Source organism: Borrelia puertoricensis (genome assembly GCF_023035875.1).
Taxonomy (GTDB): domain Bacteria; phylum Spirochaetota; class Spirochaetia; order Borreliales; family Borreliaceae; genus Borrelia; species Borrelia puertoricensis.
In genome coordinates this window covers 1-56,099 of record NZ_CP075387.1, presented here as the reverse complement: position 1 = coordinate 56,099, position 56,099 = coordinate 1, and the positions used below count along the sequence as shown (strand labels likewise).

80 protein-coding genes (1 of these 80 running past the window's edge) are annotated in these 56,099 nt (G+C 29.4%); 64 read left to right on the top strand and 16 right to left on the bottom strand.

Going from position 1 to position 56,099, the window contains the following annotated elements; all coding sequences use genetic code 11:
- The 3 genes in view from bpuSUM_RS06410 to bpuSUM_RS06400 are tightly spaced (at most 19 nt apart) and all read left to right on the top strand, a layout consistent with a single transcriptional unit that may run on beyond the window.
- Window positions 1-96: the final stretch of a hypothetical protein gene (locus bpuSUM_RS06410; protein ID WP_247067123.1), read on the top strand. Its footprint begins 246 nt before the window's first position; the window shows 96 of its 342 coding nt (coding positions 247-342); its start codon lies off the left edge, out of view; it ends in the stop codon at window positions 94-96.
- Window positions 97-115: 19 nt separating this feature from the next.
- Complete coding sequence (locus tag bpuSUM_RS06405) at window positions 116-532, top strand: DUF261 family protein (protein WP_247067121.1); 417 nt, start codon at window positions 116-118, stop codon at window positions 530-532.
- Window positions 529-1,320 (top strand): DNA adenine methylase, encoded by a 792-nt coding sequence (locus bpuSUM_RS06400; RefSeq protein WP_247067119.1) that lies wholly within the window; start codon window positions 529-531, stop codon window positions 1,318-1,320. The genes bpuSUM_RS06405 and bpuSUM_RS06400 overlap by 4 nt, the downstream gene beginning before the upstream one ends.
- Window positions 1,321-1,577: 257 nt before the next feature.
- On the opposite strand, the gene bpuSUM_RS06395 is transcribed toward bpuSUM_RS06400, so the two are convergent.
- Complete coding sequence (locus bpuSUM_RS06395; protein ID WP_247067117.1) at window positions 1,578-2,336, bottom strand: tyrosine-type recombinase/integrase; 759 nt, start codon at window positions 2,334-2,336, stop codon at window positions 1,578-1,580.
- 467 nt (window positions 2,337-2,803) lie between these two features.
- The gene (locus tag bpuSUM_RS06390) at window positions 2,804-3,247 is read right to left on the bottom strand and encodes an Mlp family lipoprotein (RefSeq protein WP_247067115.1); all 444 of its coding nucleotides are present in this window, start codon (window positions 3,245-3,247) and stop codon (window positions 2,804-2,806) included.
- A 164-nt stretch (window positions 3,248-3,411) separates the two neighbouring features.
- Here bpuSUM_RS06390 and bpuSUM_RS06385 point away from each other — a divergent pair, with 164 nt between their 5' ends.
- The 28 genes from bpuSUM_RS06385 to bpuSUM_RS06250 all read left to right on the top strand — a co-directional run bounded on the left by bpuSUM_RS06385 (window position 3,412) and on the right by bpuSUM_RS06250 (window position 22,111).
- Window positions 3,412-3,978, top strand: coding sequence for a DUF603 domain-containing protein (locus bpuSUM_RS06385; protein ID WP_247067113.1), 567 nt, complete (start codon window positions 3,412-3,414; stop codon window positions 3,976-3,978).
- A gap of 11 nt (window positions 3,979-3,989) precedes the next feature.
- Complete coding sequence (locus bpuSUM_RS06380; RefSeq protein WP_247067175.1) at window positions 3,990-5,342, top strand: PBSX family phage terminase large subunit; 1,353 nt, start codon at window positions 3,990-3,992, stop codon at window positions 5,340-5,342.
- A 40-nt stretch (window positions 5,343-5,382) separates the two neighbouring features.
- On the top strand, window positions 5,383-5,946 hold the full coding sequence (bdr, locus tag bpuSUM_RS06375; protein WP_247067105.1) for a Bdr family repetitive protein: 564 nt from the start codon (window positions 5,383-5,385) through the stop codon (window positions 5,944-5,946).
- A gap of 164 nt (window positions 5,947-6,110) precedes the next feature.
- Complete coding sequence (locus bpuSUM_RS06370; protein ID WP_247067103.1) at window positions 6,111-7,322, top strand: anti-CBASS protein Acb1 family protein; 1,212 nt, start codon at window positions 6,111-6,113, stop codon at window positions 7,320-7,322.
- A gap of 12 nt (window positions 7,323-7,334) precedes the next feature.
- On the top strand, window positions 7,335-8,021 hold the full coding sequence (locus bpuSUM_RS06365) for a DUF1357 family protein (RefSeq protein WP_247067101.1): 687 nt from the start codon (window positions 7,335-7,337) through the stop codon (window positions 8,019-8,021).
- 15 nt (window positions 8,022-8,036) lie between these two features.
- Window positions 8,037-8,594, top strand: a complete 558-nt coding sequence (locus bpuSUM_RS06360) for a DUF228 domain-containing protein (RefSeq protein WP_247067099.1) — start codon at window positions 8,037-8,039, stop codon at window positions 8,592-8,594.
- Entirely contained in the window at window positions 8,594-9,379 is a 786-nt protein-coding gene (locus tag bpuSUM_RS06355; RefSeq protein WP_247066945.1) for a DUF228 domain-containing protein, read from the top strand. Before bpuSUM_RS06360 ends, bpuSUM_RS06355 begins: the two co-directional genes overlap by 1 nt.
- Window positions 9,380-9,394: 15 nt before the next feature.
- Window positions 9,395-9,946 (top strand): DUF228 domain-containing protein, encoded by a 552-nt coding sequence (locus tag bpuSUM_RS06350; protein WP_247066943.1) that lies wholly within the window; start codon window positions 9,395-9,397, stop codon window positions 9,944-9,946.
- Between the two features lie 20 nt (window positions 9,947-9,966).
- Entirely contained in the window at window positions 9,967-10,941 is a 975-nt protein-coding gene (locus tag bpuSUM_RS06345; RefSeq protein ID WP_247067097.1) for a hypothetical protein, read from the top strand.
- A gap of 29 nt (window positions 10,942-10,970) precedes the next feature.
- Entirely contained in the window at window positions 10,971-11,366 is a 396-nt protein-coding gene (locus bpuSUM_RS06340; protein WP_247066938.1) for a DUF3890 domain-containing protein, read from the top strand.
- Window positions 11,363-11,743 (top strand): DUF1506 family protein, encoded by a 381-nt coding sequence (locus bpuSUM_RS06335; RefSeq protein ID WP_247067095.1) that lies wholly within the window; start codon window positions 11,363-11,365, stop codon window positions 11,741-11,743. Before bpuSUM_RS06340 ends, bpuSUM_RS06335 begins: the two co-directional genes overlap by 4 nt.
- Complete coding sequence (locus bpuSUM_RS06330) at window positions 11,734-12,102, top strand: hypothetical protein (protein WP_247067093.1); 369 nt, start codon at window positions 11,734-11,736, stop codon at window positions 12,100-12,102. Before bpuSUM_RS06335 ends, bpuSUM_RS06330 begins: the two co-directional genes overlap by 10 nt.
- On the top strand, window positions 12,099-12,644 hold the full coding sequence (locus tag bpuSUM_RS06325) for a DUF764 family protein (RefSeq protein ID WP_247066934.1): 546 nt from the start codon (window positions 12,099-12,101) through the stop codon (window positions 12,642-12,644). Before bpuSUM_RS06330 ends, bpuSUM_RS06325 begins: the two co-directional genes overlap by 4 nt.
- Window positions 12,645-13,772 (top strand): DUF787 family protein, encoded by a 1,128-nt coding sequence (locus tag bpuSUM_RS06320; protein WP_247067091.1) that lies wholly within the window; start codon window positions 12,645-12,647, stop codon window positions 13,770-13,772.
- A gap of 3 nt (window positions 13,773-13,775) precedes the next feature.
- On the top strand, window positions 13,776-14,195 hold the full coding sequence (locus tag bpuSUM_RS06315) for a DUF1463 family protein (RefSeq protein WP_247066930.1): 420 nt from the start codon (window positions 13,776-13,778) through the stop codon (window positions 14,193-14,195).
- 22 nt (window positions 14,196-14,217) lie between these two features.
- Window positions 14,218-14,640, top strand: a complete 423-nt coding sequence (locus tag bpuSUM_RS06310; RefSeq protein ID WP_247066929.1) for a DUF1473 family protein — start codon at window positions 14,218-14,220, stop codon at window positions 14,638-14,640.
- Between the two features lie 16 nt (window positions 14,641-14,656).
- Entirely contained in the window at window positions 14,657-14,893 is a 237-nt protein-coding gene (locus tag bpuSUM_RS06305) for a DUF1322 family protein (RefSeq protein ID WP_025407617.1), read from the top strand.
- On the top strand, window positions 14,890-16,074 hold the full coding sequence (locus bpuSUM_RS06300) for a DUF759 family protein (RefSeq protein ID WP_247067089.1): 1,185 nt from the start codon (window positions 14,890-14,892) through the stop codon (window positions 16,072-16,074). Before bpuSUM_RS06305 ends, bpuSUM_RS06300 begins: the two co-directional genes overlap by 4 nt.
- Window positions 16,075-16,169: 95 nt before the next feature.
- Window positions 16,170-16,805: a DUF792 family protein gene (locus tag bpuSUM_RS06295; RefSeq protein ID WP_247066855.1), complete on the top strand. Its 636-nt coding sequence runs from the start codon at window positions 16,170-16,172 to the stop codon at window positions 16,803-16,805.
- 4 nt (window positions 16,806-16,809) lie between these two features.
- Complete coding sequence (locus tag bpuSUM_RS06290; protein ID WP_247067087.1) at window positions 16,810-17,784, top strand: DUF693 family protein; 975 nt, start codon at window positions 16,810-16,812, stop codon at window positions 17,782-17,784.
- A gap of 2 nt (window positions 17,785-17,786) precedes the next feature.
- Window positions 17,787-18,329: a DUF777 family protein gene (locus bpuSUM_RS06285; RefSeq protein ID WP_247067086.1), complete on the top strand. Its 543-nt coding sequence runs from the start codon at window positions 17,787-17,789 to the stop codon at window positions 18,327-18,329.
- A gap of 47 nt (window positions 18,330-18,376) precedes the next feature.
- Complete coding sequence (locus bpuSUM_RS06280) at window positions 18,377-18,709, top strand: contractile injection system sheath initiator (protein WP_247066849.1); 333 nt, start codon at window positions 18,377-18,379, stop codon at window positions 18,707-18,709.
- On the top strand, window positions 18,706-19,587 hold the full coding sequence (locus bpuSUM_RS06275) for a DUF276 domain-containing protein (RefSeq protein WP_247066919.1): 882 nt from the start codon (window positions 18,706-18,708) through the stop codon (window positions 19,585-19,587). Before bpuSUM_RS06280 ends, bpuSUM_RS06275 begins: the two co-directional genes overlap by 4 nt.
- 15 nt (window positions 19,588-19,602) lie before the next feature.
- Window positions 19,603-20,208: a DUF735 family protein gene (locus bpuSUM_RS06270; protein WP_247067084.1), complete on the top strand. Its 606-nt coding sequence runs from the start codon at window positions 19,603-19,605 to the stop codon at window positions 20,206-20,208.
- A 17-nt stretch (window positions 20,209-20,225) separates the two neighbouring features.
- The gene (locus tag bpuSUM_RS06265) at window positions 20,226-21,143 is read left to right on the top strand and encodes a DUF685 domain-containing protein (protein ID WP_247067082.1); all 918 of its coding nucleotides are present in this window, start codon (window positions 20,226-20,228) and stop codon (window positions 21,141-21,143) included.
- Between the two features lie 83 nt (window positions 21,144-21,226).
- Window positions 21,227-21,424 (top strand): BlyA family holin, encoded by a 198-nt coding sequence (locus tag bpuSUM_RS06260; RefSeq protein ID WP_247067080.1) that lies wholly within the window; start codon window positions 21,227-21,229, stop codon window positions 21,422-21,424.
- Entirely contained in the window at window positions 21,421-21,756 is a 336-nt protein-coding gene (locus bpuSUM_RS06255; protein WP_247067078.1) for a BlyB family putative holin accessory protein, read from the top strand. Before bpuSUM_RS06260 ends, bpuSUM_RS06255 begins: the two co-directional genes overlap by 4 nt.
- A 1-nt stretch (window position 21,757) precedes the next feature.
- Entirely contained in the window at window positions 21,758-22,111 is a 354-nt protein-coding gene (locus bpuSUM_RS06250) for a BBA14 family lipoprotein (RefSeq protein WP_247067069.1), read from the top strand.
- A 57-nt stretch (window positions 22,112-22,168) separates the two neighbouring features.
- Here the strand turns inward: bpuSUM_RS06250 and bpuSUM_RS06245 are convergent, their stop codons facing one another.
- From bpuSUM_RS06245 to bpuSUM_RS06220, 6 genes are all read right to left on the bottom strand, one after another.
- Window positions 22,169-23,242 carry an ERF family protein gene (locus bpuSUM_RS06245; RefSeq protein WP_247067067.1) on the bottom strand — a complete coding sequence of 358 codons (1,074 nt, stop codon included), beginning with the start codon at window positions 23,240-23,242 and terminating at the stop codon, window positions 22,169-22,171.
- Between the two features lie 312 nt (window positions 23,243-23,554).
- Entirely contained in the window at window positions 23,555-23,710 is a 156-nt protein-coding gene (bdr, locus tag bpuSUM_RS06240; protein WP_247067065.1) for a Bdr family repetitive protein, read from the bottom strand.
- Between the two features lie 15 nt (window positions 23,711-23,725).
- Entirely contained in the window at window positions 23,726-24,286 is a 561-nt protein-coding gene (locus bpuSUM_RS06235; protein WP_247067063.1) for a chromosome replication/partitioning protein, read from the bottom strand.
- 38 nt (window positions 24,287-24,324) lie between these two features.
- A complete protein-coding gene (locus tag bpuSUM_RS06230) occupies window positions 24,325-25,089 on the bottom strand; it encodes a ParA family protein (protein ID WP_247067061.1) in 765 nt (254 codons plus the stop codon).
- Window positions 25,065-25,628 (bottom strand): DUF226 domain-containing protein, encoded by a 564-nt coding sequence (locus bpuSUM_RS06225; protein ID WP_247067059.1) that lies wholly within the window; start codon window positions 25,626-25,628, stop codon window positions 25,065-25,067. Before bpuSUM_RS06225 ends, bpuSUM_RS06230 begins: the two co-directional genes overlap by 25 nt.
- 9 nt (window positions 25,629-25,637) lie before the next feature.
- The gene (locus bpuSUM_RS06220; RefSeq protein WP_247067057.1) at window positions 25,638-26,735 is read right to left on the bottom strand and encodes a plasmid maintenance protein; all 1,098 of its coding nucleotides are present in this window, start codon (window positions 26,733-26,735) and stop codon (window positions 25,638-25,640) included.
- Between the two features lie 195 nt (window positions 26,736-26,930).
- On the opposite strand from bpuSUM_RS06220, the gene bpuSUM_RS06215 reads away from it, so the two are divergent.
- From bpuSUM_RS06215 to bpuSUM_RS06195, 5 genes are all read left to right on the top strand, one after another.
- A complete protein-coding gene (locus bpuSUM_RS06215) occupies window positions 26,931-28,271 on the top strand; it encodes a DUF244 domain-containing protein (RefSeq protein WP_247067169.1) in 1,341 nt (446 codons plus the stop codon).
- Window positions 28,272-28,281: 10 nt separating this feature from the next.
- Entirely contained in the window at window positions 28,282-28,491 is a 210-nt protein-coding gene (locus tag bpuSUM_RS06210; protein ID WP_247067167.1) for a hypothetical protein, read from the top strand.
- Window positions 28,484-28,879: a single-stranded DNA-binding protein gene (locus tag bpuSUM_RS06205; RefSeq protein ID WP_430644660.1), complete on the top strand. Its 396-nt coding sequence runs from the start codon at window positions 28,484-28,486 to the stop codon at window positions 28,877-28,879. Before bpuSUM_RS06210 ends, bpuSUM_RS06205 begins: the two co-directional genes overlap by 8 nt.
- Window positions 28,880-28,941: 62 nt before the next feature.
- On the top strand, window positions 28,942-29,358 hold the full coding sequence (locus bpuSUM_RS06200) for a DUF261 family protein (protein ID WP_247067163.1): 417 nt from the start codon (window positions 28,942-28,944) through the stop codon (window positions 29,356-29,358).
- Window positions 29,359-29,403: 45 nt separating this feature from the next.
- A complete protein-coding gene (locus bpuSUM_RS06195) occupies window positions 29,404-30,147 on the top strand; it encodes a DNA adenine methylase (protein WP_430644661.1) in 744 nt (247 codons plus the stop codon).
- 257 nt (window positions 30,148-30,404) lie between these two features.
- Here the strand turns inward: bpuSUM_RS06195 and bpuSUM_RS06190 are convergent, their stop codons facing one another.
- On the bottom strand, window positions 30,405-31,163 hold the full coding sequence (locus bpuSUM_RS06190) for a tyrosine-type recombinase/integrase (protein ID WP_247067162.1): 759 nt from the start codon (window positions 31,161-31,163) through the stop codon (window positions 30,405-30,407).
- A 432-nt stretch (window positions 31,164-31,595) separates the two neighbouring features.
- Window positions 31,596-32,258, bottom strand: a complete 663-nt coding sequence (locus bpuSUM_RS06185) for an Mlp family lipoprotein (RefSeq protein ID WP_247067160.1) — start codon at window positions 32,256-32,258, stop codon at window positions 31,596-31,598.
- A gap of 161 nt (window positions 32,259-32,419) precedes the next feature.
- Here bpuSUM_RS06185 and bpuSUM_RS06180 point away from each other — a divergent pair, with 161 nt between their 5' ends.
- From bpuSUM_RS06180 to bpuSUM_RS06045, 28 genes are all read left to right on the top strand, one after another.
- The gene (locus bpuSUM_RS06180) at window positions 32,420-32,959 is read left to right on the top strand and encodes a DUF603 domain-containing protein (protein ID WP_247067158.1); all 540 of its coding nucleotides are present in this window, start codon (window positions 32,420-32,422) and stop codon (window positions 32,957-32,959) included.
- Window positions 32,960-32,969: 10 nt separating this feature from the next.
- Window positions 32,970-34,322 carry a PBSX family phage terminase large subunit gene (locus bpuSUM_RS06175; RefSeq protein WP_247067151.1) on the top strand — a complete coding sequence of 451 codons (1,353 nt, stop codon included), beginning with the start codon at window positions 32,970-32,972 and terminating at the stop codon, window positions 34,320-34,322.
- Between the two features lie 40 nt (window positions 34,323-34,362).
- The gene (bdr, locus tag bpuSUM_RS06170) at window positions 34,363-35,004 is read left to right on the top strand and encodes a Bdr family repetitive protein (RefSeq protein WP_247067149.1); all 642 of its coding nucleotides are present in this window, start codon (window positions 34,363-34,365) and stop codon (window positions 35,002-35,004) included.
- Between the two features lie 213 nt (window positions 35,005-35,217).
- Window positions 35,218-36,381: an anti-CBASS protein Acb1 family protein gene (locus bpuSUM_RS06165; protein ID WP_247067171.1), complete on the top strand. Its 1,164-nt coding sequence runs from the start codon at window positions 35,218-35,220 to the stop codon at window positions 36,379-36,381.
- A 12-nt stretch (window positions 36,382-36,393) separates the two neighbouring features.
- Entirely contained in the window at window positions 36,394-37,080 is a 687-nt protein-coding gene (locus bpuSUM_RS06160) for a DUF1357 family protein (protein ID WP_247067101.1), read from the top strand.
- A 15-nt stretch (window positions 37,081-37,095) separates the two neighbouring features.
- A complete protein-coding gene (locus bpuSUM_RS06155; protein ID WP_247067147.1) occupies window positions 37,096-37,653 on the top strand; it encodes a DUF228 domain-containing protein in 558 nt (185 codons plus the stop codon).
- Window positions 37,653-38,438, top strand: a complete 786-nt coding sequence (locus bpuSUM_RS06150) for a DUF228 domain-containing protein (protein WP_247066945.1) — start codon at window positions 37,653-37,655, stop codon at window positions 38,436-38,438. The genes bpuSUM_RS06155 and bpuSUM_RS06150 overlap by 1 nt, the downstream gene beginning before the upstream one ends.
- A 15-nt stretch (window positions 38,439-38,453) precedes the next feature.
- A complete protein-coding gene (locus tag bpuSUM_RS06145; RefSeq protein WP_247066943.1) occupies window positions 38,454-39,005 on the top strand; it encodes a DUF228 domain-containing protein in 552 nt (183 codons plus the stop codon).
- A gap of 20 nt (window positions 39,006-39,025) precedes the next feature.
- Window positions 39,026-40,000, top strand: a complete 975-nt coding sequence (locus bpuSUM_RS06140) for a hypothetical protein (protein WP_247066940.1) — start codon at window positions 39,026-39,028, stop codon at window positions 39,998-40,000.
- A 29-nt stretch (window positions 40,001-40,029) separates the two neighbouring features.
- Window positions 40,030-40,425, top strand: coding sequence for a DUF3890 domain-containing protein (locus bpuSUM_RS06135; RefSeq protein WP_247067146.1), 396 nt, complete (start codon window positions 40,030-40,032; stop codon window positions 40,423-40,425).
- Window positions 40,422-40,802: a DUF1506 family protein gene (locus bpuSUM_RS06130; protein ID WP_247067145.1), complete on the top strand. Its 381-nt coding sequence runs from the start codon at window positions 40,422-40,424 to the stop codon at window positions 40,800-40,802. The genes bpuSUM_RS06135 and bpuSUM_RS06130 overlap by 4 nt, the downstream gene beginning before the upstream one ends.
- Window positions 40,793-41,161 carry a hypothetical protein gene (locus bpuSUM_RS06125; RefSeq protein WP_247067093.1) on the top strand — a complete coding sequence of 123 codons (369 nt, stop codon included), beginning with the start codon at window positions 40,793-40,795 and terminating at the stop codon, window positions 41,159-41,161. The genes bpuSUM_RS06130 and bpuSUM_RS06125 overlap by 10 nt, the downstream gene beginning before the upstream one ends.
- Window positions 41,158-41,703 (top strand): DUF764 family protein, encoded by a 546-nt coding sequence (locus bpuSUM_RS06120; RefSeq protein ID WP_247066934.1) that lies wholly within the window; start codon window positions 41,158-41,160, stop codon window positions 41,701-41,703. Before bpuSUM_RS06125 ends, bpuSUM_RS06120 begins: the two co-directional genes overlap by 4 nt.
- Window positions 41,704-42,831: a DUF787 family protein gene (locus bpuSUM_RS06115; protein WP_247067144.1), complete on the top strand. Its 1,128-nt coding sequence runs from the start codon at window positions 41,704-41,706 to the stop codon at window positions 42,829-42,831.
- A gap of 3 nt (window positions 42,832-42,834) precedes the next feature.
- The gene (locus bpuSUM_RS06110; RefSeq protein WP_247066930.1) at window positions 42,835-43,254 is read left to right on the top strand and encodes a DUF1463 family protein; all 420 of its coding nucleotides are present in this window, start codon (window positions 42,835-42,837) and stop codon (window positions 43,252-43,254) included.
- A gap of 22 nt (window positions 43,255-43,276) precedes the next feature.
- A complete protein-coding gene (locus bpuSUM_RS06105) occupies window positions 43,277-43,699 on the top strand; it encodes a DUF1473 family protein (RefSeq protein ID WP_247066929.1) in 423 nt (140 codons plus the stop codon).
- A 16-nt stretch (window positions 43,700-43,715) separates the two neighbouring features.
- Window positions 43,716-43,952: a DUF1322 family protein gene (locus bpuSUM_RS06100; RefSeq protein ID WP_025407617.1), complete on the top strand. Its 237-nt coding sequence runs from the start codon at window positions 43,716-43,718 to the stop codon at window positions 43,950-43,952.
- Complete coding sequence (locus bpuSUM_RS06095; protein ID WP_247067143.1) at window positions 43,949-45,223, top strand: DUF759 family protein; 1,275 nt, start codon at window positions 43,949-43,951, stop codon at window positions 45,221-45,223. Before bpuSUM_RS06100 ends, bpuSUM_RS06095 begins: the two co-directional genes overlap by 4 nt.
- 4 nt (window positions 45,224-45,227) lie before the next feature.
- The gene (locus bpuSUM_RS06090) at window positions 45,228-45,863 is read left to right on the top strand and encodes a DUF792 family protein (RefSeq protein ID WP_247066855.1); all 636 of its coding nucleotides are present in this window, start codon (window positions 45,228-45,230) and stop codon (window positions 45,861-45,863) included.
- Between the two features lie 4 nt (window positions 45,864-45,867).
- On the top strand, window positions 45,868-46,842 hold the full coding sequence (locus tag bpuSUM_RS06085) for a DUF693 family protein (protein WP_247067087.1): 975 nt from the start codon (window positions 45,868-45,870) through the stop codon (window positions 46,840-46,842).
- A gap of 2 nt (window positions 46,843-46,844) precedes the next feature.
- Window positions 46,845-47,387 carry a DUF777 family protein gene (locus tag bpuSUM_RS06080; RefSeq protein ID WP_247067086.1) on the top strand — a complete coding sequence of 181 codons (543 nt, stop codon included), beginning with the start codon at window positions 46,845-46,847 and terminating at the stop codon, window positions 47,385-47,387.
- A gap of 47 nt (window positions 47,388-47,434) precedes the next feature.
- Entirely contained in the window at window positions 47,435-47,767 is a 333-nt protein-coding gene (locus bpuSUM_RS06075; RefSeq protein ID WP_247066849.1) for a contractile injection system sheath initiator, read from the top strand.
- Entirely contained in the window at window positions 47,764-48,645 is an 882-nt protein-coding gene (locus bpuSUM_RS06070) for a DUF276 domain-containing protein (protein ID WP_247066919.1), read from the top strand. Before bpuSUM_RS06075 ends, bpuSUM_RS06070 begins: the two co-directional genes overlap by 4 nt.
- A gap of 15 nt (window positions 48,646-48,660) precedes the next feature.
- Window positions 48,661-49,266 carry a DUF735 family protein gene (locus tag bpuSUM_RS06065; protein ID WP_247067084.1) on the top strand — a complete coding sequence of 202 codons (606 nt, stop codon included), beginning with the start codon at window positions 48,661-48,663 and terminating at the stop codon, window positions 49,264-49,266.
- A gap of 17 nt (window positions 49,267-49,283) precedes the next feature.
- Window positions 49,284-50,201, top strand: a complete 918-nt coding sequence (locus tag bpuSUM_RS06060; protein ID WP_247067142.1) for a DUF685 domain-containing protein — start codon at window positions 49,284-49,286, stop codon at window positions 50,199-50,201.
- 83 nt (window positions 50,202-50,284) lie between these two features.
- Complete coding sequence (locus tag bpuSUM_RS06055; RefSeq protein WP_247067080.1) at window positions 50,285-50,482, top strand: BlyA family holin; 198 nt, start codon at window positions 50,285-50,287, stop codon at window positions 50,480-50,482.
- Window positions 50,479-50,814 (top strand): BlyB family putative holin accessory protein, encoded by a 336-nt coding sequence (locus bpuSUM_RS06050; protein WP_247067078.1) that lies wholly within the window; start codon window positions 50,479-50,481, stop codon window positions 50,812-50,814. Before bpuSUM_RS06055 ends, bpuSUM_RS06050 begins: the two co-directional genes overlap by 4 nt.
- A 1-nt stretch (window position 50,815) precedes the next feature.
- Window positions 50,816-51,169, top strand: coding sequence for a BBA14 family lipoprotein (locus bpuSUM_RS06045; protein ID WP_247067069.1), 354 nt, complete (start codon window positions 50,816-50,818; stop codon window positions 51,167-51,169).
- Between the two features lie 57 nt (window positions 51,170-51,226).
- Here bpuSUM_RS06045 and bpuSUM_RS06040 read toward each other — a convergent pair whose 3' ends face one another.
- The 6 genes from bpuSUM_RS06040 to bpuSUM_RS06015 all read right to left on the bottom strand — a co-directional run bounded on the left by bpuSUM_RS06040 (window position 51,227) and on the right by bpuSUM_RS06015 (window position 56,099).
- On the bottom strand, window positions 51,227-52,240 hold the full coding sequence (locus bpuSUM_RS06040; protein WP_247067141.1) for an ERF family protein: 1,014 nt from the start codon (window positions 52,238-52,240) through the stop codon (window positions 51,227-51,229).
- A gap of 331 nt (window positions 52,241-52,571) precedes the next feature.
- The gene (bdr, locus tag bpuSUM_RS06035) at window positions 52,572-53,069 is read right to left on the bottom strand and encodes a Bdr family repetitive protein (RefSeq protein WP_247067140.1); all 498 of its coding nucleotides are present in this window, start codon (window positions 53,067-53,069) and stop codon (window positions 52,572-52,574) included.
- Window positions 53,070-53,081: 12 nt separating this feature from the next.
- The gene (locus bpuSUM_RS06030; protein WP_247067139.1) at window positions 53,082-53,612 is read right to left on the bottom strand and encodes a chromosome replication/partitioning protein; all 531 of its coding nucleotides are present in this window, start codon (window positions 53,610-53,612) and stop codon (window positions 53,082-53,084) included.
- Between the two features lie 66 nt (window positions 53,613-53,678).
- A complete protein-coding gene (locus tag bpuSUM_RS06025) occupies window positions 53,679-54,437 on the bottom strand; it encodes a ParA family protein (protein ID WP_247067138.1) in 759 nt (252 codons plus the stop codon).
- Window positions 54,413-54,973 (bottom strand): DUF226 domain-containing protein, encoded by a 561-nt coding sequence (locus tag bpuSUM_RS06020; RefSeq protein ID WP_247067177.1) that lies wholly within the window; start codon window positions 54,971-54,973, stop codon window positions 54,413-54,415. Before bpuSUM_RS06020 ends, bpuSUM_RS06025 begins: the two co-directional genes overlap by 25 nt.
- A gap of 10 nt (window positions 54,974-54,983) precedes the next feature.
- Complete coding sequence (locus bpuSUM_RS06015; RefSeq protein ID WP_247067131.1) at window positions 54,984-56,099, bottom strand: plasmid maintenance protein; 1,116 nt, start codon at window positions 56,097-56,099, stop codon at window positions 54,984-54,986.

Here is a 56,099-nt window from a genome sequence, read left to right as displayed (position 1 = left end):
AGTTTCTTTAGTATTTCTATATTTATAGATCAAATTCTAAACTTTTATGATAGTAGTGTAGAGTGTCTTCTTGAGGATCCAGACTTAAGTCTTTAATGGAGGTTGAGGATTAGGGATGAGAATAACGCAAAATAATCCAAATTTAGTCTCAGCAGTACGTCAGTGGGGATGTTACTTTTTATCTCTTCATTATTACGTATCAGTTTTTAAAAAGTTGCAGTTTAGTGTTCTTGATATAAATAGAAATTATCATAACTTTGTTAAGTCAGGGTGTATGAGAAGTAATTGTTATATTCTAAATCCATGCGCTGTGCTGAGACGGTTTGATATTAATTCAAGTGTGAGGTGGGAGGGCCCTGCTTACAGATGTTTAGATGGAGAATTTGAGATAAGTGAAGTTAAAATTAAAAATACACCAGGATATCATTTTATAGCAACTAATTTGTCATCTGTGCTTTATGATTCACTGACGCTTAAAGAGCGGGGCGTTGAATATGAGATTACATCAAGGAGAATATTTAAGAAATATTGAAACTACTAAGTAGAGAAGGAAATAAGTACCGCTATAGTGCTGATATTATAAGTCTTTTTCCTAAGCATACTCAGTATATTGAAGGATTTTTTGGTACAGGAGCAGTATTTTTTGCAAAACCATTAGCCCATTATAATATACTTAATGATAATTCTAAATTTATATATAAGTTTTTCTATATCTTAAGACAAGATCCTGAGTTGCTTTACAATCGTGTAAGAGATGCGATTATTTATGACAGCATAATTGATGAGAACAGAGACAAAATTGAGTACATGGTGCTTAGATGTTTATATTCACTTTATGGTTCATCTAGTTCAACTATGAAGTTGGATCGAAGTAATGCTAAGAGATTGTTTTTAGAAAACCTTCAAATTTATAAGTCTAGATTTAAAGAGATGCTTGATAATGCAATATTTACATCACGTGGTATTTTTGATTTTTTAGCTGCACTACCTAATCGAGACAAGGTAAGCTCAACATTTGTATATCTTGACCCTCCATATTCAATTTCTCATGGGAATCTTGCTGATAATCGTGGATGGAATTTAGATTCTCTAGAGAGACTTATTCTAGAGCTTAAGAGATATAACTGGCATTTTGCAATAAGTGAATTTGATGATTTAAGAGTAGTTAAGCTTTTCTTAAAGCATAATCTTTTCATAAACTATGTAGCACGCTCAACTGGTGTAGCTAGTATTTTCAAGCAAACTAAACATGAGGTACTAGCTACTTCATACAAAACTAATAGGTCAAGTATGGATTTAAAGAGTATTCGTTATGCTTGAACGGAAATGTTTAAAATGCAAGCGTAAAGAGAAAGGACTCTAGAAAAGTTTAGAGTCCCTGTTCTCTTTTCATAATGAAATTTTGGTTTAAAGAATATATATATTATAAACTATAATTTTATCAAAAACAAAGGATTAACAAATATTTTTTTTGTAAAAATAAATACCTAAATGTCAAATTAGGTATTTACTGGTGCTTGGTAAAAATCTTGAAGTGGGGGGAGTAGTACCTTAAAAATATTAGCAAAACTTAAAAGTTATTTCAAGCTAGTTTTGATATCTCTGTAAGCCTGTATTTTACTTGCACTTGAGAGACCATAAACATTATCAATCTCAGAAGTAGATGAGTATTTCATAAGCTCTTTAATTTCAAATGAATTATATCCTCTAGACTTTAATGATGCTATAAATATATTACGAAGTATATGCAAAGATTTGCGATGTTTAAATCCTCCCTTAATGAGTAATTCCTTAAACTGTTTTGAAATTTCAGTTATGTTAATTTTATTGTCACGAAATTTAAGTTTACTTTTTTGAAATAGATATGTACGTCTTGTGTCTTTTCCTTTAGATAAAAAGTAGTTTTGATGGGCTTGCATTATAGATTTAAATTCAGATTTACTAATGACTACTTCTCTAATACAGATATTGCTACGCTTTTTAGCTACATTAACGCGAATAGAATAAAATACTTCACCATTACTACACGTCTCTTTATATATGTCAGTAAGTTTTACATTTTGCATCTCAACACCCCTACAACCAGTAATTGAGAGTAAGTGTACAAACCATCCAGATATTGGGTCTTGTTCTTTAAATCTCTCTATACAGCGTTTTACAAGTCTAATTGTCTTGTCATTTAGATAAAATCTTAAAGGAGGGGATAATTTTTTAGTATGTCTAGTTTTGCTTTGACTTTTAATTAAAGTTAATTCTTCACTTAAGCGTTCATTTTGCATTTCTAATTCTTTAATTTTTAAGTTAAGACTGCAGTTAATTAAATGTTTTCCTTTCATGTAATTTCAAAGTTAACTAAACATATTAAAAATATATAAAATTAGTTATAAAAATATTAACAAATACTTATGCGTAGAGTCAATTTTTAAAGGTCTTCATTGTAAGAGAAATATGCTGTGTAGAATACTTGTAATTTAGAGAAAAGTTATTTTAAGGAGAAGCAGCACAAAATATCTAGCATACTTTGTGTTATCTTTAACAAATACTTATAATTTTACTCTACATTTACTTTATTTATCTACTCAGTAGCTTTCAATTTTGCAATGATGGGTTTTTTAGTACAAAATTTAAATTCTCTATTTCTGTTAACTTAAAGTTTACTTTTATAGTTACTCTTACCATTTTTATAACGAGTTTAATTTATTCTTTTTTACACATCTTTATCTAGAATTTTGTTGTCTTATTTTCTTAAATCTTTCTTTTTTAAATCTATCTTATCTTAACTTCCTTATTATTAGAGTTTTATTTAACCACCTGCTCCGTTTGCTCCACACATGCTTTGTAATTGACTGTTTTCACCAACAATATTGTCTAAATTATCATTATTGCCTTTAAAATATTCCTTTACTAAGGTTTTAAAAGTGTTTTTTTGATCATTAGCATTATCACCTGTGCATTTTTCAAGTTCACTCTTTATATGTTCAAGTACATCTTTAACTTTTCTTTCATCTTGTTTTAGAATTTCATTTAGTTTATTATCATCACTTAAAGCATCTTTTAAAAATTCTAAACCTTGCTTTTGACTATCATTTAGCTTTTCTCTTAATGCGTCTTCAGGTGTTTTTTCTACTTGTTCTCTTTCATTGCTTAAGTCTCTTTTGCTTCTACTCTTAGGTGTAGCATTTCCATGCTCATATTCACAACTACTAATTAGTAATAATAAAATCAAAATAAAATTAATTTTATTCATATAAATCCCCTTATCTTGTTTGTTTTAAAAATATATCTCTATTTATCTTCTTAATGTACATGTACGTATAAGTATTAATTGTTTTTGTAAAATTTATTGTTTTGTTATAAATTTTATGTTAAATATATTTTTGTTAACCTATTAGTTAACTTATATTAAAAGGTATGAATAGGGTAAAGAAATCGTTTGATGATTATGTTGTGTATTTTAGAGAAGGGAAGCTTAATGACGCAGGGATAGCAAAAGAGCTTGGAGTTAGTCGTGTTAATGTAGGAAAGATGAGACGCAAATGGGAAGCGCTTAAAGATGATCCTGAGTATATTACTGGTGCTGCTAAGCTTACTATTCGTGAAGATACTTTAAATAATATATTATTTCATGCATCACAAAGTACAGCCCAGGCGCGTGATCTTAAAAGTCAGTTTAGTATGGCTAAAAGTATGTTGGGACTAGAATTTATAAATTCATTTAGTCGTTATTTAGAGTTAGAACTTAAAACTCATAATTACAAAATAGAAGAACTCGAGTCTCAAATTAGCAATCTTTATAAGAAGACTTTAAGTAAAAAAGTTGCACATTCAGAAGAAGAGAGTCGTGAGCTTGAAGAGTTAAAACTTAGACTCGATGAGCTTAAAAGGGATCTCGAACTTAAGAAGATGTCACTATGTTACAAGACAATGCTAAAGCTTAAAGCTACTGATACAGATGTGCGCTCTAAATTACAAATTTAAAGGATATGGTAATGGATATATATAAGCTGCCTATATTTAAAGAAATGCAGCGAGAGTACAAGCGTGATTTTGGTATTGATATAATGGATTTTATTAAGCCTAAAGCATTGGAGGTTGATTTTAAAGGGTTTGAAAGTAAATATTTAACTAAAAAACAACTTAAAGTAGTACGTAATATCGAGAAGAATAAGCAAAGTAAAATTATCCTATCAGGTGGGATTGCTAGCGGTAAAACATTTCTAGCATGTTATCTATTCTTAAAAATGTTGCTTACAAATAGGAATGTGTATAAAAGAAATACTAATAATTTTATAATAGGAAATTCACAAAAATCATTAGAGGTTAATGTTATGAGTGAGTTAGAAGATATTGCTAGTATGCTTAAAATACCCTTTAGGCCAAAATTTTCTAATACATCATATTTTGAAATAGACTCACTAAGAGTTAATTTGTATGGTGGTGATAGGGCAAGTGATTTTGAGCGGTTTAGAGGTTCTAATTCAGCGCTTATTTACGTTAATGAAGCAACTACACTGCATAAAGAAACATTAATAGAATGTTTAAAAAGGCTTAGAGTAGGAATGCAGGCAATTATATTTGATACCAATCCTGACAGCCCGGAGCATTTCTTTAAGCTTGATTATATTGATAATACAAAAATTTACTCTACATATAACTTTACAACATATGATAATGAATTAATGTCAAAAGATTTTATTAAAACCCAAGAAGAGATTTACAAGGACATTCCAACATATAAGGCAAGGGTTCTACTTGGAGAATGGGTCTCGTCCTGTGATGCGATATTTACCAATGTTAATCTTACAAGTAAGCATGAATTTATATCCCCAATAGCGTATTTAGATCCTGCATATAGTATAGGAGGAGATAATACAGCGCTTTGTGTTTTGGAGCGAGTAGATCAAAGTTATTATGCATTTATATTTCAAGAAAAGTTACCAGTAGGTGATCCTAAGATGTTAAATACAATTAAAACTATACTTACAAATCTTAATGTACACAAACTATATGTTGAAGATAGGGATAACGTTTCTGGGCATGGGAATGTGACTAAAACGTTTCTTAAACTTAGGGCGGGTATGAGTCATAAGTTTAAAATTGCTCCAATTAAACCTATAAGTAATAAATTTACTAGAATTGCTACATTAATAGAGCCATTTGCAACATCTAAACTTAGTATTATGGATTATTCAAGTAAATCAGCTATATCTGATATTTATAAGTACAAAGGAGATGGTAAGAGTGATGATGATTCATTAGATAGCCTATCAGCATCATATATGTTATTGACCCTAAGTATGCGTACCCTCAGAGCACATTTTACTAAAATAAGGTTCCTATAATACTTAAAATATTATATAATAATTACATAAGGAGTTTTTTATGGGACTTGCGCAGCCTGTTATTACTCAGCAAATGGTTATAGCTGAACTTACTAAAGCCGGTATTAAAAGAGATATTGCTATTGACCTGTCTTATAGGTATTATCGTAATGAGCTGACTTATAAAGACATTGAATTCTTAAAAGAAAACTTTGACATAAAGTTAAAACACTTAGAAGATGGGATTAGTAGTGTTAAGGATGAGCTTAATACCAAAATAGATACTAAATTTAATGAACTCGATAAAAAAATAGACACCGTTGAGAGTAACTTTAACCTTAAGCTTGAAAAAGTTGAAGCTCTCTTACAAGCTGAGATTCAAAGGGTTGAGACAACCTTAAAATCTGATATTAGAGATCTTGACAATAAAATAGATACTAAATTCAATGAACTTGACAATAAGATTGACAATGTTAGAAAAGATATGGAAATTAATAGGATGGAGCTTGATACCAAATTCAATGTACTCGATAATAAACTTAAACTTCATGGTTGGATGTTTGGGACTCTTATTACCCTTAATATAGGAATATTCTTAGCATTAATGTCATTATTAGTAAAGTAAATTTATTTACCTATTCCTTTATTTAATTGACCTTCTGTAAATTATCTTTTTTAGTCATTTTTTACAAAAATTATTTAAATTTTGTTAGAAATAATTAGTTTTTGTCAATTGTTGCGTTATATTTTCTCCATATGCTTAATTGATGGTGAAAGGTTAAAGAAGCCATGATTTTAAATAGCAATATAAACGCAAAAGACTTATATAAATATTCAATATTTTTTAGAAACTACATTTCAAATGTAGCAGAAGATACTCTTAAGAATGGAATCACCTTAAATAGTATTAATACTGTTATTAATATTAATGATGCTTTAGAAGCCTTAAAAATAGAGTTAAAGACAGCATTATTGCAGTGCCTAATTAGTTACCGTTTTAATGGTGTTGGATACATTTTAGTTAAAACTGCTGACGCTTTAGAAGATTTACACTTAAGCGTGAACCGAGAACTTCCTACTGGATTTATGTATCTTGACTATAACAGCGTTCGCGATGAGGGGCCTGACTTTACTTATATAACATACAATTTCAAAGTAAATACAGATGAGAAGATATCTTATAGAGAAGTAAAGATTCATAAGAGTAGAGTAATCATACATTCCAATTATGATTATATACTTAAAGCCTACAGTCCATGTTATACGCAAAGTTTTTTGCTTAATATATATCTTTTTGAAGAAATATATAAAGAAATAGAGCGGCGAATAGGGCAACATAACTTTTTGTTTTACAAGGATGAATCATTAGCAACATTACAAGATGCCTTAAGTGATGCTACAAACTCATTAGAGCTTTTAACTAAAGGTGTTAATTATAAGCCAAGCATATTTTCTAACCTGTTTAAAAGAAATGTAGATGAAGAGAAGAGTCATATAAGCGCACTTAAGAGTGTAAATAGAGATTTAGAGCGAGAGCTCTCTAAACTTATATCTAACATAAATAATAATGGTATTTTTTACAGTGGAACACCAGATGCGTCACTTGAAGTTATTAAGTATGACTTAACCTATTTAAAGGAAGCATTAGCCTTAGTAAAGGCAAAGATTGGTGCTGACACAAAAGAGCCATTAACTAGAAGTTTTAATGAACAAACCAAGGGGCTTGGGAATGATGGTAAAGGTGATAGGTCTAATTATTATGACTTTTTAAAAAGTGTTCAAGAAGAGTTAGAGATTAGTTGTAATAGTAAACTTGTTAAACATTATCATTTAGACATGAGATTTAATTCACTTTATGTACTAACTGAAGAAGAAAAGTATGAGAGTGATATGCGACTTATAGAATTAGCCCTTAAATATAAGGAATTGGAGTTAAGTAAAACATTAAGCACAAGAGAACTTAATGTTTTAAAGCATAAATTATTTTTTTATGAAGGTTAATAAGGAGATTTTATGAATCAAAACATACAAGAAAATATAGATAGCACACAAAATGATGGCTTAGCTAAGAGTGTAGAGGATAACTTGGAGGGTAGCAATGGTATTACTTTAAGTTTAAAAGAATATAAGGAATATGAAGAATATAAAGCGTACAAAGCAGCAAAAGAATCTGAAGATAAGAATTTAAGTATTAATGAGATGATATCAAAAGAGCTTGCTGATTCACAAGTGCGCTTGGAAGAAGAAAATAGATTACTCAGTGAAGCTACTCGTATTAATGAGATTGATACTTTAGCACGTAAACATTTAAGTTCACATTTCAATAAAGAGACACTTCTTGCTAGGGGATACTCACTGAAAGATATAATACAAGCACAACGTAGGGAACTTGTTAGGAAATATGTACCGGTTGATGATATTCAAGCTATTGCTAATGTAAGGGAAGTACAACATTTAGATGGAAAAGTACTTGAACAACTTGTAAACCTTGCTAAATCAAATATAAGAAAAAGAACTCGCTCTACTACTAGTTCCAGTCCAAAAGGGGAGATTAAACTTGACTTGGTAAATGAGGATATATCCATATTAAATTCTAACTTTAGTCCCCAAAACTTTGATGAATTTAGTATTTCTATTGCAAATGGTTATAAAGACATGAGACATGAGTTTTATAAGCTTAAAAGTCAAAAAGCTGCTTAAAGGAGATAAGTATATATGTCACAGACTATAACACAGATTAGAGAAGAATACTTAAAGAAAGTAGAAGAAATACAAGACCTAATGAAGAACCCAAATAGAGATGCTGGTCTATTTCATGTAGATATAGGTTTTAAAGATAAAGGAATACACTTTGCAAATCAAGGTGGGACTATATCCAGCAGTGTTGATAGGTTAGAAAATTATCCAATTAAGGGATATCCATACAAGAGAGGAGTAAAGTTATCTTTTGAGGATGGTTATGAACCTTGTGTTGAGGCTGGGGGTGGTTCTGACCTTTATGGAATATGCATTGATATTGATGAGTTTACTGGGACCGCAACAGTAATTCCTATTACAAATAATTTTACTGGATATTTAGTAGTAAAGAAGAGTAGTCAATCTTCAATTACACCAGGTGTCAAAGTTAAATTTGATACTAATGGAGAGATTGAAAATGACAGCGGTTCAGGTTCTCGTGTTATTAATGGTACTGCCTTATCAAAGGCATTTAAAATTAATGAAAACCTGTACATAGCACTTGTAAGTATATTTGGGAATCGAGGGATTAATTAATGGTGAGTAGAGAAGATCATCAAGATCCAAACTTAATACCAAATGTTAAGCATGAATCGGTTGATTCTGATATTTATTCTCAAATGGATGATACTGAAGTTATCCAGGTTTTAAAACAACAACTAGAACAAGAACAAGAAGCATCCATGCAAGATGATTCTACAAAAGTTAGGCGAAGAGGTAAGAGACATGCAGCAGTACTAGAGACAGACCAAGGTAAGACGCTTAAAGAATATTTGTTAAAATTGCGAAAATACTCTAAAAGTTTTGATGATGAGTCACCTGTTTTTAAAGCCAAGACTGGATTTAGAGATAAAAATTTAACATTTGATGCTATATGTCAATCTGTATCAAGTAGCACAGATAAATTAGAAGAATACCCATCTTTAGGATTTCCATACAAACGTGCTGTTAAATTAAAAATTGAAACAAGTAAATCTGATGAAGTGCAAGTAGAAGTTTCTGATGGCAAGAATATGTATGGAATATGCATTGATATAGATGAGAATACTAATGTGGCAACGGTAATACCAATAACTGATAATTTTGAGGGTTACGTTGTATCTGGAAGCTCAAGTGGGATTGCAATAGGTGATAGATTAGATTTCAATTCAAATGGAGAAGTGATTAAAGCATCTAGTACCTCATCAGTTTCAATTAACGCAATTGCACTAAGTAACATATTTACATTACACCTTACTGATGAGAATGATAAGCGAGGGCAAGAAGATTATAAATTGTATTTAGTAAAGATATCTCTTTATGGTAATAAGGCAATTTCTTAAAATAGGAGGATTACAGTGTCAAGTGTAACTGAGTTAGTAAATAAATATGAAGAACAAGCTAAAAAACTAAAAAAGCTAATGAAGAATCCTAGCAATGATGGTTGTGTCTTTAGTAACACTACTGATTTTAGAGATAAGAATTTACATTTTAGTAATTCTGGCGGGACTCTAACTAGTAAGCATGACAAGTTAGAGAATTACTTCTTTAAAGGCTATCCATACAAAAGAGGAGTAAAACGTGTTGTAGATCCACACTATGAACCACATGTTGAAGCTGGAGGTGAGGATGACCTTTATGGAATATGCATAGATGTTGATGAATTTACTAGTACCGCAACAGTAATTCCTATTACAAATAGATTTCAAGGGTATCTTGTAGCTAAAGATAATTCTATTAAGGAAAAAGATAAGCTTAAATTTAACTCAAATGGACAAGTTGAAAAGAATACTTCAAGTAATAACAAAATTAATGCAGTAGCATTGTCAAATTCAATCGAAATTGATAGTACGGATAACCTTTACATAGTACATGTGGCTGTTTATGGTAATAAAGGTAAGCCAAGTTAATAAATTAAAGGAGTTTAAAAATGTCAGAATTATATGACCAAAACTATTATGCTAAAGAAATAGCAAATGTATTCCCGGAGATAAAGACACCAGTATTTTACAAATGGTTTTCAAATGAACAAATCGAAGATGTTGATTTAACGATAGGATACTTAAAAACAATAAAATGGGATGCGTTTCTTGATGCAAATCCTACAACATTAGTAAATGAAGTTAATACTATTGCAACAATAGGATTTAAATCAGAGTCAATCAAGCTTAATTACCTTAGCTTACAGTACAGGTTTAGACATTTAAAGCAAACCGCTGAAAAGTTTTATAAAAATAATGATTATGCAGGTGATGTAAATAATAATTTACTCCCCTTTAGAGAAGCATATAAGCTTGCAAGTAATGAAATTATTAAACTTATTGACCATTTTATCTTAACAGGTGCTGTTTCAATCCAGAGAGATGGAAAGAATGAAAAACGCATGCTTCCTAATATGTACGGACTTCTTAATATGCCAAAACAAGTTAAAGAAGAAGTTGAGGCTTCAAATAAAGATAAAATGGATAAGATATTTGAAAAGATTGAGTCAGGACTTGCAAAATTAGAGCTAGGAGATGAATTCTCAACACCATTTATGGTATTAGTTGATCCACAAACCAGTTTGAAACTTATCAAACCATATGCAATAACAAATACGTCCTCATCATCTAACACCTATTCTTCTAATGATTCATGGGAAGACTTCCTTATTAAGACCATAAAGGCTGTTAATAATAGAAGAGAAGTATATATACAGACAAGTAACTTACTTCAAAATCAGATACTAATTTATCCATTAAATGCAGAGCTTATTAAATTTAAACCAAGTAAATACATGTTGCCAATTCCAAATGAACAAATTGATAAGGATTCAACTACTATTGCACATTCATACCTTGATTTTGTGCTTGGTGGTCTCTTAGCAACAGCAAATACTATTTTAAGAGTTGATATTAAGGCATAAAGTTAATAATTATGAGGAGAGGAGAAGATATGTCAGGCGAGCTTCAAACACTTCACAGTAAAGTCTTAAGTTTACTTAACTTAAATGAAGACATATTATCATTTACACAGTTTGAAACTTACACAGAATTACTTGAGATGATAATAATTACTGAAAGCATTGATGCTCGTATGCTTAGCTCCTCAAGTCTGATATTACTGCTTTGTTACTATATAGGCTGCAAGCTAAGTCAAGCAGGAGTAATACGTGAATTTGGCCTTGAGAGGATTAAAAATGAAAAGCTAAATGAGCTTGAAATTTCATATCATCCTGCTAGTAATGAGGCTAATACTAATTTAAGTTTTTGTAGACAGTTTGAATCGCTACTTGGTGCTCTAAAAAGCCAAACAAACATGCCCTCTTGTTGTATAGGATTTATAAAGTGATTAGTAACGTTAGAAATGGGTTTTCAAGACTAGCATCAAGAGTAATCTCTTACTTTCAAAATGAAGAGAATTTCAAACTTCACAAAGGTAATTACTCTAAGTGCGAGGAGTTAGCTTCTCATGAGATAATTTATGATAAGGGTAAGTTTAGCAAGTTTACAGGAGTACTCTTTAGTATCAAAGCTGATACACTTGAAAGTTTACCTAATATTAATCTTTATGATGTTAAATCACTTCATAAACTTTATACTACCTCTAGTCTAGAGTTTGAACTTAAAGATAGAATTTCAGCTCAAAGTACATTTTATGAAATTTTAAGTATCGACTCTAGTATTGGCTATCTTACTATGATTTTGAAGGAAGTAGAATGGAAGTAGAGATTGGTTGGTTTGATAAACGCAATGCTAAAATTGCAAGTCTTCATCAGATGGGTAGTAGCAAATTGCCTATAAGGTCACATCTTTATTCTGTAGCTGAGTCTTATGAATTTAGAGAGTATATAAATACACCTTATATAAGAACCTGTTTTCTTAAAAGTCCAAAAAAAGGCATGCAAGCAATAGGAGAAGCATTTATTACTTATTACACAAATTATGTCATGTCAAAAAAGGTAAAACCCGCACTATCTAGCAAGACAATTGACTTTAAGAGAGATAAAGGTTCGCATCATCCAGAAGTTACTCTAGTTGATACTGAAGAGATGATAAATTCTATTAGCTATAGGATAAATGAGTGATATTAAGTACAAAAGACATACATAAAAGCTTAATCTCGTATTTTAAAAATTTTAAAGAACGTACTTCTAAATTAGCTCTAAATTTAGATTTAATCAATACATACAATCATCCATACATGTCTAAATACACTCTTGAGTGTGCAAACATTATTGCAATTAAATTTGAAAATATGGATGACTTAACATTAGGCTCAAGAGCTGGTGCATTTTATAAGAATGTGAATGAGTTTGTCCTGAATTTTCAAATATTCATCTTAAGTCAGGTTATAAGCTCTAAAGAGAGAGATGCTTATTACACAATGTTTCAAATCTATAGTCTACTTAGTGATTTTATTTATGAGAATACTCATAAGGTAACGCTGCAAAGTGAAGATGAGCGGTACTTAACTGAACTTAATTTTTATATTTATCCTACAACAAATATGCAAAATAGTGGACTTGTTAAAATTGATTCTAATTATAGCAATGCTGCATATTGTTGCAATCAAGCTTTTAAAGCTAGTGTGCAAGTAATCGAACAACTAATTAAGGAGGAGAAGTAAATGCCGCAAGATACAATTAGTGTGAATTTGGTACATTCTAAATTAGATATAAATTATGTAAATTACTACACACCTTTACTTGTGTACAAATGTTCCAAAATTAAAGTTAACACCACAACGCCTAAGATTAAGATATTAAACTTAAATATAAATAGCTTTGAGAGACAAATTGACGTACTTGAGAAGGAAGGTAGTAATGGAGATGATGAATTTGGTAAAGAGAAGGAATACTTAAAGGGAGCAATCCAAGCATTCTTCTCAGCAGGTGATTCTGGACTTAAATCAGTTAAACTACTCATATATAAAGAAGGAACTGAATCAAAAGCAATAAAATCAGAGCTTAAAGACAATAGATATACATTTATTGTACTTATAAACACCTACGTAAATAACAGTGGTGGTGGTGATGGGCTTACCCTTTACAAAGATGATTATACACATTTTAAAGACGATAAGCACTTTTTTGTATTTGCAACAAAAGAATCTGAAGTAAAAGAGTTGTTTAAAGATGGTGCGAATTCTAAATCTAAAATTATTGTTATCCACTCACAAGGTGATGCACATCTTCACTTAAGATTTATATCTAAATACTTACATGAAGCTAGCATATTTCAAGCTGCTAATCCTTATGGACTCAAATTTAGCAGCTTGGAGCCTATTACTGATAATGATACAATTTCTAAACTTAGGAACGCGAATATTAATTTTTATGCACTGCTTAATGAGACTGGTCTTGATGGTGTTAAAGCTTTTAAAGAAGGAGTCACACTTGAAGGTGCTCCAATTGATGAAATTTTCACTTATCATTATATCAAATATGAACTTACATCACAGCTTATTAGAGTATGGAATTTTAATAACAGACAAAATAGTAAATTATCAGAATTGCAACTCTCAGGTAAGCGAGACAATGCTTACAGTGCGGCTGTTGAGTGTATGCTTAAACGTTTCATTGATAGGGGTGTAATTGTTGCGTACTCTAATCTTAAAACCCAAATATCACCAACACGAGAGCTAAAGCTTTTCTTATCAGTAGAGATTACTTATAACTACTCTATGAACGCAGTTCTTCTAAACATTACAGCACAAGATATACAAAATTACTTAAATAGCTTAAAGGAGACTTAAGAAATGACACAATGTTATGATTTAAGAAACATAGTTTTCTCTATTGGCGGCCATGAGATTCAAAGCGGTAAGTTAGAACTTACAAGTGAACCTACAACAAGAGCGGTAGCTAGCAGTGAAGATAGAGGAATGCCTATAGTTAGCTTTAGAGACCCTAGAACCATTGTTTTCATATTCAATATTGAGGTTTCAATTGGTACTTATGATTACAAACTCCTAACAAAGCTTTCAAAAGACCAATTTTATAACATATCCAAAAGTAAAAATGAAAGAATGTTAGATTTAGTATTCAATGACCTAGAAGACATCAAAATCATATCTAACTCTGCATTTTTTGCAGAAGAACCTTCAAGAAGTTACTCTGTTGAAGCTGAAAAAGTTACTTTTGAGATAAGAGCTGTTGGATGCACAGTTGACAATTAAATTTAATAATTAAGGAGGATTTGTGATTACACGTTACAAAATGAATATTTTAACTAAAAGTAAGACGCATACATTTGAAGTTAGAGTACTTCCTGTTTACAAGTGGGACTCTATATTAGGATTTTCACAAAGTGAAGGCATACATAAACTAAATGAAATTAAATACTTAAACGAAATTACTAATTTAATGATTAAACCTGGCTTTTTAGATGAATTTTATCTTATCTTAAATGAAAATAGAGAGTACATTACTTACTATAAAGAATATCTTCAAGCCATACTTTACTCAATTCAGTTTGATACATTCAAATCAGATCCTGACTTTAAGAGACCAAATTTAGTTTACTTAAGTCATTATCTAAATAATACTAGTGGCTTTATACAATTTGATTACATTGATGATAGTTGGAATTATGAAGAGATAATACAAAATATCAAAATATAGAAGGTATTTAAAATTTATGAAAAGCAGTAGTAATGAGTATATACAAGTATTACATGAAACTAAGCTTGAATATTTTAAGCTACTTGAAGAGATAAAACAAAACAAATATTTCTTTCCAATTATCATGGGTGTTTGCACTTTAAATGACGTCAAAACACTAAATTATAAAGATTTAATGGAAGTTAACAAAATATCTGAACTTAAACTTGAAAAGCAAATATTTGAAATGTTCCTTAGTAAAGGTGTATTATGAACACAACAAAATTTACAATTAAATTTAAAGGTGTACTTGATCACGCATCAACTCGCAAATCTTTAGAGAGCGACATTTCTAAACTAGAACGTTTAATTAAACCTAAGCGATCACATCTAAAGAGTACTAAGGATATATTAAAACACAATTTATATGAGAAGAAACGTGAACTATCTAAACAAAACAAATATGAACGTTTAAGGGAGGGTGTAGAAAAGTTTAGACTCAGTGAGACTAAAAAACTCATTAAGCTTGGATACACATTTGAAAACGCTAGGCGAAAAGCATTCAAGCATTCCTTAATGTCAACTAAAGAGCTAAGACGACTAGAATATGAAGATTTGAAACGTGGAGGGCACAAAGAAATAGCACTTAACAAAACCGTTCAAAGTAGTATTCTTAAAGGCGCTAGTATTTTAAAAATCGCTGCTGGGACTGCTCTTGGAAATGCTGTTAGTAGTGGTGCTTCGGGAATATTTAGTTATGCTAAGAAATCTTTAGAAGACAATGCAAAATTAAGTAAAACACATTCAATTACTTCAAAAGTATTTACAGAAGGTGAGAAGAAATCACTAAGTGGTATGCTTAAAGGAATTTCCGGATTTGAAAGGGATTTAGAGAGAGAAGATTTCCTAAACTTGGCTGGGATAATTAGAAAAGAACTTGTATTTTTAGGTCAAAACAATGAAAGTAATCTTAAAAAGGCAGTAGAATTTGCTGCAAAGCTTAAATCTACTGGGGTTGTTGATGATACTAACTCGGCTACCAAAGCAGTAGTAGAATTCTTGCAAGGTAAAAGCGGTCCTCTTTATGACATTATGAGCTCATTTAAAGAGTTTACTGGTAAATATAATGAACGAGCCGCAATGGAATATGACATACTAGCACCAGGCCAGGCCCTTGATTACAGAAGTCATAAACTAAAGGAAGTAATTAACGATTGGAACTCACTTAAATTTCCTACTTACTCAAGCTCGAGCGAAGAGGCTAAAAGTAGCTTAGAAAAGCTTAATGACACAGGTTCAAAACTTACTGCCAAGGTATTAGAACCGTTAGTTACTTCTTTAAACAAAATACTCGATTGGGCTTTAACGTTTAATTTTCAAACACATGTTACCGACCCTTTAATAAAGGGCATTAAAAGTATTTTTTTCTCTAGACGCATTAATTGCAAGACTTAAAGCAATACTTCCTAAATTTTTAGGCGGAGATGGTGGTAAGAGTCTTGATAAACTTAAAACAGAAGAAGATTCAAGTATAAGGACACCTTAAATATATGATATCACAATTTACAACTGATTTTACTTATAAATACAAAGACACAGCACCCCTAAAGGCAACCCTAGACCCTTTAAATCTTACACCATCACAAATAACAAATATTCTTAAAGAAACATTTAATGAAATCTCTACTGTGTTTATGGCATATAATTTCTTAAGTTTATGTCCAAGGATGGACTTTAAAGGACTTGGATATGTCCCTCAAGGGTTCTTCATTTTACCTAAAAGTGAACTAATTAGCACAACTTACACCACAACATGTTCAAAACGTCCTGTAATTGACTATTATACACGTAAAGCTGAATATGTAAGCTACAATCCAACTTTTACTGGCGAAGTTATCACACTAAATAATGCTGTATTAACTAGTGCTTATAAGGAACTGCTTAATTTTTCAACCAGTACGGCTTTTGGAAAGTTAATTTTTCCTCATACTAGTAATTTAGCAAAACAACAACTGGTTAACAGAGTGCAAGAGAGTGTACCATTTAGCCTCTACAGCCCAACTCTAGGGTTTAGAAGCATAGTTGCAATTACATCTCTTACCCTTAAAGACACAGTATACCTTGATGAGGTTGAAATTAGTCTCACATTAGAAGTTCTTAAAACATTTAATGTATATAAAGGATAAGGAAATGGATCTCAGGCTTATCAAATACGACTTTAAAATCGAATTTTATAACCTAAGTCAAACTAGCACATCAGAAGAAAAACCTAAAATCATAATTAAAACTGAAGACGGTATACACATTGACATATCAATATCTGATATTTACTCAAGCAATAATTATGTGTGTGCAAAGAGAAGCAAGCTAACTCTTTGGAACTTATCTCTTGATTTTACTCGTAATGTAAATGAAGGAGATATTGTAAAGATATTTTATAAAAAATTTGCTGACTCTAGAGATTATGATTTTATTATGTCAGGGTATTTAGGTGTTCCTATGAGTACTGATTATGATACTGGTGATTTTAGTGTTGATCTTGAAGTTCATCTGTCAACAAAAAGTAATTATTTCAATCGCAAACTTGACATAAATCAATTTCAAGGCATGAGTGTAGAGAATGCCATCTCTATAGCATTTCCTAATAGACATATAATCAATATGAGTTATGCTGATAGAACAAAAATTATAGATGAGAGTTTTTGTGCAAATACTCCTCTTGAGTTTATTGAAAAGATAACTAAAAAGTATGTTCAAAGTGTTAGAACAGATATTATACCTAAAGATCAAAGACAAATTATTAAAGAATCAACTCTAGGACTTGAGCATGTTGAGTGTAATTATATCTTTACTAACGCAACACCTGAAGCTGGACATACAAATTATTTACTACTTGAAGATTTTGGTCTTCACTTTATCCCGCAACAAGAAATTGCTATCGGAAGTACCCGCAATATAAGACTTATATATTGGAATGCCAAGATTATGTATACACACAAACTAAAAGTTGGTGATAGGGTCAAATTTCTAGACTCTCTGGGGAGTGAAGTTAAGAGTAGCATTATAGAGACTAGTGCTGCTTTAAGCAATACTGGTGAGTGCTCACTTACCTTGAAGCTTTATGATGACTCTAATTATTTAAATATCAAAGGAGAAGCTAAATAAATATGAACTTGAATTATGAAATATACAGAATGAATAGCCAAATGAAAGGTTCAGCACTAACACAAGAAGAGATCAAACTATGGATTTACAGAAACATCTTTATCTCTAGGCTAGGAATAATTAAATCTTTCAACCCCTCTACACAAGAAGGTGTAGTTTTACTCTCTGGAGAGACAGATTTAGAGATTAAAACACGAAATATATCAAATATGCACTTTAATCTTAGCGAAGGTGAGAGTGTTATCCTTCTTCAAAGTAGTATTAACCTTTTTAATGAGGATGATGATAATTATTTTGATAAAAACTATTTCTATATTCTAAAGCCTATTAATATGCAAAATGCTACTATCAAAGTTAATGACTTTGCAATTGACATACAACACCCAATAGACATTAAAGCTAATAATACAAGTTTAAAGGCAGTACTAGAAGAGATTGTCTCTTGTCTATACAATTTAAGGGTTACTGGACAATCAGTCGTTGATCCTAGTTTTTACAGTAATCTTACAAAGATTACAACTAAGATAAATATGTTACTTAAATAGGTTTTTGTTAAATTAAACAATATACTTGCTAACTTGAGGGTTAGACATTGGATTTACAAATTGACAATCAATTTAATTCTGTCTTTAATGAGGACTTAGCATTAATTAATGGAATAAACGAACAAAAGCAACGTTTATTTATTTTCCTTAAAACTCCAAAGGGTAGTATTAAAAATGCTCCTAATTGGGGATTTGATTATGATTTAGCTTTAAGATTTGCTAAGGTAAGCTCTTTAACACAAATTAAAACTTACCTTTCAAATATTATACAAGACCTAAAGATTGACGCTATCAACATTGAAACAACGATTATAAATAAAAAATTAAACATTACATTTGAATTTGCAAACGACACCCTAGATATGGAGATTTGCATATGAGTATTCTCTTTGATCCTGACTTTGGAACTTTAAAACAGGATATACAACAAATAATTAATACCAAACGTGAATATTTAAAAGACATGTATGGAATTACAATTAATAATGACCCCACATCAATTTACAATATCATTGCAAGCTCACTTGCAATAAAAGAATATGAACTTATAGGTGAGGTTAACAAATTATTCTCTCTTCTTAAACCAGATGCTCCTTATTGGAGAGAGATACAAAAACATATAAGCATTAAAAGTACTACCTATGATGCTATAAAGAGTGCATTACTAAATCTTAATGGAATTAGTAATGTCAATATTAAAAGCACAGCCGGAAAGGCTAGTATTTACCTAATATTAGATGACTTGATGATGAGTGAAGATAAGAGTCAAATTACAAACTCTAATCTTAAAGCATTAATTTGGGAGACACTTTATCTTACATGTCCTGTTGGTACAGTTTTTGAAGGCGATATTCTCATAGATGGAATTAATAGCCAAAACCAAAAAATTGATTACAAAGTATCAATTGGCAAACGCAAGTACGCATATCTTAAGAGTAAATACAAAGTCAATCTTGAAAATCACATATATTTGAACATTGACTCTAAAATTAGAGAAATTTATACTCGAATTAAAAATAATAACTACACAGATATGGGAATCAGTTTTGAATATCAAGATTTCTTTGCTCCTGTTAATGAAATTAAAGGTGTTCATTGCATTGACATCTCCATTGCTATAAAAGATAACCTGGAGGTAAAAATTACTGATATTAATACAAGTGAGTTCAAGCAAAATGAGAATATTCAAATTCAAGCAAATGAAATTTTAGATCTCAACTTTAATGCTGATCGCTTGCTAATTGATATCTCTTCATAAAAAAAAGGATAGATTATGGTAAATATACCTACATTTCTTAAAGACACCCAAGTTGAAAAAATAATAAATACTGAACTGGTGTTTATAAATAAAATCATAAAAGAAATTAAAGAGCTTATTGCTAATTTTGAAGATACTCATGCTAGCGAGCATTTAAATTCAAGATTCATAGCGTTTTGGTTATCTGATATACTACAAATTATTTACTCAACCAACCAAACACTTGACACACTTGCTAAAAATATTGATAGTGTGCTGTTTGCTCTACGTCATATTGGAACACATGAATCATTTATAAAACTATTTAAGGCTTTTCTTAATGTTGATATTGTGCCTACTACCTTAGAACCTGGTGTTATTAATATCAAACTTAAGAGTCATATTAAAACTAATGTTATCGTATTTATTGTAGGTAGTACTCCAAAAGCCACCCCATATAAAAAAATTATATTCAGGACTAAAGAGAATGGGCAAATCTTTAAAAAAGCTTGGACTATGACCTTGCTTCCTAAAGGATATGAGCATTCAATTTATGCATTTATCAAAAAACTGATTCCCATTGGAAGGGTACTTAAGATACAAAACCATGAGGGTAAGTTCGTCAGAGAATTTAAAGGATAATAATTTAAGGAGATTTTATGTCAACTCAAGCACAAGAGAGTGTTGTAAAACACGATGATACAATTGAGATTAAAAATCTAAATAAAGTAACCAAACTTGAACCTACTAATCTTTTGGTTCTAGATGATGGGTTTTCTAGTTGTCATGCCATTACTCTTGATAACTTCCATAAAGACTTACATACAAAAATATTTATTGATGATGGCGATCGAAAGAATGATTTCAAACAAGTTATCAAAACACTAATTGCCAATGAATTACTAGGTGACTCCAACTTTATAAACCAAGTTTATAGTCAAGTACTTACCAAATTTTTAAATGATGACTCTAGTAGTATTTCAAAGACATATAGTAAAGTTGTAGAAAAACTTAACAATAATGAATCTAGTGTTATGGACAGTATTATAAGTAAAGTTACAAATAAATTTGAATCTAACTTACCTGAAGATAATTTAAGCAAAAGTCATTACCTTATAGGACTTTACTACTCTAGTTTAAAGAAAATCCCAGTACAAGAATATCTAACTGGTATTAGTAATAGTTTTAGTGTAAGTAGTACTACTACAATAAGAGCAACTAGTTATAATAGTAGTGACGATTATTATAGAAACACTGTGTACATGTCTAGTTTAAAATATGGACGTTATGTTTTTAAACTTGGATCCACATCCACATCTAACCATGAAGAAATTATTATACAAACAGACAGTTCATATGATGATACTCCTATATATTTAATTGTAAAAGTTGATGCAATCTCTAATTCAACTGCTCAATCTAACAAAGAAGTAAGCATAAAATATAGCTATTCTTCAAAACGAACCCTATTTAGGCTTGCAAGTGTACACGGCGGTACAGGTTTTAATGGAAATATTTTAGAGGGTTGGTATATGCAAAAGAATGTGAGTGGCTCTCCTTTACTTGTGAAGCTATAATTTTTTATTTGTATTTTTTACCTTAGTTTTTGATATATTGATATATAGTTGTATCTACCAAATTAAATTAAAGGAGAGACAAATTGAATGAACTTGATAATAATTTATTAAATTTTTTACTTCAACTAATTAACATCAATGAAGTTAAGTTAGTTATTATTGCTGCATTTATCTTAAGTCTTGGGCTGATTTTCAAGCCAGCAATTAAAGATATACTAACTATTTTAGCTAGTAAGATAAAAACACGTGTTAAAGACACAGATAAAGGAGAAGACTTATGAAATTAAGCACTGCTAAATTAAGTGTTGATATTTTAAATAACTTTACCGAAATTATTAAAAATAATCATCACGGGAAAAATACTGCTACTTACATCAACATTTTTACTAAAGTGGTTAATTATTTTTACGCTCTATATGAGGCTAGCATATACCAAATGGAAGGGAGGGAGGCTATTAAACTACTTTCTGAAATTGAGGAGATACTAAGGATTAACATTGAAATTATAGAAAATTCTATTGACTCTGATGAGCTTTCAAAATACACATCTCAACTTAGAGCTAAACGTAACAAGATAATGAGTACTTACATCAAAATGTTAAAGGAGGCATAATTTGAGCAAATTTATAAAATTGACCCTCTCAACACTTATTCTCTCATGTACATCCATAGCATCACTAACTGAAGAACCAACACCACCTAAAACACACACTATTAAAGAACTTAGTGTCTATGAAGCTAAGTTATCTGATTATGTTATGTACTTACAAGTATTCTTAACTAGAACAAAGAAAAAGGTTAATGACCCAAAGTATCCTAAGTTTACTTATTTTGACGCATCAACACTGAAATATGAGAGTACAATTGATAATTTAATGTTTAACATCAATTTGTTTCAAGAATATATCAGTATAACTAAACCCATTGTCCAAATGGTGTATAGGAAATATTCAAAATTACAAAATTAAATAAAAAAGAGAGGTTTTTATCTTAAGGCCTCTCTTTAAATGGAATAGAGATTATACTTAATTATTACATAGATATCCAAAATTATCATCACTAGCTATATATCCAAATAATTTGAGTGGACTCTGGCCATATTTTGACTCTCTGCAGGCTAAAAATTTAGAAAAACCTTCAATTACTTCTGGATCAGACTTTGTTCTCTTTAAATAACTATTTATAAGATCTCTCCAATAATCTATAGTCTTAAGCTCTGGTTTAGTTTCAAAAAACTCAAGTATACTCGAATCATCAGCATTATTTAATTGCAGTAAAAACTTATCTATTGTTTCTAAACTATCAAAAGGTGTATGATCTAATACCGAATGCATTCTTTTAGATGCTTGAAGTAAATTTTGGTAATAATGATACTTAACGGGTATACGTTTAGGCAGCTTATCAAGACTAGTTACAGATTTGTGACTTACAGGTGGCTGTTTTGTTTCACCTTTAGTTACTCTTTTAGTATTAACAGTTTTATCTCTCTTTAGAGAATTTACAAGTGGAACATTTACACTACTGGCTAATTCCTCATTAGCTCCTTGAATATGCTCCAATGAACTAGCATCGGTGTCAACTTCACTCTCTATTGATAGGTATCCTACAAGAGCATATCTTTTATGATATGTTATGCATGAACCTACAAGTTGCGATAAAGTATTTTGATTCTTTGCCCCTAGAGAAGAAAATTCTTCTGTGTAAATTGGAGTATCAAATGACTCGCTATACCCACTACTTGGACTGTAAAATGTTGTTGTAATAACATTAATTGTATTATTTCCCACAACTTTAAATGTTGGACATTGCAGGAAATCAATATCTAAATTGTTACTCTTTATAACATTCTTTATCTCTCTGATTATCTCATTGAAATTTTGATATTTATACCCATATCCATTAAGATTCTTAGCAACACCACTTAAATTCATACGTAGACTGTATAGAGATTTTAGAAAGTTTACCCTTGCTTGATTCTCATCAGTTACTAAAGCTTGATTATTTACTCTTATATCTGTTACTTTTATCTTTTGTTTACCCAGTTTCTTAACTGATCTGCGCATTTTGGTTTTTGTATTTTTAACTTTATTTTTTGTCATATTTAAACTCCTTACTTATTAGGTTTTATAAATAAGATAATACAGTAAGAAATTGTTTTTGTCAATATTTTTGTTGAAATATTATAGAATTGAATTATCGAGATAGAAAATAAAAACTTAAGTCTTTGTTATCATTTTTTTCAAAAAAACGATAACAAAGACTTAAGAATCTTTGAAAAACACCTAATAAAATCGGAGTCTATACACAAATAGACCTCAATAATGTCATTACTATATATCAAATCCAAAATAATGTCAATTCATTTACTCTTTTACTGCTCAATATAATTATTCTTTTTCCAAAAAAATTTATTATTTTAATAAGTTTACCTTTTCCCTTAAAACTTCAAAATTAGAATTATCATTATGAAGTAAAATAAAATCCACAGCTTCTTCAGTAAATCCCTTATCTAAGAACCCCTTCCTTAAATCTTCTGTTCTATATATCTTATATGATAAATTACTCATAAGTACTCCTTATACCTAACCTTTTAAACTTTTAAATTTCTTCATAAACTCTTCTAGTAAATCTTTTTTACTTGAAAAAATTTCATCTAAAATGAATGCTGTCAATTTCGCATTTTTTTTATAAAAATCATAACTCTCTTGTTTTTTTAGTTGAAATCTTAATGGTTTTATTGGATTTTCTCTTGAAATATTTTTATCCATATCAAACTTTTTAATTCTTTTATACGCCTCTCTAAATCCAAATTGCTTAATTTCCTCTATTTTTAAATCACCTGATAATACTCTTTTGTAAAGCCGCAAATATAAGAATGCTTGACTTCTTGCTATGACAAATTTTTCAAGAAAATCTTCAAACTTCTTGTATCCATCAAGTTGATAAAGTTTCTTCATTCTTATTTTATATAAAATTTCCATTAATTCAATTTTATTGCCTATATCACTTACAGTAATTCTTCTTATTTGATTTTTATAACCTTCATATTCTATTTCATCATCTTTATCATCACCTCTTTCAAATTGATTAATACTAGTTTTTCTGCTGTTTAAAACAATTTCCTTTTTCTGAATTTTAGACATTGTTCCCTCCTTTATTTTTCAAATGTTATAAAAGTACGCTAGCGTACTTTTACTATTTTCTCCAAAGCTTCCTGAGCCTCTTTGTAATATATTGCTTGCATATCAGGTTCTTTTAACTCATTAATTAAAATTTTAATACTGTTAAGACTATGAATTTTACCTTTAATAAACATTCCATAATTTTTTAATACCAGTTCTTCTATATCTTTGAAAGTATTTCTATTTTTAACAAACTGATTTTCTACTATTGAAACATCTATTTTTTTGTTTTTAAAAATGTTAACTTCTTCTATTGCATCCATTAGCATAGGAAATGCTTCAACAGACCACCTTTCGAGTTGAACAGGTATTATAACTTTATCTGTAACATTTAAAGCATTGTATAGTAAAGGACTCAAACTAGGAGGTGTATCAATCATTATATAATCAAAATTATTATTAGATAAAATCTTGATTATGCAATGTTCTAATAATTGTTCTTTATACCTTTCATCCTCTTGTTCAAATTTGCACAAAATTGGATGAGAAGGTATAATAAACATTTGACTACTTATCTTATTTAAATATTTATTTAGGTTAGAATTTCTGTATTCTTTAAGCATATAATATACATTGACACCCTCAATACTTTTTATATACTTGATGAAATAGCTAGTTAAACTGTTTTGAGGATCTAAATCAACCAATAAAACTTTTTTATTAAAATTTTTCAAAATGTGACTGAAAATAACTGCTAGTACACTTTTACCAACGCCACCCTTAATTGATGCTATTGTTATTATTTCTGGTTTTTTTTTATCCATTTTTCTATAAAACCTCCTTCTGGTAACTTCTTCCCGTAAAATTCATATACTTCTTTCTCTAGTTTTGAAATATTTTCAATTAAAGATTGATAATATTTTGTATCTAATTTATCTTTCCTAATTAAACGAGATATCCCTTTAATATAACAACAAACACTACCTTTTTTAAATCTAAATTCTATGTAATAAACTTTTGAAAATGAAGTTGTTTTAACAATTCCATTTTCCTCATACTTTTTCACAATATTCTGTATCGGTTTCCTATATCCGTAATAAATGCCTAAAAATTTATCATCTCCTTTTATAGAAAATAAATTAAAAGGTGTTATTTTTGATTGATTAAATAGCCCTCTAAATGAAATAAAGAATTTATCCTTTTGTCTTTCATCAACTCCAAACGCATAGAAATCATTCATTATCTTTGTGTGATATATTGTTTTGTTATCAATTTTCTCTATTTTTGTAAAAAGACCTCTATTTTTGACTTCATCCTTAATTTCTAACTTTTTCTCTTTAAGGCGTTCTAATACACTCTCCATAACTAATCCTTAACTAGTAATTTTTTTAGATTCCCCTAATTGTAAATTATCTTTATTATCTTCCATTAACTCTAAAAGTTCACAGTAGTAATGGTTACTAAATACCTTGCTATATTCTAATTTGTCCTGCTTGCTTAAATAATTCTTTAATATTGGTACTAAAACCGATGTGTCTATTTTATGCCTTAACTGATCAAGAAGTATGCTAAAGATGTTATTCCTAATATCTTTTTTATCTTCTTTTATATTTGTTTTAACATATGCTACTGTTTTTTTAAGTCTTTCTACTATCTTCTTTAAATCATTGTATTTATCTTTTTCTATGATAAAGTGGGGTTTGTTTTTATATTGTTCATACACATTTTGTATTTGGTTCTCTAATTGTTTGCTGTCATATCCCTCATCTTTTAGATTATTTTTTGTCTCATCTAATACCTTACTTAATTCTTGTTGTTTGCTTTTAAGTTTACTGTTATTTGATTTAATCCTGTCTATGTGTTTATACACATTATTTTCAGCTATTTTGATGGCTTTAAATGATTGAATTTTAAAATCTTTATCCATTTCTAAATTCAAAATAGAAAGGAAAGCATTTGATTTAAAATTGCATTTTTTAGCATATTTTTCTACTTGTAATTTTTCTATGAATTTTATGTTTTTCTTATCTTCTTTTTTATTATTATAGTTATTATTAAAACACTCCGCTTTTTCTACATTCTCCTTTTTATTACAAGTTTTTGTATGATATGTACTTACACGTTTTTGAAATCTTTCTTCTTTTTTATCTCTAAAGTGTTTATTGATTATAAAGTGACATTCTTTTTTAGAGTATTTAAGTTTGTAATGAACTTCAGTTCCCATGTTAACACCCAAGTGTTTGTGATAATTAATTGTTACTTTAAATACTTTTTCTAATTTATAAAGATATTTTTGAAATGTTTTAAGAGTAGTTTCTTTATGACCATTGCGTTTTAAGTTTCCATTAAAGTAGTAAAGTAGATTGCTTTGTGTGTATTTTTTATGTTTATTATTGATATAGTCAATTGTTGATATTGCTACTATTAGTTTGTGTTGGTATTTGTTGGTAGTCTTTTTTGTGCTTTTCATATTAAGCTCCTGTTATTTATTAGGTTTATTATTGATATTCAATCATAACTCAATAGTTATTAGAAAGTAAACCTATTTATAATAAAAATATATTTTTGTAAAATTTAACAAAAATAATATAGCAAAATTTTTGGCAAAAACAATTTTTTGCTATATTATTTTGTTTATAAAACCTAATATATAAGGAGTTTAAATATGACAAATATGACAAAAATAAATAATTCAGGATCAGAGGAAGGGATGCAACAATTTGATTTGTACGGACAAATGGTGTTTAAGGGTTTTGAATCTTTTGCATATCAGAGTCAAGAAAATCTTAAAGGTAAACAAAAACAGTTAAGTAAAATAAGCAAGATAGGACGTAAGATACCTAATATTAACAAGAATGAGTATTTTAAGTTTAATAGTAAGGTTGACTTTAGTATGCAAAGAAGAGCTTTACACAGGGTAGGAGCTAGTGAAGTTGGTAGTCTGTTTATGGGAGCTGATTCTTTAGAAGAGATGTTTATCGTAAGAATTCTTAAATCAATAGGAAGGGAAATACCATTTGAAGAAAATTTGAGTATTAAAAAAGGAAAGGCTTTAGAGAATTTAATAATTGACGAATTTGTAAAAACTTATGATAAGAATATTCATATATTACATAAAAATAAATATTCAAACGGTATTGATAAATATAATTACTTTAAAAAAGTTGAGGGCTGTGAGACATTAGTTGGTGCTACAATTGATGCTTGGTTTGTTAATGGGGAAGGTGATGCTGAACTTTTAGAGACAAAATGCAGCGATTCATTTCAAATACAATGCGGTGCTTCTGAATATAATAGAATTGGTAATTTTCTAGATAATAAATATTTCTTTAAGTATTACGTACAAGTACAGATGCAACTCTTATGTACGGGATTGAAAAAAGGAAACTTATTCTTTTTATTTGGTGGAGATACTACAAACTGTGTTATTGAAAGAGACGATGCATTTATAGCAAAGATTATGTTTTATATGGTGGCTTTTAATGTTGAGATTAACAACGCTCTTAAGTATATGAGAAGCTATAATGATATTGAGAGTGCAAGTAATGAAGAGTTGGTTGAGAGAATAAAATCATTTTTAAATAAAAGTGAATTTTATAATACCTTGGCACAATTAGACTTTAGACAAGAATTTCTTAAGTTTGTTAAGTTGACAAATCTAGAAGTTGAGAATGAGCTTGGTTTAAAAAATGATATTTTTATTTTAAATAAAATGGTTGAGCATATCAGTAAAGTTGAATCTGAGAAAGCAAAAGAAGCTGAGGAGATTACCAAAGTAGTTAAATTAAAAGTAAAAAGAAAAATTCAAGATATGATGAGGACTTATTCAATTATTGATAATATCTATTATAATTTTGAAGGAATTTTATTCTCGTTAAACATGAGAAAAAGAGCCATTAAAGATAGGTTTAAGGTGTTTAGTGATAGTTATACACAAGTGAATGGGCTTTCTAATTTTAGTAGTAATTCAAATGAATGGTCTACACCTATTTTAAAAGCTGTTTAAGGGTACCTTTATGAGATTTATGTTTATGGTTTTATTTGTAGTAATTACTTACAAGATTTTAAGATTTTTATGTAAGTTTGGTGTGAGAATTATAAAGAATCTCTTTCAAGCTTATTATGCAAGACGAGAATTTTTAGAAAATCTTGAGAGACTTGATTGTGATTTAAGACGTATGGAAATGTTAAGTAGGCTTCATGATGAGGAGAGTTCTGGTGTTTGATATTAACTCGTTAAGTATGTCTGGTCGTTTAACAAGAAACTGTGAGGTTATTTATACTAGTAATAGTTTTCCTATATTAAAATTTACACTAGCTAATAATAGAGGTGTAAAGAAGAATAACTGTGTGACAAGACAGGCTCAATTTTTTGACTGTGTGATTTTTGGAGCTAGAGCTGAGAGTCTTGCTGCTTTACTTAAACGAGGGGTTCAAGTTGTACTTAGTGGAGCCCTATCTTATTCAAGTTGGAATGATAAGCGTACAGGTGAGGGTAAGAGTAAATACAGTATTTTGGTAAATGATATTTGCGTCTTAAACTCATCAATTAAAACACAAGATATTAATGAGAGTAAGCTTGAAGATGAGTTTTATGAAGATATTCCTTTTTAGTATCTATATTTAAGTTAAGGGGTGGGTAGTTAAAAAAATAAAGATTGTAAGTGAGATTATATATGAAAATAACGCAAAATAACCCAAATTTAGTCTCAGCAGTACGTCAGTGGGGATGTTACTTTTTATCTCTTCATTATTACGTATCAGTTTTTAAAAAGTTGCAGTTTAGTGTTCTTGATATAAATAGGAATTATCATAACTTTGTTAAGTCAGGGTGTATGAGAAGTAATTGTTATATTCTAAATCCATGCGCTGTGCTGAGACGGTTTGATATCAGTGCAAGTGTGAGGTGGGAGGGACCTGCTTACAGATGTTTAGATGGAGAATTTGAGATAAGTGAAGTTAAAATAAAAAATACACCAGGATATCATTTTATAGCAACTAATTTGTCATCTGTGCTTTATGATTCACTGACACTTAAAGAGCGGGGAGTTGAATATGAGATTACATCAAGGAGAATATTTAAGAAATATTGAAACTACTAAGTAGAGAAGGAAGTTAAGTACCTTTGTAGTGCTGATATTATAAGTCTTTTTCCTAAGCATACTCAGTATATTGAAGGATTTTTTGGTACAGGAGCAGTATTTTTTGCAAAACCATTAGCCCATTATAATATACTTAATGATAATTCTAAATTTATATATAAGTTTTTCTATATCTTAAGACAAGATCCTGAGTTGCTTTACAATCGTGTAAGAGATGCGATTATTTATGACAGCATAATTGATGAGAACAGAGACAAAATTGAGTACATGGTGCTTAGATGTTTATATTCACTTTATGGTTCATCTAGTTCAACTATGAAGTTGGATCGAAGTAATGCCAAGAGATTGTTTTTAGAAAACCTTCAAATTTATAAGTCTAGATTTAAAGAGATGCTTGATAATGCAATATTTACATCACGAGATATATTTAAATTTTTAGCTGCACTACCTAATCGAGACAAGGTAAGCTCAACATTTGTATATCTTGACCCTCCATATTCAATTTCTCATGGGAATCTTGCTGATAATCGTGGATGGAATTTAGATTCTCTAGAGAGACTTATTATAGAGCTTAAGAGATATAACTGGCATTTTGCAGTAAGTGAATTTGATGATTTAAGAGTAGTTAAGCTTTTCTTAAAGCATAATCTTTTCATAAACTATGTAGCACGCTCAACTGGTATAGCAAGTATTTTCAAGCAAACTAAACATGAGCTACTAGCTACTTCATACAAAACTAATAGGTCAAGTATGGATTTAAAGAGTATTCGTTATGCTTGAACGGAAATGTTTAAAATGCAAGCGTAAAGAGAAAGGACTCTAGAAAAGTTTAAAGTCCCTGTTCTCTTTTCATAATGAAATTTTGGTTTAAAGAATATATATATTATAAACTATAATTTTATCAAAAACAAAGGATTAACAAATATTTTTTTTGTAAAAATAAATACCTAAATGTCAAATTAGGTATTTACTGGTGCTTGGTAAAAATCTTGAAGTGGGGGGAGTAGTACCTTAAAAATATTAGCAAAACTTAAAAGTTATTTCAAGCTAGTTTTGATATCTTTGTAAGCCTGTATTTTACTTGCACTTGAGAGACCATAAACATTATCAATCTCAGAAGTAGATGAATATTTCATAAGTTCTTTAATTTCAAATGAATTATATCCTCTAGACTTTAGTGATGCTATAAATATATTACGAAGTATATGCAAAGATTTGCGATGTTTAAATCCTCCCTTAATGAGTAATTCCTTAAACTGTTTTGAAATTTCAGTTATGTTAATTTTATTGTCACGAAATTTAAGTTTACTTTTTTGAAATAGATATGTACGTCTTGTGTCTTTTCCTTTAGATAAAAAGTAGTTTTGATGGGCTTGCATTATAGATTTAAATTCAGATTTACTAATGACTACTTCTCTAATACAGATATTGCTACGTTTTTTAGCTACATTAACGCGAATAGAATAAAATACTTCACCATTACTACACGTCTCTTTATATATGTCAGTAAGTTTTACATTTTGCATCTCAACACCCCTACAACCAGTAATTGAGAGTAAGTGTACAAACCATCCTGAAATGGGGTCTAGACTTTTAAGTCTCTCTATAGAGCGTTTTACAAGTCTAATTGTCTTGTCATTTAGATAAAATCTTAAAGGGGGGGATAATTTTTTAGTATGTCTAGTTTTGCTTTGACTTTTAATTAAAGTTAATTCTTCACTTAAGCGTTGATTTTGCATTTCTAATTCTTTAATTTTTAAGTTAAGATTGCAGTTAATTAAATGTTTCCCTTTCATGTAATTTCAAAGTTAACTAAACACATTAAAAATATATAAAATTAGTTATAAAAATATTAGCAAATACTTACACGTAGAGTCAATTTTTAAAGGTCTTCATTGTAAGAGAAATATTCTGTGTAGAATACTTGTAATTTAGAGAAAGGTTGTTTTAAGGATAAGCAGCACAAAATATCTAGTATACTTTGTGTTATCTTTAACAAATACTTATAATTTTACTCTACATTTACTTTATTTATTGATTTAATAGCTTTCAACTTTGCAATGATGGGTTTTTTAGTATAAAATTTAAATTCTCTATTTCTCTTAACTTAAAGTTAACAAAATGTTTACTTTTTACTTTTACTTAATCCTTTTATTTATTTTTTAACAAATCTTTTTATTTTATTTTTTTTGATTGAATAGACATCTTCCATTAGCATTATACTATTCTTACCATCTTAAAGTTGCATTTAGTGAATAACTTTTATTTATAAGTCCTTCTTTAAACAATTTCAGTATTTTGTTGTTATCAGTTTCAGGAGACAAATAAAGATTAGGTTCAATATGATTAAAAAGATTGCTTATATCGCTATGATTTGGATCAGTTAGGGAGGGATCAAGATTCTTGTTTATGTCATCAGTTATATATTGTTCAAGAGTGATATCATTTGCAGTAAGATTTGTGTATTTTTCCTTTTTAGATTTTAAAATATTATAAACAGTAGTAAAAGCATTAGCCAATTCTTTTTGTTTTTGTATGTCTTTTGAAATCCAATTTAGAAAGTTTTTGTATTTTTTTATTTTATCTTTAAATTCTTGATAAGCTGGATGTTCTGGGCTTGTATCGCTTACGTTTTTATTTATATAAAGATTTAAACTAAAATTGAATATGTTGAACTTGTGTTGTTCATCATCAGTTAAAGTAATCACTTCTTTTGGTTTTTCTTCACTATTTCGCTCTTCTTTGTTACCTTCTTGTAGATTAGTAAAATGATTATTTTTAGGATTACTAGTAAATACTGTATTTTTTGGTACCATACTTAGTTCGTGTCCACTACAACAATATAATAGTAGTGAGCTACAAAGTATTGTTAATTTTATATATTTTTTCATATAAATATTCCCCTCATTAGTTCAAGTATTATAATCTATTTGTTTGATATTGAGTATAGATTTGTAATCTTATTACTTGTGTTATATAGTTTATGTTAAAATAAGTTAACAAAAATTAACTTGTTTTGACTTAATTTAATTTTAACTATGGTTAAAGAAGTATGTGTAAAGAAAAGAAGTCGTTTGATGATTATGTTATGTATTTTAATGAAGGAAAGCTTAATGATACAGGTATTGCAAGAGAGCTTGGAGTTAGTCGTGCTAATGTGTGTAAAATGAGGCGAAAATGGGAAAGAAGAGAAATTGACAATATGGAAAGTTCTAATAAATTAACAATAAGTGAAGATACACTAACTAATATTTTAATTCGGGCATCTGAGAGTAATGCGCAAGCAAGCAATCTTAAGAGTCAATTTAATATTGCTAAGAGTACATTGGGACTTAAATTTATTAATTCATTCAATAGATATTTAAAGTTAGAGCTTAAATCTTATAATCAAAAGATAGAAATATTAGAGAGCCAGATTCTTCATCTTAAGGAGAATATTGACACAAAAGATAATGAAGAGCTTAATTATAAGATATTAGAACTTGATAATGTGAGAAGAAAGAAAGAGATACAAGAAATGGATTTGATTTATCAGGTAATGGTTAAATTAAAAGCCACTGATCTTGATTTACAAAGTAAATTTAAGATTTAAAGGATATAGAGTGGATATATACAAGCTACCGTTATTTAAAGAGATGCAAAGAGAATATAAACGTTCATTTGATATTGATATTACGTCTTTTATTAAACCGAAGAATATAATAATTGATTTTAAAGGGTTTGAGAGTAAATATTTAACTAAAAAACAACTTAAAGTAGTACGTAATATCGAGAAGAATAATCAAAGTAAAATTATCCTATCAGGTGGTATTGCAAGTGGAAAAACATTTTTAGCTTGTTATTTATATCTAAAGATGCTCATTAAGAATAGGCATCTATACAGGCAAGATACTAATAATTTTATAATAGGAAATTCACAAAAATCATTAAAGGTTAATGTTTTAGGGCAGTTTGAAAAGATTGCTAGTATGCTTAAAATACCCTTTAGGCCAAAATTTTCTAATACATCATATTTTGAAATAGACTCACTAAAAGTTAATCTGTATGGTGGTGATAAGGTAAGTGATTTTGAGCGGTTTAGAGGCTCTAATTCGGCGCTTATTTACGTTAATGAAGCTACTACACTGCATAAAGAAACATTAATAGAATGTTTAAAAAGGCTTAGAGTAGGAATGCAGTCAATTATATTTGATACCAATCCTGATAGCCCGGAGCATTTCTTTAAGCTTGATTATATTGATAATACAAAAATTTACTCTACATATAACTTTACAACATATGATAATGAATTAATTGCTAGAGAATTTATTAAAAACCAAGAAGAGATTTACAGGGACATTCCAACATATAAAGCAAGGGTTTTACTTGGAGAATGGGTCCCGTCCTGTGATGCGATATTTACTAATGTTAATCTTACAAGTAAGCATGAATTTATATCCCCAATAGCATATTTAGATCCTGCATATAGTATAGGAGGAGATAATACAGCGCTTTGTGTTTTGGAGCGAGTAGATCAAAGTTATTATGCATTTATTTTTCAAGAAAAGTTACCAGTAGGTGATCCTAAGATGTTAAATACAATTAAAACTATACTTACAAATCTTAATGTACACAAACTATATGTTGAAGATAGGGATAACGTTTCTGGGCATGGGAATGTGACTAAAACGTTTCTTAAACTTAGGGCGGGTATGAGTCATAAGTTTAAAATTGCTCCAATTAAACCTATAAGTAATAAATTTACTAGAATTGCTACATTAATAGAGCCATTTGCAACTTCTAAACTTAGTATTATGGATTATTCAAGTAAATCAGCTATATCTGATATTTATAAGTACAAAGGAGATGGTAAGAGTGATGATGATTCATTAGATAGCCTATCAGCATCATATATGTTATTGACCCTAAGTATGCGTACCCTCAGAGCACATTTTACTAAAATAAGGTTCCTATAATACTTAAAATATTATATAATAATTACATAAGGAGTTTTTTATGGGACTTGCGCAGCCTGTTATTACTCAGCAAATGGTTATAGCTGAACTTACTAAAGCCGGTATTAAAAGAGATATTGCTATTGATCTCTCTTATAGGTATTATCGTAATGAACTGACTTATAAAGATATTGAATTCTTAAAAGAAAACTTTGATATTAAACTTGAAAAGGTAGAATCACTCTTACAAGCTGATATTAGAGACCTGGATAATAAAATTGATAACGTTAGAAGTGAATTAAAATCTGATATTAAAGATCTCGATAATAAATTCGATACCAAATTTAATGAACTTAATACCAAAATAGATACTAAATTTAATGAACTCGATAAAAAAATAGACACCGTTGAGAATAATCTTAACACCAAAATAGACACTGTAGAGAATAACTTTAACCTTAAGCTTGAAAAAGTTGAAGCTCTCTTACAATCTGAGATTAAATCTGTCAAAACCGAACTTGATAATAAGATTGATACCAAATTCAATGAACTTGATAACAAAATTGACAATGTTAGAACTGAACTGAAATCAGATATTAAGGACCTCGATAATAAACTTAAACTTCATGGTTGGATGTTTGGAACTCTTATTACCCTTAATATAGGAATATTCTTAGCATTAATGTCATTATTAGTAAAGTAAATTTATTTACCTATTCCTTTATTTAATTGACCTTCTTTAAATTATCTTTTTTTAGTCATTTTTTACAAAAATTATTTAAATTTTGTTAGAAATAATTAGTTTTTGTCAATTGTTGCGTTATATTTTCTCCATATGCTTAATTGATGGTGAAAGGTTAAAGAAGCCATGATTTTAAATAGCAATATAAACGCAAAAGACTTATATAAATATTAAATATTTTTTAGAAACTACATTTCAAATGTAGCAGAAGATACTCTTAAGAATGGAATCACCTTAAATAGTATTAATACTGTTATTAATATTAATGATGCTTTAGAAGCCTTAAAAATAGAGTTAAAGACAGCATTATTGCAGTGCCTAATTAGTTACCGTTTTAATGGTGTTGGATACATTTTAGTTAAAACTGCTGACGCTTTAGAAGATTTACACTTAAGCGTGAACCGAGAACTTCCTACTGGATTTATGTATCTTGACTATAACAGCGTTCGCGATGAGGGGCCTGACTTTACTTATATAACATACAATTTCAAAGTAAATACAGATGAGAAGGTATCTTATAGAGAAGTAAAGATTCATAAGAGTAGGGTAATCATACACTCTAATTATGATTATATACTTAAAGCCTACAGTCCATGTTATACGCAAAGTTTTTTGCTTAATATATATCTTTTTGAAGAAATATATAAAGAAATAGAGCGGCGAATAGGGCAACATAACTTTTTATTCTACAAAGATGAATCATTAGCAACATTACAAGATGCCTTAAGTGATGCTACAAACTCATTAGAGCTTTTAACTAAGGGTGTTAATTATAAGCCAAGCATATTTTCTAACCTGTTTAAAAGAAATGTAGATGAAGAGCAAAGTCATATAAACACACTTAAGAGTGTAAATAGAGATTTAGAGCGAGAGCTCTCTAAACTTATATCTAACATAAATAATAATGGTATTTTTTACAGTGGCACACCAGATGCGTCACTTGAAGTTATTAAGTATGACTTAACCTATTTAAAGGAAGCATTAGCCTTAGTAAAGGCAAAGATTGGTGCTGACACAAAAGAGCCATTAACTAGAAGCTTTAATGAACAAACCAAGGGGCTTGGGAATGATGGTAAAGGTGATAGGTCTAATTATTATGACTTTTTAAAAAGTGTTCAAGAAGAGTTAGAGATTAGTTGTAATAGTAAACTTGTTAAACATTATCATTTAGACATGAGATTTAATTCACTTTATGTACTAACTGAAGAAGAAAAGTATGAGAGTGATATGCGACTTATAGAATTAGCCCTTAAATATAAGGAATTGGAGTTAAGTAAAACATTAAGCACAAGAGAACTTAATGTTTTAAAGCATAAATTATTTTTTTATGAAGGTTAATAAGGAGATTTTATGAATCAAAACATACAAGAAAATATAGATAGCACACAAAATGATGGCTTAGCTAAGAGTGTAGAGGATAACTTGGAGGGTAGCAATGGTATTACTTTAAGTTTAAAAGAATATAAGGAATATGAAGAATATAAAGCGTACAAAGCAGCAAAAGAATCTGAAGATAAGAATTTAAGTATTAATGAGATGATATCAAAAGAGCTTGCTGATTCACAAGTGCGCTTGGAAGAAGAAAATAGATTACTCAGTGAAGCTACTCGTATTAATGAGATTGATACTTTAGCACGTAAACATTTAAGTTCACATTTCAATAAAGAGACACTTCTTGCTAGGGGATACTCACTGAAAGATATAATACAAGCACAACGTAGGGAACTTGTTAGGAAATATGTACCGGTTGATGATATTCAAGCTATTGCTAATGTAAGGGAAGTACAACATTTAGATGGAAAAGTACTTGAACAACTTGTAAACCTTGCTAAATCAAATATAAGAAAAAGAACTCGCTCTACTACTAGTTCCAGTCCAAAAGGGGAGATTAAACTTGACTTGGTAAATGAGGATATATCCATATTAAATTCTAACTTTAGTCCCCAAAACTTTGATGAATTTAGTATTTCTATTGCAAATGGTTATAAAGACATGAGACATGAGTTTTATAAGCTTAAAAGTCAAAAAGCTGCTTAAAGGAGATAAGTATATATGTCACAGACTATAACACAGATTAGAGAAGAATACTTAAAGAAAGTAGAAGAAATACAAGACCTAATGAAGAACCCAAATAGAGATGCTGGTCTATTTCATGTAGATATAGGTTTTAAAGATAAAGGAATACACTTTGCAAATCAAGGTGGGACTATATCCAGCAGTGTTGATAGGTTAGAAAATTATCCAATTAAGGGATATCCATACAAGAGAGGAGTAAAGTTATCTTTTGAGGATGGTTATGAACCTTGTGTTGAGGCTGGGGGTGGTTCTGACCTTTATGGAATATGCATTGATATTGATGAGTTTACTGGGACCGCAACAGTAATTCCTATTACAAATAATTTTACTGGATATTTAGTAGTAAAGAAGAGTAGTCAATCTTCAATTACACCAGGTGTCAAAGTTAAATTTGATACTAATGGAGAGATTGAAAATGACAGCGGTTCAGGTTCTCGTGTTATTAATGGTACTGCCTTATCAAAGGCATTTAAAATTAATGAAAACCTGTACATAGCACTTGTAAGTATATTTGGGAATCGAGGGATTGATTAATGGTGAGTAGAGAAGATCATCAAGATCCAAACTTAATACCAAATGTTAAGCATGAATCGGTTGATTCTGATATTTATTCTCAAATGGATGATACTGAAGTTATCCAGGTTTTAAAACAACAACTAGAACAAGAACAAGAAGCATCCATGCAAGATGATTCTACAAAAGTTAGGCGAAGAGGTAAGAGACATGCAGCAGTACTAGAGACAGACCAAGGTAAGACGCTTAAAGAATATTTGTTAAAATTGCGAAAATACTCTAAAAGTTTTGATGATGAGTCACCTGTTTTTAAAGCCAAGACTGGATTTAGAGATAAAAATTTAACATTTGATGCTATATGTCAATCTGTATCAAGTAGCACAGATAAATTAGAAGAATACCCATCTTTAGGATTTCCATACAAACGTGCTGTTAAATTAAAAATTGAAACAAGTAAATCTGATGAAGTGCAAGTAGAAGTTTCTGATGGCAAGAATATGTATGGAATATGCATTGATATAGATGAGAATACTAATGTGGCAACGGTAATACCAATAACTGATAATTTTGAGGGTTACGTTGTATCTGGAAGCTCAAGTGGGATTGCAATAGGTGATAGATTAGATTTCAATTCAAATGGAGAAGTGATTAAAGCATCTAGTACCTCATCAGTTTCAATTAACGCAATTGCACTAAGTAACATATTTACATTACACCTTACTGATGAGAATGATAAGCGAGGGCAAGAAGATTATAAATTGTATTTAGTAAAGATATCTCTTTATGGTAATAAGGCAATTTCTTAAAATAGGAGGATTACAGTGTCAAGTGTAACTGAGTTAGTAAATAAATATGAAGAACAAGCTAAAAAACTAAAAAAGCTAATGAAGAATCCTAGCAATGATGGTTGTGTCTTTAGTAACACTACTGATTTTAGAGATAAGAATTTACATTTTAGTAATTCTGGCGGGACTCTAACTAGTAAGCATGACAAGTTAGAGAATTACTTCTTTAAAGGCTATCCATACAAAAGAGGAGTAAAACGTGTTGTAGATCCACACTATGAACCACATGTTGAAGCTGGAGGTGAGGATGACCTTTATGGAATATGCATAGATGTTGATGAATTTACTAGTACCGCAACAGTAATTCCTATTACAAATAGATTTCAAGGGTATCTTGTAGCTAAAGATAATTCTATTAAGGAAAAAGATAAGCTTAAATTTAACTCAAATGGACAAGTTGAAAAGAATACTTCAAGTAATAACAAAATTAATGCAGTAGCATTGTCAAATTCAATCGAAATTGATAGTACGGATAACCTTTACATAGTACATGTGGCTGTTTATGGTAATAAAGGTAAGCCAAGTTAATAAATTAAAGGAGTTTAAAAATGTCAGAATTATATGACCAAAACTATTATGCTAAAGAAATAGCAAATGTATTCCCGGAGATAAAGACACCAGTATTTTACAAATGGTTTTCAAATGAACAAATCGAAGATGTCAATTTAACGATAGGATACTTAAAAACAATAAAATGGGATGCGTTTCTTGATGCAAATCCTACAACATTAGTAAATGAAGTTAATACTATTGCAACAATAGGATTTAAATCAGAGTCAATCAAGCTTAATTACCTTAGCTTACAGTACAGGTTTAGACATTTAAAGCAAACCGCTGAGAAGTTTTATAAAAATAATGATTATGCAGGTGATGTAAATAACAATTTACTCCCCTTTAGAGAAGCATATAAGCTTGCAAGCAATGAAATTATTAAACTTATTGACCATTTTATCTTAACAGGTGCTGTTTCAATCCAGAGAGATGGAAAGAATGAAAAACGCATGCTTCCTAATATGTACGGACTTCTTAATATGCCAAAACAAGTTAAAGAAGAAGTTGAGGCTTCAAATAAAGATAAAATGGATAAGATATTTGAAAAGATTGAGTCAGGACTTGCAAAATTAGAGCTAGGAGATGAATTCTCAACACCATTTATGGTATTAGTTGATCCACAAACCAGTTTGAAACTTATCAAACCATATGCAATAACAAATACGTCCTCATCATCTAACACCTATTCTTCTAATGATTCATGGGAAGACTTCCTTATTAAGACCATAAAGGCTGTTAATAATAGAAGAGAAGTATATATACAGACAAGTAACTTACTTCAAAATCAGATACTAATTTATCCATTAAATGCAGAGCTTATTAAATTTAAACCAAGTAAATACATGTTGCCAATTCCAAATGAACAAATTGATAAGGATTCAACTACTATTGCACATTCATACCTTGATTTTGTGCTTGGTGGTCTCTTAGCAACAGCAAATACTATTTTAAGAGTTGATATTAAGGCATAAAGTTAATAATTATTAGGAGAGGAGAAGATATGTCAGGCGAGCTTCAAACACTTCACAGTAAAGTCTTAAGTTTACTTAACTTAAATGAAGACATATTATCATTTACACAGTTTGAAACTTACACAGAATTACTTGAGATGATAATAATTACTAAAAGCATTGATGCTCGTATGCTTAGCTCCTCAAGTCTGATATTACTGCTTTGTTACTATATAGGCTGCAAGCTAAGTCAAGCAGGAGTAATACGTGAATTTGGCCTTGAGAGGATTAAAAATGAAAAGCTAAATGAGCTTGAAATTTCATATCATCCTGCTAGTAATGAGGCTAATACTAATTTAAGTTTTTGTAGACAGTTTGAATCGCTACTTGGTGCTCTAAAAAGCCAAACAAACATGCCCTCTTGTTGTATAGGATTTATAAAGTGATTAGTAACGTTAGAAATGGGTTTTCAAGACTAGCATCAAGAGTAATCTCTTACTTTCAAAATGAAGAGAATTTCAAACTTCACAAAGGTAATTACTCTAAGTGTGAGGAGTTAGCTTCTCATGAGATAACTTATGATAAGGGTAAGTTTAGCAAGTTTACAGGAGTACTCTTTAGTATCAAAGCTGACACGCTTGCAAGCTTGCCTGAAATTAATCTTTATGATGTTAAGTCACTTCATAAACTTTATACTACCTCTAGTCTAGAGTTTGAACTTAAAGATAGAATTTCAGCTCAAAGTACATTTTATGAAATTTTAAGTATCGACTCTAGTATTGGCTATCTTACTATGATTTTGAAGGAAGTAGAATGGAAGTAGAGATTGGTTGGTTTGATAAACGCAATGCTAAAATTGCAAGTCTTCATCAGATGGGTAGTAGCAAATTGCCTATAAGGTCACATCTTTATTCTGTAGCTGAGTCTTATGAATTTAGAGAGTATATAAATACACCTTATATAAGAACCTGTTTTCTTAAAAGTCCAAAAAAAGGCATGCAAGCTATAGGAGAAGCATTTATTACTTATTACACAAATTATGTCATGTCAAAAAAGGTAAAACCCGCACTATCTAGCAAGACAATTGACTTTAAGAGAGATAAAGGTTCGCATCATCCAGAAGTTACTCTAGTTGATACTGAAGAGATGATAAATTCTATTAGCTATAGGATAAATGAGTGATATTAAGTACAAAAGACATACATAAAAGCTTAATCTCGTATTTTAAAAATTTTAAAGAACGTACTTCTAAATTAGCTCTAAATTTAGATTTAATCAATACATACAATCATCCATACATGTCTAAATACACTCTTGAGTGTGCAAACATTATTGCAATTAAATTTGAAAATATGGATGACTTAACATTAGGCTCAAGAGCTGGTGCATTTTATAAGAATGTGAATGAGTTTGTCCTGAATTTTCAAATATTCATCTTAAGTCAGGTTATAAGCTCTAAAGAGAGAGATGCTTATTACACAATGTTTCAAATCTATAGTCTACTTAGTGATTTTATTTATGAGAATACTCATAAGGTAACGCTGCAAAGTGAAGATGAGCGGTACTTAACTGAACTTAATTTTTATATTTATCCTACAACAAATATGCAAAATAGTGGACTTGTTAAAATTGATTCTAATTATAGCAATGCTGCATATTGTTGCAATCAAGCTTTTAAAGCTAGTGTGCAAGTAATCGAACAACTAATTAAGGAGGAGAAGTAAATGCCGCAAGATACAATTAGTGTGAATTTGGTACATTCTAAATTAGATATAAATTATGTAAATTACTACACACCTTTACTTGTGTACAAATGTTCCAAAATTAAAGTTAACACCACAACGCCTAAGATTAAGATATTAAACTTAAATATAAATAGCTTTGAGAGACAAATTGACGCACTTGAGAAGGAAGGTAGTAATAGTGATGATGAATTTGGTAAAGAGAAGGAATACTTAAAGGGAGCAATCCAAGCATTCTTCTCAGCAGGTGATTCTGGACTTAAATCAGTTAAACTACTCATATATAAAGAAGGAACTGAATCAAAAGCAATTAAGACAGAGCTTAAAGACAATAGATATACATTTATTGTACTTATAAACACTTACGTAAATAACAGTGATGGTGGTGATGGGCTTGCACTTTACAAAGATGATTATACACATTTTAAAGATGATAAGCACTTTTTTGTATTTGCAACAAAAGAATCTGAAGTAAAAGAGTTGTTTAAAGATGGTGCGAATTCTAAATCTAAAATTATTGTTATCCACTCACAAGGTGATGCACATCTTCACTTAAGATTTATATCTAAATACTTACATGAAGCTAGCATATTTCAAGCTGCTAATCCTTATGGACTCAAATTTAGCAGCTTGGAGCCTATTACTGATGATGATACAATTTCTAAACTTCGGAACGCGAATATTAATTTTTATGCACTGCTTAATGAGACTGGTCTTGATGGTGTTAAAGCTTTTAAAGAAGGGGTCACACTTGAAGGTGCTCCAATTGATGAAATTTTCACTTATCATTATATCAAATATGAACTTACATCACAGCTTATTAGAGTATGGAATTTTAATAACAGACAAAATAGTAAATTATCAGAATTGCAACTCTCAGGTAAGCGAGACAATGCTTACAGTTCGGCTGTTGAGTGTATGCTTAAACGTTTCATTGATAGGGGTGTAATTGTTGCGTACTCTAATCTTAAAATCCAAATATCACCAACACAAGCTCTAAAGCTTTTCTTATCAGTAGAGATTACTTATAACTACTCTATGAACGCAGTTCTTCTAAACATTACAGCACAAGATATACAAAATTACTTAAATAGCTTAAAGGAGACTTAAGAAATGACACAATGTTATGATTTAAGAAACATAGTTTTCTCTATTGGCGGCCATGAGATTCAAAGCGGTAAGTTAGAACTTACAAGTGAACCTACAACAAGAGCGGTAGCTAGCAGTGAAGATAGAGGAATGCCTATAGTTAGCTTTAGAGACCCTAGAACCATTGTTTTCATATTCAATATTGAGGTTTCAATTGGTACTTATGATTACAAACTCCTAACAAAGCTTTCAAAAGACCAATTTTATAACATATCCAAAAGTAAAAATGAAAGAATGTTAGATTTAGTATTCAATGACCTAGAAGACATCAAAATCATATCTAACTCTGCATTTTTTGCAGAAGAACCTTCAAGAAGTTACTCTGTTGAAGCTGAAAAAGTTACTTTTGAGATAAGAGCTGTTGGATGCACAGTTGACAATTAAATTTAATAATTAAGGAGGATTTGTGATTACACGTTACAAAATGAATATTTTAACTAAAAGTAAGACGCATACATTTGAAGTTAGAGTACTTCCTGTTTACAAGTGGGACTCTATATTAGGATTTTCACAAAGTGAAGGCATACATAAACTAAATGAAATTAAATACTTAAACGAAATTACTAATTTAATGATTAAACCTGGCTTTTTAGATGAATTTTATCTTATCTTAAATGAAAATAGAGAGTACATTACTTACTATAAAGAATATCTTCAAGCCATACTTTACTCAATTCAGTTTGATACATTCAAATCAGATCCTGACTTTAAGAGACCAAATTTAGTTTACTTAAGTCATTATCTAAATAATACTAGTGGCTTTATACAATTTGATTACATTGATGATAGTTGGAATTATGAAGAGATAATACAAAATATCAAAATATAGAAGGTATTTAAAATTTATGAAAAGCAGTAGTAATGAGTATATACAAGTATTACATGAAACTAAGCTTGAATATTTTAAGCTACTTGAAGAGATAAAACAAAACAAATATTTCTTTCCAATTATCATGGGTGTTTGCACTTTAAATGACGTCAAAACACTAAATTATAAAGATTTAATGGAAGTTAACAAAATATCTGAACTTAAACTTGAAAAGCAAATATTTGAAATGTTCCTTAGTAAAGGTGTATTATGAACACAACAAAATTTACAATTAAATTTAAAGGTGTACTTGATCACGCATCAACTCGCAAATCTTTAGAGAGCGACATTTCTAAACTAGAACGTTTAATTAAACCTAAGCGATCACATCTAAAGAGTACTAAGGATATATTAAAACACAATTTATATGAGAAGAAACGTGAACTATCTAAACAAAACAAATATGAACGTTTAAGGGAGGGTGTAGAAAAGTTTAGACTCAGTGAGACTAAAAAACTCATTAAGCTTGGATACACATTTGAAAACGCTAGGCGAAAAGCATTCAAGCATTCCTTAATGTCAACTAAAGAGCTAAGACGACTAGAATATGAAGATTTGAAACGTGGAGGGCACAAAGAAATAGCACTTAACAAAACCGTTCAAAGTAGTATTCTTAAAGGCGCTAGTATTTTAAAAATCGCTGCTGGGACTGCTCTTGGAAATGCTGTTAGTAGTGGTGCTTCGGGAATATTTAGTTATGCTAAGAAATCTTTAGAAGACAATGCAAAATTAAGTAAAACACATTCAATTACTTCAAAAGTATTTACAGAAGGTGAGAAGAAATCACTAAGTGGTATGCTTAAAGGAATTTCCGGATTTGAAAGGGATTTAGAGAGAGAAGATTTCCTAAACTTGGCTGGGATAATTAGAAAAGAACTTGTATTTTTAGGTCAAAACAATGAAAGTAATCTTAAAAAGGCAGTAGAATTTGCTGCAAAGCTTAAATCTACTGGGGTTGTTGATGATACTAACTCGGCTACCAAAGCAGTAGTAGAATTCTTGCAAGGTAAAAGCGGTCCTCTTTATGACATTATGAGCTCATTTAAAGAGTTTACTGGTAAATATAATGAACGAGCCGCAATGGAATATGACATACTAGCACCAGGCCAGGCCCTTGATTACAGAAGTCATAAACTAAAGGAAGTAATTAACGATTGGAACTCACTTAAATTTCCTACTTACTCAAGCTCGAGCGAAGAGGCTAAAAGTAGCTTAGAAAAGCTTAATGACACAGGTTCAAAACTTACTGCCAAGGTATTAGAACCGTTAGTTACTTCTTTAAACAAAATACTCGATTGGGCTTTAACGTTTAATTTTCAAACACATGTTACCGACCCTTTAATAAAGGGCATTAAAAGTATTTTTTCTCTAGACGCATTAATTGCAAGACTTAAAGCAATACTTCCTAAATTTTTAGGCGGAGATGGTGGTAAGAGTCTTGATAAACTTAAAACAGAAGAAGATTCAAGTATAAGGACACCTTAAATATATGATATCACAATTTACAACTGATTTTACTTATAAATACAAAGACACAGCACCCCTAAAGGCAACCCTAGACCCTTTAAATCTTACACCATCACAAATAACAAATATTCTTAAAGAAACATTTAATGAAATCTCTACTGTGTTTATGGCATATAATTTCTTAAGTTTATGTCCAAGGATGGACTTTAAAGGACTTGGATATGTCCCTCAAGGGTTCTTCATTTTACCTAAAAGTGAACTAATTAGCACAACTTACACCACAACATGTTCAAAACGTCCTGTAATTGACTATTATACACGTAAAGCTGAATATGTAAGCTACAATCCAACTTTTACTGGCGAAGTTATCACACTAAATAATGCTGTATTAACTAGTGCTTATAAGGAACTGCTTAATTTTTCAACCAGTACGGCTTTTGGAAAGTTAATTTTTCCTCATACTAGTAATTTAGCAAAACAACAACTGGTTAACAGAGTGCAAGAGAGTGTACCATTTAGCCTCTACAGCCCAACTCTAGGGTTTAGAAGCATAGTTGCAATTACATCTCTTACCCTTAAAGACACAGTATACCTTGATGAGGTTGAAATTAGTCTCACATTAGAAGTTCTTAAAACATTTAATGTATATAAAGGATAAGGAAATGGATCTCAGGCTTATCAAATACGACTTTAAAATCGAATTTTATAACCTAAGTCAAACTAGCACATCAGAAGAAAAACCTAAAATCATAATTAAAACTGAAGACGGTATACACATTGACATATCAATATCTGATATTTACTCAAGCAATAATTATGTGTGTGCAAAGAGAAGCAAGCTAACTCTTTGGAACTTATCTCTTGATTTTACTCGTAATGTAAATGAAGGAGATATTGTAAAGATATTTTATAAAAAATTTGCTGACTCTAGAGATTATGATTTTATTATGTCAGGGTATTTAGGTGTTCCTATGAGTACTGATTATGATACTGGTGATTTTAGTGTTGATCTTGAAGTTCATCTGTCAACAAAAAGTAATTATTTCAATCGCAAACTTGACATAAATCAATTTCAAGGCATGAGTGTAGAGAATGCCATCTCTATAGCATTTCCTAATAGACATATAATCAATATGAGTTATGCTGATAGAACAAAAATTATAGATGAGAGTTTTTGTGCAAATACTCCTCTTGAGTTTATTGAAAAGATAACTAAAAAGTATGTTCAAAGTGTTAGAACAGATATTATACCTAAAGATCAAAGACAAATTATTAAAGAATCAACTCTAGGACTTGAGCATGTTGAGTGTAATTATATCTTTACTAACGCAACACCTGAAGCTGGACATACAAATTATTTACTACTTGAAGATTTTGGTCTTCACTTTATCCCGCAACAAGAAATTGCTATCGGAAGTACCCGCAATATAAGACTTATATATTGGAATGCCAAGATTATGTATACACACAAACTAAAAGTTGGTGATAGGGTCAAATTTCTAGACTCTCTGGGGAGTGAAGTTAAGAGTAGCATTATAGAGACTAGTGCTGCTTTAAGCAATACTGGTGAGTGCTCACTTACCTTGAAGCTTTATGATGACTCTAATTATTTAAATATCAAAGGAGAAGCTAAATAAATATGAACTTGAATTATGAAATATACAGAATGAATAGCCAAATGAAAGGTTCAGCACTAACACAAGAAGAGATCAAACTATGGATTTACAGAAACATCTTTATCTCTAGGCTAGGAATAATTAAATCTTTCAACCCCTCTACACAAGAAGGTGTAGTTTTACTCTCTGGAGAGACAGATTTAGAGATTAAAACACGAAATATATCAAATATGCACTTTAATCTTAGCGAAGGTGAGAGTGTTATCCTTCTTCAAAGTAGTATTAACCTTTTTAATGAGGATGATGATAATTATTTTGATAAAAACTATTTCTATATTCTAAAGCCTATTAATATGCAAAATGCTACTATCAAAGTTAATGACTTTGCAATTGACATACAACACCCAATAGACATTAAAGCTAATAATACAAGTTTAAAGGCAGTACTAGAAGAGATTGTCTCTTGTCTATACAATTTAAGGGTTACTGGACAATCAGTCGTTGATCCTAGTTTTTACAGTAATCTTACAAAGATTACAACTAAGATAAATATGTTACTTAAATAGGTTTTTGTTAAATTAAGCAATATACTTGCTAACTTGAGGGTTAGACATTGGATTTACAAATTGACAATCAATTTAATTCTGTCTTTAATGAGGACTTAGCATTAATTAATGGAATAAACGAACAAAAGCAACGTTTATTTATTTTCCTTAAAACTCCAAAGGGTAGTATTAAAAATGCTCCTAATTGGGGATTTGATTATGATTTAGCTTTAAGATTTGCTAAGGTAAGCTCTTTAACACAAATTAAAACTTACCTTTCAAATATTATACAAGACCTAAAGATTGACGCTATCAACATTGAAACAACGATTATAAATAAAAAATTAAACATTACATTTGAATTTGCAAACGACACCCTAGATATGGAGATTTGCATATGAGTATTCTCTTTGATCCTGACTTTGGAACTTTAAAACAGGATATACAACAAATAATTAATACCAAACGTGAATATTTAAAAGACATGTATGGAATTACAATTAATAATGACCCCACATCAATTTACAATATCATTGCAAGCTCACTTGCAATAAAAGAATATGAACTTATAGGTGAGGTTAACAAATTATTTTCTCTTCTTAAACCAGATGCTCCTTATTGGAGAGAGATACAAAAACATATAAGCATTAAAAGTACTACCTATGATGCTATAAAGAGTGCATTACTAAATCTTAATGGAATTAGTAATGTCAATATTAAAAGCACAGCCGGAAAGGCTAGTATTTACCTAATATTAGATGACTTGATGATGAGTGAAGATAAGAGTCAAATTACAAACTCTAATCTTAAAGCATTAATTTGGGAGACACTTTATCTTACATGTCCTGTTGGTACAGTTTTTGAAGGCGATATTCTCATAGATGGAATTAATAGCCAAAACCAAAAAATTGATTACAAAGTATCAATTGGCAAACGCAAGTACGCATATCTTAAGAGTAAATACAAAGTCAATCTTGAAAATCACATATATTTGAACATTGACTCTAAAATTAGAGAAATTTATACTCGAATTAAAAATAATAACTACACAGATATGGGAATCAGTTTTGAATATCAAGATTTCTTTGCTCCTGTTAATGAAATTAAAGGTGTTCATTGCATTGACATCTCCATTGCTATAAAAGATAACCTGGAGGTAAAAATTACTGATATTAATACAAGTGAGTTCAAGCAAAATGAGAATATTCAAATTCAAGCAAATGAAATTTTAGATCTCAACTTTAATGCTGATCGCTTGCTAATTGATATCTCTTCATAAAAAAAAGGATAGATTATGGTAAATATACCTACATTTCTTAAAGACACCCAAGTTGAAAAAATAATAAATACTGAACTGGTGTTTATAAATAAAATCATAAAAGAAATTAAAGAGCTTATTGCTAATTTTGAAGATACTCATGCTAGCGAGCATTTAAATTCAAGATTCATAGCGTTTTGGTTATCTGATATACTACAAATTATTTACTCAACCAACCAAACACTTGACACACTTGCTAAAAATATTGATAGTGTGCTGTTTGCTCTACGTCATATTGGAACACATGAATCATTTATAAAACTATTTAAGGCTTTTCTTAATGTTGATATTGTGCCTACTACCTTAGAACCTGGTGTTATTAATATCAAACTTAAGAGTCATATTAAAACTAATGTTATCGTATTTATTGTAGGTAGTACTCCAAAAGCCACCCCATATAAAAAAATTATATTCAGGACTAAAGAGAATGGGCAAATCTTTAAAAAAGCTTGGACTATGACCTTGCTTCCTAAAGGATATGAGCATTCAATTTATGCATTTATCAAAAAACTGATTCCCATTGGAAGGGTACTTAAGATACAAAACCATGAGGGTAAATTCGTCAGAGAATTTAAAGGATAATAATTTAAGGAGATTTTATGTCAACTCAAGCACAAGAGAGTGTTGTAAAACACGATGATACAATTGAGATTAAAAATCTAAATAAAGTAACCAAACTTGAACCTACTAATCTTTTGGTTCTAGATGATGGGTTTTCTAGTTGTCATGCCATTACTCTTGATAACTTCCATAAAGACTTACATACAAAAATATTTATTGATGATGGCGATCGAAAGAATGATTTCAAACAAGTTATCAAAACACTAATTGCCAATGAATTACTAGGTGACTCCAACTTTATAAACCAAGTTTATAGTCAAGTACTTACCAAATTTTTAAATGATGACTCTAGTAGTATTTCAAAGACATATAGTAAAGTTGTAGAAAAACTTAACAATAATGAATCTAGTGTTATGGACAGTATTATAAGTAAAGTTACAAATAAATTTGAATCTAACTTACCTGAAGATAATTTAAGCAAAAGTCATTACCTTATAGGACTTTACTACTCTAGTTTAAAGAAAATCCCAGTACAAGAATATCTAACTGGTATTAGTAATAGTTTTAGTGTAAGTAGTACTACTACAATAAGAGCAACTAGTTATAATAGTAGTGACGATTATTATAGAAACACTGTGTACATGTCTAGTTTAAAATATGGACGTTATGTTTTTAAACTTGGATCCACATCCACATCTAACCATGAAGAAATTATTATACAAACAGACAGTTCATATGATGATACTCCTATATATTTAATTGTAAAAGTTGATGCAATCTCTAATTCAACTGCTCAATCTAACAAAGAAGTAAGCATAAAATATAGCTATTCTTCAAAACGAACCCTATTTAGGCTTTCAAGTGTACACGGCGGTACAGGTTTTAATGGAAATATTTTAGAGGGTTGGTATATGCAAAAGAATGTGAGTGGCTCTCCTTTACTTGTGAAGCTATAATTTTTTATTTGTATTTTTTACCTTAGTTTTTGATATATTGATATATAGTTGTATCTACCAAATTAAATTAAAGGAGAGACAAATTGAATGAACTTGATAATAATTTATTAAATTTTTTACTTCAACTAATTAACATCAATGAAGTTAAGTTAGTTATTATTGCTGCATTTATCTTAAGTCTTGGGCTGATTTTCAAGCCAGCAATTAAAGATATACTAACTATTTTAGCTAGTAAGATAAAAACACGTGTTAAAGACACAGATAAAGGAGAAGACTTATGAAATTAAGCACTGCTAAATTAAGTGTTGATATTTTAAATAACTTTACCGAAATTATTAAAAATAATCATCACGGGAAAAATACTGCTACTTACATCAACATTTTTACTAAAGTGGTTAATTATTTTTACGCTCTATATGAGGCTAGCATATACCAAATGGAAGGGAGGGAGGCTATTAAACTACTTTCTGAAATTGAGGAGATACTAAGGATTAACATTGAAATTATAGAAAATTCTATTGACTCTGATGAGCTTTCAAAATACACATCTCAACTTAGAGCTAAACGTAACAAGATAATGAGTACTTACATCAAAATGTTAAAGGAGGCATAATTTGAGCAAATTTATAAAATTGACCCTCTCAACACTTATTCTCTCATGTACATCCATAGCATCACTAACTGAAGAACCAACACCACCTAAAACACACACTATTAAAGAACTTAGTGTCTATGAAGCTAAGTTATCTGATTATGTTATGTACTTACAAGTATTCTTAACTAGAACAAAGAAAAAGGTTAATGACCCAAAGTATCCTAAGTTTACTTATTTTGACGCATCAACACTGAAATATGAGAGTACAATTGATAATTTAATGTTTAACATCAATTTGTTTCAAGAATATATCAGTATAACTAAACCCATTGTCCAAATGGTGTATAGGAAATATTCAAAATTACAAAATTAAATAAAAAAGAGAGGTTTTTATCTTAAGGCCTCTCTTTAAATGGAATAGAGATTATACTTAATTATTACATAGATATCCAAAATTATCATCACTTGCTATATATCCAAATAATTTGAGTGGACTCTGGCCATATTTTGACTCTCTGCAGGCTAAAAATTTAGAAAAACCTTCAATTACTTCTGGATCAGACTTTGTCCTCTTTAAATAACTATTTATAAGATCTCTCCAATAATCTATAGTCTTAAGCTCTGGTTTAGTTTCAAAAAACTCAAGTATACTCGAATCATCAGCATTATTTAATTGCAGTAAAAACTTATCTATTGTTTCTAAACTATCAAAAGGTGTATGATCTAATACCGAATGCATTCTTTTAGATGCTTGAAGTAAATTTTTGTAATAATGATACTTAACGGGTATACGTTTAGGCAGCTTATCAAGACTAGTTACAGATTTGTGACTTACAAGTGGCTGTTTTGTTTCACCTTTAGTTACTCTTTTAGTATTTTCGTCACTACTGGCCTGCTTCCCATTAGCTCCTTGAATATGCTCCAATGAACTAGCATCGGTGTCAACTTCACTCTCTATTGATAGGTATCCTACAAGAGCATATCTTTTATGATATGTTATGCATGAACCTACAAGTTGAGATAAAGTATTTTGATTCTTTGCCCCTAGAGAAGAAAATTCTTCTGTGTAAATTGGAGTATCAAATGACTCACAGTAGCCACTACTTGGACTGTAAAATGTTGTTGTAATAACATTAATTGTATTATTTCCCACAACTTTAAATGTTGGACATTGCAGGAAATCAATATCTAAATTGTTACTCTTTATAACATTCTTTATCTCTCTGATTATCTCATTGAAATTTTGATATTTATACCCATATCCATTAAGGTTCTTAGCAACACCACTTAAATTCATACGTAGAGTGTAGAGAGATTTTAGAAAGTTTACCCTTGCTTGATTCTCATCAGTTACTAAAGCTTGATTATTTACTCTTATATCTGTTACTTTTATCTTTTGTTTACCCAGTTTCTTAACTGATCTGCGCATTTTAGTTTTTGTCATATTTAAACTCCTTTTGTATAAATTTTTCATACAAACAACTATATAGCAAAAACTATTTTTTAACAATATTTTAACAAAAAAATCATAAATATAATGACTTACATACGAAAATATTTAATCGAAAAATTACAAAAAATCTATAGCTTACTTAAAAAATCTTAGTTTAGACTCCTTAAGTAAGCTATAGTGGCTTCAGCACAAAAATTATACAGGTAGAGTTTAAATGAACAATACCTAGTAACTGATTGTATTACTTTTTTAAATAAAAATCAAATTTATATTAACAAATATATAATTATTTTTTGATATGCTAAAAATATTTTAACCATTACTAATTTATAAAATATTTATTTATCAAAGAAGAAATAATTGGGAAAAAAATCCCTATTCCTATTATCATTAAATATATGATTCTATTTCCCGTGTTAAGTTTTTCTAATAGTACTGCATTATTATTCTGTATTTCCTTAAGTAAATTTTTCTCTATACTATCTATTTTAATATCTAGATTGGTTATTTCCTTTTGGAGATTCTTCTCTATATTAGATATATCCTTTTGCAAATTCTTCTCTACATTGTCTATTTTGATATCTAAATTAGATATGTCCCGTTTAAATTCTACCTTAGTAAATTCAATATCTTTTTTTAAGTTACTCTCTACATTAATGATTTGCTGCTCTAATGAATTCATTTTTTCTCTTAAGACTTCAAATTTAGAATTATCATTATGAAGTAAAATAAAATTCACAGCTTCTTCAGTAAATCCCTTATTTAAAAACTCATTCTTTAAATCTTCTGTTCTATATATCTTATATGCTAAATTACCCATAAAAACTCCTCGTTATTCTCCTTTTAATTCTTTATACTTTTTCAAAATTTTGTCAAGAAAATCCCTTTGATTTTCAAAAAGCTCATCCATTAAGAAACTTGTAAACTTGGCATTTTTCTTATAAAAATCATAACTCTCTTGTTTTTTTAGTTGAAATCTTAATGGTTTTATTGGATTTTGTCTTGATTTTTTAATGCTTACTCCTTCTTTATCTCGCAATGATAATAAAGAGATAGTAAGCCCATTCTCAATAATAAAACTCTCTTCTAATAATCCTTCTTCTATAGCATTTGCTAATCTAAGATAGTCATATACTTGAGTCCTTGCTATTTTATAATTCTTTGCAAAAGAATTAAAACTATTGTATCCATCCAACTTATAATATTCATTATCCTTAATTTCTTTCAAAATCTTAATAACTTCTATTTTATGAAAAATTTCCTTTTTAAAATTATTAATCAATTTATTTTTCAATTTTTGATAATAATCAAATTGATCATTATCAATTGTATCCAAATTTCTTTTATTTACTTTAATAATCATAAAAACTCCTCAAGCAATCAACATTATTTAAGTTGTCCCGATTCGGGACAACTTAAATGAACAAAATTAGCCATCATACAGCATTTTTAAATGTACTAAAAATTTATTAATAGCATTTTCATATTCCTTCATATAGTCTTTTTTTAAGGAAAATTTAGAATTACTTGCTATATTTCTATTTAAATCTTCTCTTTCTGATATAATACCTAAAAAATCACCTCTACTTTTTAACAAATTTAAAAATTCTTTATGAGTATTATTTTTTTTAAACCTAGTTATAAGCAAAAAAACCGGAAGTTTTAAACCTAACTTATTTAAGAAAAAATCAAATAAATCTAAACACTCAACTGCCCATTTTTCGGCTATTATTGGGACAATAATATAATTACTACTAAGTAATGCATTTTTCGATATCACATCAAAACTAGGAGCTGTATCTAATATTATGTAGTTATAATCATTACAAAAACAACTTAAATTTGATTTTAATAATAATTCCTTAAATTCCATGTCATTTTCATTAAGCATATGTAAACTTAAATAACTTGGCAATAAATCTAAGTTAGCATCAATATTTACAATTGCCTTTTTAATATCCAACTCATTAACCAAAACTTCATATATATTATGATGTTTTAAACTTATATTACTATCTTGTATTTTATCGTGATAATAACTAGTAACTGATGCTTGCGTATCCATATCAATTACCAAAACTTTATTTCTTTTTGATAGCAAAAATGCCAATGCTAAACAAGTTGTACTTTTTCCAACACCACCTTTAATTGATGCGATTGTAATTATTTTAGGTTTTTTTCTATCCATTTAGTTATAAGACCTCCTTCCGGTAATTTTTTTTCATAGAATTTATATACTTCTCTCTCTAATTTTGTTAACATATCAATTAAAGTTTTGTAATATCGTTTATGAACTTTATTCTTTTTAAGAAGATAAATAAAACTTCTTAAATAACAAAATACACTTCCTTTTTTAAATCTAAATTCTATGTAATAAACTTTTGAAAACGCAACCGATTTAGTAATTCCATTTTCTTCATATTTTCTGACAGCATTCTTTATAGGTTTTCTATAGCCGTAATAAATACCCAAGAATTTATCTCCTTCTTTTATAGGAAATAATCTAAAATATTCCGCCTTTTCCTCATTAAATAATCCTCTTAATGAAATAAAAAATTTGTCTTTTTGATTTTTATCAACATCAAATGTATATAGATCCTTCATAATTTTAGTGTGATATATTTTTCGACCTTCAATCTCTTCTATCTTAATAAAAAGAAGTTTTTCTTCTTTTGGAATTAACCTTATTTTTTTCTTCTCTACATTGTCTATTACATCATTCATAACAAGTCCTTTAATTAATAACCTGTTTAAATTCATTATCCTTCAGGTATTTTTGATCATTCTTTATTAAATCTAAAAAATCATAGTAATACTGATTATTAAATACTTTTCCATAATCTAACCTTTCCTGTTTACTCAAATATTCTTTCAGCAACGGTACAAACATTTCAATTCTTACTTTATGCCTTAATTGATCAATGAGTATGCTAAAGATGTTATTCCTAATATCTCTTTTATCTTTCTTAGTATTTGATTTAACACGCTCAACTGACTTCTTAAGTTTTCCTATTATATTCTTTAAATCACTGTATTTATTTTTTTCTATGATAAAGTGGGGTTTGTTCTTATATTGTTCATATACATTTTGTATTTGTGTTTCTAATTGTTTACTATCATATCCTTCATTCTCTAGATTAGCTTTTGTCTCATCTAGTATCTTGCTTAATTCTTTTTGTTTACTCTCAAGTTTACTGTTATTTGATTTAATCCTGTTTATTTTTTCATACACATTATTTTCAGCTATTTTAATGGCTTTCAATAATTGAATTTTAAAATTTTTGTCTACTTCTAAATTCAAAATAGAAAGGAAAGCATTTGATTTAAAATTGCATTTCTTAGCGTATTTCTGTACTTGTAATTTTTCTATAGATTTTATGTTGTTCTTATCTTCTTCTTTATTATTATAAGTATTATTAAAACACTCCGCTTTTTCTACACTCTCCTTTTTATTACATCTTTTTTTTAAGTAGTCATTTACACGGTTTTTGTGTCTTTCTTCTTTTTTATCTCTAAAGTGTTTATTGATTATAAGGTGACATTCTTTTTTAGAGTATTTAAGTTTGTAATGAACTTCAGTTCCCATGTTAACACCCAAGTGTTTGTGATAATTAATTGTTACTTTAAATACTTTTTCTAATTTATAAAGATATTTTTGAAGTGTTTTAAGAGTAGTTTCTTTATGACCATTGCGTTTTAAGTTTCCATTAAAGTAGTAAAGTAGATTGCTTTGTGTGTATTTTTTATGTTTATTATTGATATAGTCAATTGTTGATATTGCTACTATTAATTTGTGTTGGTATTTATTGTGGAATTGTGCATCAAGCTTTGTAGCTTGTTTATTCTCCAT

Coding starts and splice junctions, on each gene's coding strand:
- bpuSUM_RS06405 (WP_247067121.1), top strand. CDS start 116: ATGAGAATAACGCAAAATAATCCAAATTTAGTCTCAGCAGTACGTCAG.
- bpuSUM_RS06395 (WP_247067117.1), bottom strand. CDS start 2,336: ATGAAAGGAAAACATTTAATTAACTGCAGTCTTAACTTAAAAATTAAA.
- bpuSUM_RS06390 (WP_247067115.1), bottom strand. CDS start 3,247: ATGAATAAAATTAATTTTATTTTGATTTTATTATTACTAATTAGTAGT.
- bpuSUM_RS06385 (WP_247067113.1), top strand. CDS start 3,412: ATGAATAGGGTAAAGAAATCGTTTGATGATTATGTTGTGTATTTTAGA.
- bpuSUM_RS06380 (WP_247067175.1), top strand. CDS start 3,990: ATGGATATATATAAGCTGCCTATATTTAAAGAAATGCAGCGAGAGTAC.
- bdr (WP_247067105.1), top strand. CDS start 5,383: ATGGGACTTGCGCAGCCTGTTATTACTCAGCAAATGGTTATAGCTGAA.
- bpuSUM_RS06370 (WP_247067103.1), top strand. CDS start 6,111: ATGATTTTAAATAGCAATATAAACGCAAAAGACTTATATAAATATTCA.
- bpuSUM_RS06365 (WP_247067101.1), top strand. CDS start 7,335: ATGAATCAAAACATACAAGAAAATATAGATAGCACACAAAATGATGGC.
- bpuSUM_RS06360 (WP_247067099.1), top strand. CDS start 8,037: ATGTCACAGACTATAACACAGATTAGAGAAGAATACTTAAAGAAAGTA.
- bpuSUM_RS06355 (WP_247066945.1), top strand. CDS start 8,594: ATGGTGAGTAGAGAAGATCATCAAGATCCAAACTTAATACCAAATGTT.
- bpuSUM_RS06345 (WP_247067097.1), top strand. CDS start 9,967: ATGTCAGAATTATATGACCAAAACTATTATGCTAAAGAAATAGCAAAT.
- bpuSUM_RS06340 (WP_247066938.1), top strand. CDS start 10,971: ATGTCAGGCGAGCTTCAAACACTTCACAGTAAAGTCTTAAGTTTACTT.
- bpuSUM_RS06330 (WP_247067093.1), top strand. CDS start 11,734: ATGGAAGTAGAGATTGGTTGGTTTGATAAACGCAATGCTAAAATTGCA.
- bpuSUM_RS06320 (WP_247067091.1), top strand. CDS start 12,645: ATGCCGCAAGATACAATTAGTGTGAATTTGGTACATTCTAAATTAGAT.
- bpuSUM_RS06315 (WP_247066930.1), top strand. CDS start 13,776: ATGACACAATGTTATGATTTAAGAAACATAGTTTTCTCTATTGGCGGC.
- bpuSUM_RS06305 (WP_025407617.1), top strand. CDS start 14,657: ATGAAAAGCAGTAGTAATGAGTATATACAAGTATTACATGAAACTAAG.
- bpuSUM_RS06300 (WP_247067089.1), top strand. CDS start 14,890: ATGAACACAACAAAATTTACAATTAAATTTAAAGGTGTACTTGATCAC.
- bpuSUM_RS06295 (WP_247066855.1), top strand. CDS start 16,170: ATGATATCACAATTTACAACTGATTTTACTTATAAATACAAAGACACA.
- bpuSUM_RS06290 (WP_247067087.1), top strand. CDS start 16,810: ATGGATCTCAGGCTTATCAAATACGACTTTAAAATCGAATTTTATAAC.
- bpuSUM_RS06285 (WP_247067086.1), top strand. CDS start 17,787: ATGAACTTGAATTATGAAATATACAGAATGAATAGCCAAATGAAAGGT.
- bpuSUM_RS06275 (WP_247066919.1), top strand. CDS start 18,706: ATGAGTATTCTCTTTGATCCTGACTTTGGAACTTTAAAACAGGATATA.
- bpuSUM_RS06270 (WP_247067084.1), top strand. CDS start 19,603: ATGGTAAATATACCTACATTTCTTAAAGACACCCAAGTTGAAAAAATA.
- bpuSUM_RS06265 (WP_247067082.1), top strand. CDS start 20,226: ATGTCAACTCAAGCACAAGAGAGTGTTGTAAAACACGATGATACAATT.
- bpuSUM_RS06255 (WP_247067078.1), top strand. CDS start 21,421: ATGAAATTAAGCACTGCTAAATTAAGTGTTGATATTTTAAATAACTTT.
- bpuSUM_RS06245 (WP_247067067.1), bottom strand. CDS start 23,242: ATGACAAAAAATAAAGTTAAAAATACAAAAACCAAAATGCGCAGATCA.
- bdr (WP_247067065.1), bottom strand. CDS start 23,710: ATGAGTAATTTATCATATAAGATATATAGAACAGAAGATTTAAGGAAG.
- bpuSUM_RS06235 (WP_247067063.1), bottom strand. CDS start 24,286: ATGTCTAAAATTCAGAAAAAGGAAATTGTTTTAAACAGCAGAAAAACT.
- bpuSUM_RS06230 (WP_247067061.1), bottom strand. CDS start 25,089: ATGGATAAAAAAAAACCAGAAATAATAACAATAGCATCAATTAAGGGT.
- bpuSUM_RS06225 (WP_247067059.1), bottom strand. CDS start 25,628: ATGGAGAGTGTATTAGAACGCCTTAAAGAGAAAAAGTTAGAAATTAAG.
- bpuSUM_RS06220 (WP_247067057.1), bottom strand. CDS start 26,735: ATGAAAAGCACAAAAAAGACTACCAACAAATACCAACACAAACTAATA.
- bpuSUM_RS06215 (WP_247067169.1), top strand. CDS start 26,931: ATGACAAATATGACAAAAATAAATAATTCAGGATCAGAGGAAGGGATG.
- bpuSUM_RS06210 (WP_247067167.1), top strand. CDS start 28,282: ATGAGATTTATGTTTATGGTTTTATTTGTAGTAATTACTTACAAGATT.
- bpuSUM_RS06200 (WP_247067163.1), top strand. CDS start 28,942: ATGAAAATAACGCAAAATAACCCAAATTTAGTCTCAGCAGTACGTCAG.
- bpuSUM_RS06190 (WP_247067162.1), bottom strand. CDS start 31,163: ATGAAAGGGAAACATTTAATTAACTGCAATCTTAACTTAAAAATTAAA.
- bpuSUM_RS06185 (WP_247067160.1), bottom strand. CDS start 32,258: ATGAAAAAATATATAAAATTAACAATACTTTGTAGCTCACTACTATTA.
- bpuSUM_RS06180 (WP_247067158.1), top strand. CDS start 32,420: ATGTGTAAAGAAAAGAAGTCGTTTGATGATTATGTTATGTATTTTAAT.
- bdr (WP_247067149.1), top strand. CDS start 34,363: ATGGGACTTGCGCAGCCTGTTATTACTCAGCAAATGGTTATAGCTGAA.
- bpuSUM_RS06160 (WP_247067101.1), top strand. CDS start 36,394: ATGAATCAAAACATACAAGAAAATATAGATAGCACACAAAATGATGGC.
- bpuSUM_RS06155 (WP_247067147.1), top strand. CDS start 37,096: ATGTCACAGACTATAACACAGATTAGAGAAGAATACTTAAAGAAAGTA.
- bpuSUM_RS06150 (WP_247066945.1), top strand. CDS start 37,653: ATGGTGAGTAGAGAAGATCATCAAGATCCAAACTTAATACCAAATGTT.
- bpuSUM_RS06140 (WP_247066940.1), top strand. CDS start 39,026: ATGTCAGAATTATATGACCAAAACTATTATGCTAAAGAAATAGCAAAT.
- bpuSUM_RS06135 (WP_247067146.1), top strand. CDS start 40,030: ATGTCAGGCGAGCTTCAAACACTTCACAGTAAAGTCTTAAGTTTACTT.
- bpuSUM_RS06125 (WP_247067093.1), top strand. CDS start 40,793: ATGGAAGTAGAGATTGGTTGGTTTGATAAACGCAATGCTAAAATTGCA.
- bpuSUM_RS06115 (WP_247067144.1), top strand. CDS start 41,704: ATGCCGCAAGATACAATTAGTGTGAATTTGGTACATTCTAAATTAGAT.
- bpuSUM_RS06110 (WP_247066930.1), top strand. CDS start 42,835: ATGACACAATGTTATGATTTAAGAAACATAGTTTTCTCTATTGGCGGC.
- bpuSUM_RS06100 (WP_025407617.1), top strand. CDS start 43,716: ATGAAAAGCAGTAGTAATGAGTATATACAAGTATTACATGAAACTAAG.
- bpuSUM_RS06095 (WP_247067143.1), top strand. CDS start 43,949: ATGAACACAACAAAATTTACAATTAAATTTAAAGGTGTACTTGATCAC.
- bpuSUM_RS06090 (WP_247066855.1), top strand. CDS start 45,228: ATGATATCACAATTTACAACTGATTTTACTTATAAATACAAAGACACA.
- bpuSUM_RS06085 (WP_247067087.1), top strand. CDS start 45,868: ATGGATCTCAGGCTTATCAAATACGACTTTAAAATCGAATTTTATAAC.
- bpuSUM_RS06080 (WP_247067086.1), top strand. CDS start 46,845: ATGAACTTGAATTATGAAATATACAGAATGAATAGCCAAATGAAAGGT.
- bpuSUM_RS06070 (WP_247066919.1), top strand. CDS start 47,764: ATGAGTATTCTCTTTGATCCTGACTTTGGAACTTTAAAACAGGATATA.
- bpuSUM_RS06065 (WP_247067084.1), top strand. CDS start 48,661: ATGGTAAATATACCTACATTTCTTAAAGACACCCAAGTTGAAAAAATA.
- bpuSUM_RS06060 (WP_247067142.1), top strand. CDS start 49,284: ATGTCAACTCAAGCACAAGAGAGTGTTGTAAAACACGATGATACAATT.
- bpuSUM_RS06050 (WP_247067078.1), top strand. CDS start 50,479: ATGAAATTAAGCACTGCTAAATTAAGTGTTGATATTTTAAATAACTTT.
- bpuSUM_RS06040 (WP_247067141.1), bottom strand. CDS start 52,240: ATGACAAAAACTAAAATGCGCAGATCAGTTAAGAAACTGGGTAAACAA.
- bdr (WP_247067140.1), bottom strand. CDS start 53,069: ATGGGTAATTTAGCATATAAGATATATAGAACAGAAGATTTAAAGAAT.
- bpuSUM_RS06030 (WP_247067139.1), bottom strand. CDS start 53,612: ATGATTATTAAAGTAAATAAAAGAAATTTGGATACAATTGATAATGAT.
- bpuSUM_RS06025 (WP_247067138.1), bottom strand. CDS start 54,437: ATGGATAGAAAAAAACCTAAAATAATTACAATCGCATCAATTAAAGGT.
- bpuSUM_RS06020 (WP_247067177.1), bottom strand. CDS start 54,973: ATGAATGATGTAATAGACAATGTAGAGAAGAAAAAAATAAGGTTAATT.
- bpuSUM_RS06015 (WP_247067131.1), bottom strand. CDS start 56,099: ATGGAGAATAAACAAGCTACAAAGCTTGATGCACAATTCCACAATAAA.